This window comes from Aeromonas sp. 603079 (assembly GCF_049172135.1).
Lineage (GTDB): Bacteria > Pseudomonadota > Gammaproteobacteria > Enterobacterales > Aeromonadaceae > Aeromonas > Aeromonas veronii.
The window spans coordinates 1-55,458 of sequence record NZ_JAAKPX010000026.1 but is presented as its reverse complement, the minus strand read 5'-3'; the positions used below and the strand labels follow the sequence as shown (position 1 = coordinate 55,458).

Annotated in this window: 60 protein-coding genes, 1 tRNA gene and 1 other RNA gene (1 of these 62 only partly in view); 46 read left to right on the top strand and 16 right to left on the bottom strand. The window is 57.4% G+C overall.

Going from position 1 to position 55,458, the window contains the following annotated elements:
- The 5 genes from G5287_RS17970 to dcuC all read right to left on the bottom strand — a co-directional run.
- On the bottom strand, positions 1-381 hold the 5' end (the start) of the coding sequence (locus tag G5287_RS17970; protein ID WP_421231659.1) for a DUF2927 domain-containing protein. It extends 483 nt beyond the left edge of the window; the window shows 381 of its 864 coding nt (coding positions 1-381); its start codon is at positions 379-381; its stop codon lies beyond the left edge, outside the window.
- A 26-nt stretch (positions 382-407) separates the two neighbouring features.
- Positions 408-911: a M48 family metallopeptidase gene (locus tag G5287_RS17965; RefSeq protein WP_005333421.1), complete on the bottom strand. Its 504-nt coding sequence runs from the start codon at positions 909-911 to the stop codon at positions 408-410.
- A gap of 145 nt (positions 912-1,056) precedes the next feature.
- On the bottom strand, positions 1,057-2,700 hold the full coding sequence (locus G5287_RS17960) for a hypothetical protein (protein ID WP_227342758.1): 1,644 nt from the start codon (positions 2,698-2,700) through the stop codon (positions 1,057-1,059).
- A gap of 187 nt (positions 2,701-2,887) precedes the next feature.
- Entirely contained in the window at positions 2,888-4,534 is a 1,647-nt protein-coding gene (locus G5287_RS17955; protein WP_227342759.1) for a bifunctional metallophosphatase/5'-nucleotidase, read from the bottom strand.
- A gap of 91 nt (positions 4,535-4,625) precedes the next feature.
- On the bottom strand, positions 4,626-5,978 hold the full coding sequence (gene dcuC, locus G5287_RS17950; protein ID WP_227342761.1) for an anaerobic C4-dicarboxylate transporter DcuC: 1,353 nt from the start codon (positions 5,976-5,978) through the stop codon (positions 4,626-4,628).
- Between the two features lie 195 nt (positions 5,979-6,173).
- Here dcuC and G5287_RS17945 point away from each other — a divergent pair, with 195 nt between their 5' ends.
- Positions 6,174-6,638, top strand: coding sequence for a hypothetical protein (locus G5287_RS17945; RefSeq protein WP_227342763.1), 465 nt, complete (start codon positions 6,174-6,176; stop codon positions 6,636-6,638).
- Between the two features lie 183 nt (positions 6,639-6,821).
- Positions 6,822-7,418 carry a DUF922 domain-containing protein gene (locus tag G5287_RS17940; RefSeq protein ID WP_421231658.1) on the top strand — a complete coding sequence of 199 codons (597 nt, stop codon included), beginning with the start codon at positions 6,822-6,824 and terminating at the stop codon, positions 7,416-7,418.
- Positions 7,419-7,513: 95 nt separating this feature from the next.
- Here G5287_RS17940 and mnmC read toward each other — a convergent pair whose 3' ends face one another.
- Positions 7,514-9,532: a bifunctional tRNA (5-methylaminomethyl-2-thiouridine)(34)-methyltransferase MnmD/FAD-dependent 5-carboxymethylaminomethyl-2-thiouridine(34) oxidoreductase MnmC gene (gene mnmC / locus G5287_RS17935; RefSeq protein WP_421231657.1), complete on the bottom strand. Its 2,019-nt coding sequence runs from the start codon at positions 9,530-9,532 to the stop codon at positions 7,514-7,516.
- Positions 9,533-9,622: 90 nt separating this feature from the next.
- On the opposite strand from mnmC, the gene fabB reads away from it, so the two are divergent.
- Positions 9,623-10,834, top strand: coding sequence for a beta-ketoacyl-ACP synthase I (gene fabB, locus G5287_RS17930; RefSeq protein WP_216978860.1), 1,212 nt, complete (start codon positions 9,623-9,625; stop codon positions 10,832-10,834).
- A 239-nt stretch (positions 10,835-11,073) separates the two neighbouring features.
- On the opposite strand, the gene G5287_RS17925 is transcribed toward fabB, so the two are convergent.
- A complete protein-coding gene (locus tag G5287_RS17925; protein WP_005345980.1) occupies positions 11,074-12,759 on the bottom strand; it encodes an aspartate:alanine antiporter in 1,686 nt (561 codons plus the stop codon).
- A gap of 773 nt (positions 12,760-13,532) precedes the next feature.
- Positions 13,533-13,608 (bottom strand) — tRNA-Asn (locus G5287_RS17920).
- 133 nt (positions 13,609-13,741) lie between these two features.
- Here G5287_RS17920 and uvrB point away from each other — a divergent pair.
- The 3 genes from uvrB to G5287_RS17905 all read left to right on the top strand — a co-directional run bounded on the left by uvrB (position 13,742) and on the right by G5287_RS17905 (position 16,835).
- On the top strand, positions 13,742-15,754 hold the full coding sequence (uvrB, locus tag G5287_RS17915) for an excinuclease ABC subunit UvrB (protein WP_005336898.1): 2,013 nt from the start codon (positions 13,742-13,744) through the stop codon (positions 15,752-15,754).
- On the top strand, positions 15,751-16,008 hold the full coding sequence (locus tag G5287_RS17910; RefSeq protein ID WP_043820318.1) for a YkvA family protein: 258 nt from the start codon (positions 15,751-15,753) through the stop codon (positions 16,006-16,008). The genes uvrB and G5287_RS17910 overlap by 4 nt, the downstream gene beginning before the upstream one ends.
- 179 nt (positions 16,009-16,187) lie before the next feature.
- On the top strand, positions 16,188-16,835 hold the full coding sequence (locus G5287_RS17905; protein WP_040069761.1) for a DedA family protein: 648 nt from the start codon (positions 16,188-16,190) through the stop codon (positions 16,833-16,835).
- Between the two features lie 78 nt (positions 16,836-16,913).
- Here G5287_RS17905 and dsbB read toward each other — a convergent pair whose 3' ends face one another.
- The gene (dsbB, locus tag G5287_RS17900) at positions 16,914-17,435 is read right to left on the bottom strand and encodes a disulfide bond formation protein DsbB (protein WP_139429851.1); all 522 of its coding nucleotides are present in this window, start codon (positions 17,433-17,435) and stop codon (positions 16,914-16,916) included.
- A gap of 98 nt (positions 17,436-17,533) precedes the next feature.
- Complete coding sequence (nhaB, locus tag G5287_RS17895; protein WP_421231656.1) at positions 17,534-19,114, bottom strand: Na(+)/H(+) antiporter NhaB; 1,581 nt, start codon at positions 19,112-19,114, stop codon at positions 17,534-17,536.
- Between the two features lie 333 nt (positions 19,115-19,447).
- Here nhaB and fadR point away from each other — a divergent pair, with 333 nt between their 5' ends.
- The 5 genes from fadR to G5287_RS17870 all read left to right on the top strand — a co-directional run bounded on the left by fadR (position 19,448) and on the right by G5287_RS17870 (position 22,608).
- Positions 19,448-20,161, top strand: a complete 714-nt coding sequence (gene fadR / locus G5287_RS17890; protein ID WP_026034983.1) for a fatty acid metabolism transcriptional regulator FadR — start codon at positions 19,448-19,450, stop codon at positions 20,159-20,161.
- A gap of 265 nt (positions 20,162-20,426) precedes the next feature.
- The gene (locus G5287_RS17885) at positions 20,427-20,567 is read left to right on the top strand and encodes a TIGR02808 family protein (RefSeq protein ID WP_005345965.1); all 141 of its coding nucleotides are present in this window, start codon (positions 20,427-20,429) and stop codon (positions 20,565-20,567) included.
- Between the two features lie 188 nt (positions 20,568-20,755).
- On the top strand, positions 20,756-21,313 hold the full coding sequence (locus tag G5287_RS17880) for a YaeQ family protein (RefSeq protein ID WP_421231655.1): 558 nt from the start codon (positions 20,756-20,758) through the stop codon (positions 21,311-21,313).
- A 12-nt stretch (positions 21,314-21,325) separates the two neighbouring features.
- A complete protein-coding gene (locus G5287_RS17875; protein WP_421231654.1) occupies positions 21,326-22,210 on the top strand; it encodes an AEC family transporter in 885 nt (294 codons plus the stop codon).
- A gap of 224 nt (positions 22,211-22,434) precedes the next feature.
- Positions 22,435-22,608 carry a hypothetical protein gene (locus tag G5287_RS17870; protein WP_421231653.1) on the top strand — a complete coding sequence of 58 codons (174 nt, stop codon included), beginning with the start codon at positions 22,435-22,437 and terminating at the stop codon, positions 22,606-22,608.
- Positions 22,609-22,841: 233 nt separating this feature from the next.
- Here the strand turns inward: G5287_RS17870 and G5287_RS17865 are convergent, their stop codons facing one another.
- Positions 22,842-23,588: a LexA family transcriptional regulator gene (locus G5287_RS17865; RefSeq protein WP_421231652.1), complete on the bottom strand. Its 747-nt coding sequence runs from the start codon at positions 23,586-23,588 to the stop codon at positions 22,842-22,844.
- A 408-nt stretch (positions 23,589-23,996) separates the two neighbouring features.
- Between G5287_RS17865 and G5287_RS17860 the strand changes: the two genes are divergently transcribed.
- From G5287_RS17860 to G5287_RS17810, 11 genes are all read left to right on the top strand, one after another.
- Positions 23,997-26,210 carry a DNA-binding protein gene (locus G5287_RS17860; RefSeq protein ID WP_421231651.1) on the top strand — a complete coding sequence of 738 codons (2,214 nt, stop codon included), beginning with the start codon at positions 23,997-23,999 and terminating at the stop codon, positions 26,208-26,210.
- A 42-nt stretch (positions 26,211-26,252) separates the two neighbouring features.
- Positions 26,253-26,975 (top strand): AAA family ATPase, encoded by a 723-nt coding sequence (locus G5287_RS17855; RefSeq protein WP_029300291.1) that lies wholly within the window; start codon positions 26,253-26,255, stop codon positions 26,973-26,975.
- 45 nt (positions 26,976-27,020) lie between these two features.
- Positions 27,021-27,623, top strand: a complete 603-nt coding sequence (locus G5287_RS17850; RefSeq protein ID WP_005353403.1) for a hypothetical protein — start codon at positions 27,021-27,023, stop codon at positions 27,621-27,623.
- A complete protein-coding gene (locus tag G5287_RS17845) occupies positions 27,607-28,158 on the top strand; it encodes a transcriptional regulator (protein ID WP_005353402.1) in 552 nt (183 codons plus the stop codon). Before G5287_RS17850 ends, G5287_RS17845 begins: the two co-directional genes overlap by 17 nt.
- Before the next feature lie 56 nt (positions 28,159-28,214).
- Entirely contained in the window at positions 28,215-28,463 is a 249-nt protein-coding gene (locus G5287_RS17840; RefSeq protein ID WP_005353401.1) for a hypothetical protein, read from the top strand.
- Between the two features lie 19 nt (positions 28,464-28,482).
- Complete coding sequence (locus tag G5287_RS17835) at positions 28,483-28,662, top strand: hypothetical protein (RefSeq protein WP_042084134.1); 180 nt, start codon at positions 28,483-28,485, stop codon at positions 28,660-28,662.
- 10 nt (positions 28,663-28,672) lie between these two features.
- Positions 28,673-29,293 carry a DUF3164 family protein gene (locus G5287_RS17830; RefSeq protein WP_005345949.1) on the top strand — a complete coding sequence of 207 codons (621 nt, stop codon included), beginning with the start codon at positions 28,673-28,675 and terminating at the stop codon, positions 29,291-29,293.
- Between the two features lie 12 nt (positions 29,294-29,305).
- Positions 29,306-29,500 carry a hypothetical protein gene (locus tag G5287_RS17825; RefSeq protein ID WP_005345945.1) on the top strand — a complete coding sequence of 65 codons (195 nt, stop codon included), beginning with the start codon at positions 29,306-29,308 and terminating at the stop codon, positions 29,498-29,500.
- Positions 29,501-29,506: 6 nt separating this feature from the next.
- Positions 29,507-29,576, top strand: an RNA gene (locus G5287_RS17820) — hammerhead ribozyme type II.
- Positions 29,577-29,621: 45 nt separating this feature from the next.
- A complete protein-coding gene (locus G5287_RS17815; RefSeq protein ID WP_060585863.1) occupies positions 29,622-29,879 on the top strand; it encodes a hypothetical protein in 258 nt (85 codons plus the stop codon).
- A gap of 241 nt (positions 29,880-30,120) precedes the next feature.
- Positions 30,121-30,573 carry a gp16 family protein gene (locus G5287_RS17810; RefSeq protein WP_421231650.1) on the top strand — a complete coding sequence of 151 codons (453 nt, stop codon included), beginning with the start codon at positions 30,121-30,123 and terminating at the stop codon, positions 30,571-30,573.
- Position 30,574: 1 nt separating this feature from the next.
- Here G5287_RS17810 and G5287_RS17805 read toward each other — a convergent pair whose 3' ends face one another.
- On the bottom strand, positions 30,575-30,868 hold the full coding sequence (locus G5287_RS17805; RefSeq protein WP_421231649.1) for a hypothetical protein: 294 nt from the start codon (positions 30,866-30,868) through the stop codon (positions 30,575-30,577).
- Positions 30,869-30,981: 113 nt separating this feature from the next.
- On the opposite strand from G5287_RS17805, the gene G5287_RS17800 reads away from it, so the two are divergent.
- A complete protein-coding gene (locus G5287_RS17800) occupies positions 30,982-31,413 on the top strand; it encodes a Mor transcription activator family protein (protein WP_421231648.1) in 432 nt (143 codons plus the stop codon).
- Positions 31,414-31,439: 26 nt separating this feature from the next.
- On the opposite strand, the gene G5287_RS17795 is transcribed toward G5287_RS17800, so the two are convergent.
- Together G5287_RS17795 and G5287_RS17790 are read right to left on the bottom strand one after the other, a co-directional pair.
- Entirely contained in the window at positions 31,440-32,588 is a 1,149-nt protein-coding gene (locus G5287_RS17795; protein WP_421231647.1) for a DGQHR domain-containing protein, read from the bottom strand.
- Entirely contained in the window at positions 32,585-33,115 is a 531-nt protein-coding gene (locus G5287_RS17790) for a hypothetical protein (RefSeq protein WP_421231646.1), read from the bottom strand. The genes G5287_RS17795 and G5287_RS17790 overlap by 4 nt, the downstream gene beginning before the upstream one ends.
- A 278-nt stretch (positions 33,116-33,393) precedes the next feature.
- On the opposite strand from G5287_RS17790, the gene G5287_RS17785 reads away from it, so the two are divergent.
- From G5287_RS17785 to G5287_RS17690, 20 genes are all read left to right on the top strand, one after another.
- Complete coding sequence (locus G5287_RS17785) at positions 33,394-33,969, top strand: glycoside hydrolase family 108 protein (protein ID WP_421231645.1); 576 nt, start codon at positions 33,394-33,396, stop codon at positions 33,967-33,969.
- The gene (locus G5287_RS17780) at positions 33,966-34,283 is read left to right on the top strand and encodes a hypothetical protein (RefSeq protein WP_139461460.1); all 318 of its coding nucleotides are present in this window, start codon (positions 33,966-33,968) and stop codon (positions 34,281-34,283) included. Before G5287_RS17785 ends, G5287_RS17780 begins: the two co-directional genes overlap by 4 nt.
- Positions 34,276-34,497, top strand: coding sequence for a hypothetical protein (locus G5287_RS17775; RefSeq protein ID WP_005353373.1), 222 nt, complete (start codon positions 34,276-34,278; stop codon positions 34,495-34,497). Before G5287_RS17780 ends, G5287_RS17775 begins: the two co-directional genes overlap by 8 nt.
- Positions 34,498-34,518: 21 nt before the next feature.
- The gene (locus G5287_RS17770; RefSeq protein WP_080559465.1) at positions 34,519-34,746 is read left to right on the top strand and encodes a TraR/DksA C4-type zinc finger protein; all 228 of its coding nucleotides are present in this window, start codon (positions 34,519-34,521) and stop codon (positions 34,744-34,746) included.
- Entirely contained in the window at positions 34,727-35,041 is a 315-nt protein-coding gene (locus tag G5287_RS17765) for a DUF2730 family protein (RefSeq protein ID WP_005345918.1), read from the top strand. The genes G5287_RS17770 and G5287_RS17765 overlap by 20 nt, the downstream gene beginning before the upstream one ends.
- Entirely contained in the window at positions 35,038-35,334 is a 297-nt protein-coding gene (locus G5287_RS17760) for a hypothetical protein (RefSeq protein ID WP_106843603.1), read from the top strand. The genes G5287_RS17765 and G5287_RS17760 overlap by 4 nt, the downstream gene beginning before the upstream one ends.
- A 14-nt stretch (positions 35,335-35,348) precedes the next feature.
- Entirely contained in the window at positions 35,349-35,924 is a 576-nt protein-coding gene (locus G5287_RS17755) for a DUF3486 family protein (protein WP_013723698.1), read from the top strand.
- Positions 35,924-37,483 (top strand): terminase large subunit domain-containing protein, encoded by a 1,560-nt coding sequence (locus G5287_RS17750; protein ID WP_421231644.1) that lies wholly within the window; start codon positions 35,924-35,926, stop codon positions 37,481-37,483. The genes G5287_RS17755 and G5287_RS17750 overlap by 1 nt, the downstream gene beginning before the upstream one ends.
- Positions 37,483-39,066 (top strand): DUF935 domain-containing protein, encoded by a 1,584-nt coding sequence (locus tag G5287_RS17745; protein WP_421231643.1) that lies wholly within the window; start codon positions 37,483-37,485, stop codon positions 39,064-39,066. Before G5287_RS17750 ends, G5287_RS17745 begins: the two co-directional genes overlap by 1 nt.
- Positions 39,066-40,553: a phage minor head protein gene (locus G5287_RS17740; RefSeq protein WP_421231642.1), complete on the top strand. Its 1,488-nt coding sequence runs from the start codon at positions 39,066-39,068 to the stop codon at positions 40,551-40,553. Before G5287_RS17745 ends, G5287_RS17740 begins: the two co-directional genes overlap by 1 nt.
- Positions 40,554-40,585: 32 nt before the next feature.
- A complete protein-coding gene (locus G5287_RS17735) occupies positions 40,586-40,789 on the top strand; it encodes a hypothetical protein (RefSeq protein WP_421231641.1) in 204 nt (67 codons plus the stop codon).
- Positions 40,789-41,235: a phage virion morphogenesis protein gene (locus G5287_RS17730; RefSeq protein ID WP_421231640.1), complete on the top strand. Its 447-nt coding sequence runs from the start codon at positions 40,789-40,791 to the stop codon at positions 41,233-41,235. The genes G5287_RS17735 and G5287_RS17730 overlap by 1 nt, the downstream gene beginning before the upstream one ends.
- 152 nt (positions 41,236-41,387) lie before the next feature.
- A complete protein-coding gene (locus G5287_RS17725; RefSeq protein WP_421191624.1) occupies positions 41,388-42,455 on the top strand; it encodes a hypothetical protein in 1,068 nt (355 codons plus the stop codon).
- Between the two features lie 31 nt (positions 42,456-42,486).
- Complete coding sequence (locus G5287_RS17720) at positions 42,487-43,005, top strand: hypothetical protein (protein ID WP_421231639.1); 519 nt, start codon at positions 42,487-42,489, stop codon at positions 43,003-43,005.
- Positions 43,006-43,036: 31 nt separating this feature from the next.
- Positions 43,037-44,257, top strand: coding sequence for a phage protease (locus G5287_RS17715; RefSeq protein ID WP_421231638.1), 1,221 nt, complete (start codon positions 43,037-43,039; stop codon positions 44,255-44,257).
- Between the two features lie 80 nt (positions 44,258-44,337).
- Complete coding sequence (locus G5287_RS17710) at positions 44,338-45,246, top strand: Mu-like prophage major head subunit gpT family protein (RefSeq protein WP_040069229.1); 909 nt, start codon at positions 44,338-44,340, stop codon at positions 45,244-45,246.
- A gap of 70 nt (positions 45,247-45,316) precedes the next feature.
- The gene (locus G5287_RS17705) at positions 45,317-45,796 is read left to right on the top strand and encodes a Rho termination factor N-terminal domain-containing protein (protein WP_421231637.1); all 480 of its coding nucleotides are present in this window, start codon (positions 45,317-45,319) and stop codon (positions 45,794-45,796) included.
- Between the two features lies 1 nt (position 45,797).
- Positions 45,798-46,211: a gp436 family protein gene (locus tag G5287_RS17700; protein ID WP_421231636.1), complete on the top strand. Its 414-nt coding sequence runs from the start codon at positions 45,798-45,800 to the stop codon at positions 46,209-46,211.
- Entirely contained in the window at positions 46,208-46,654 is a 447-nt protein-coding gene (locus G5287_RS17695; RefSeq protein ID WP_288729065.1) for a phage tail terminator protein, read from the top strand. Before G5287_RS17700 ends, G5287_RS17695 begins: the two co-directional genes overlap by 4 nt.
- The gene (locus G5287_RS17690; RefSeq protein WP_421231635.1) at positions 46,651-47,400 is read left to right on the top strand and encodes a hypothetical protein; all 750 of its coding nucleotides are present in this window, start codon (positions 46,651-46,653) and stop codon (positions 47,398-47,400) included. The genes G5287_RS17695 and G5287_RS17690 overlap by 4 nt, the downstream gene beginning before the upstream one ends.
- 69 nt (positions 47,401-47,469) lie before the next feature.
- On the opposite strand, the gene G5287_RS17685 is transcribed toward G5287_RS17690, so the two are convergent.
- Together G5287_RS17685 and G5287_RS17680 are read right to left on the bottom strand one after the other, a co-directional pair.
- The gene (locus G5287_RS17685) at positions 47,470-48,471 is read right to left on the bottom strand and encodes a DUF4917 family protein (RefSeq protein WP_421231634.1); all 1,002 of its coding nucleotides are present in this window, start codon (positions 48,469-48,471) and stop codon (positions 47,470-47,472) included.
- Between the two features lie 84 nt (positions 48,472-48,555).
- A complete protein-coding gene (locus G5287_RS17680; protein ID WP_421231633.1) occupies positions 48,556-49,479 on the bottom strand; it encodes a hypothetical protein in 924 nt (307 codons plus the stop codon).
- A gap of 162 nt (positions 49,480-49,641) precedes the next feature.
- Here G5287_RS17680 and G5287_RS17675 point away from each other — a divergent pair, with 162 nt between their 5' ends.
- The 3 genes from G5287_RS17675 to G5287_RS17665 form a co-directional block, all read left to right on the top strand.
- Positions 49,642-52,485: a tape measure protein gene (locus G5287_RS17675; RefSeq protein ID WP_421231632.1), complete on the top strand. Its 2,844-nt coding sequence runs from the start codon at positions 49,642-49,644 to the stop codon at positions 52,483-52,485.
- Positions 52,482-52,850 carry a hypothetical protein gene (locus G5287_RS17670; RefSeq protein ID WP_421231631.1) on the top strand — a complete coding sequence of 123 codons (369 nt, stop codon included), beginning with the start codon at positions 52,482-52,484 and terminating at the stop codon, positions 52,848-52,850. The genes G5287_RS17675 and G5287_RS17670 overlap by 4 nt, the downstream gene beginning before the upstream one ends.
- The coding region (locus tag G5287_RS17665; protein WP_421231630.1) for a curculin (mannose-binding) lectin protein at positions 52,847-55,458 on the top strand (2,612 nt) is incomplete at its 3' end. The genes G5287_RS17670 and G5287_RS17665, both read left to right, overlap by 4 nt.

Sequence of the window (55,458 nt, the reverse complement as noted above, 5' to 3'; positions counted from 1 at the left end):
GGGCTTTGCGGCCACCATGCTGATGGGGTGGCCGGTGATGCGAGCCAGATGGGCCGCCTGTACCTTCACCACGTCGGCCTGCAGCGGCTTGTCACCCGATTCGTTGATAAGTTGCAGCCGGATCGGCTGCTGCCAGCGGGCAAAACGGGTCTGCCTGGCTTCGCCATACTCCCGCTCCATGGCGATGGCCATAAAGCTCTCGACCAGATAGCTGTCGCTCTGCCAGCGCTCATCGGCACGGGCGCTGTGGCCCGCGAGCAGAAGCAGCAGCGCCAGCAGCCCGCGTGACGCGCGGCGGGGATGGGCAGCGCGGCCCAAGCTGGCCATTACCAAAGTGGCAATAAAGCGGGTGGCACCAAAGGGGGTTGCGGCAAATGACATGTTTCCTCCCTGAAACGGTTGTCAGCCTAGCGGTTGGCCTTGTCGATATCGCGCCAGGTGAGCCAGAGCCTGAGATCAAACTCCAGTTGATGATAGTCCGGCTCCATGTGCTGGCAGAGCTGATAGAAGCTCTTGTTGTGATCCTTCTCTTTGATGTGGGCCAGCTCGTGCACCACGATCATTTTCAGGAACGGGGGCGGTGCCTCCTTGAACAGGGCGGCGATGCGGATCTCGTTCTTGGCCTTGAGCTTGCTGCCCTGCACCCGGCTGACGTAGGTGTGCAGGCCGAGGGCATCCTTGATCACGTTGATCTTGCCATCGAACACCACCTTTGACAGGGGCGCCGAGCTCTTGAGGTAGCGGTTCTTCAGCTCCATGGTGTAGGCGAGCAGCGCCTTGTCGCTCTGGATCTGGTGGCTCTCCGGATAGCGTTTGGCCAGCATCTCCCCCAGCTTGCCTGCCGCAATCAGCTGTTGTACCTGTGCCTTGAGGGGGTCGGGATAGCCGCCCAGATAAGTCAGTTCCGCCATGGTGTCACTCGTTACATCAAAAAGAGCGTCATTGTAGTTATCTCGGGCGGGCTTGCCTACTGCGGGCCGCTGCTGCAAGGGGGCTCTGGCGCAAGAAAAAGGGCGGCCATTGCAACAATGGCAGCCCTGCGGGGCGTATTGACGATCAGCGTCGGCGATAGAGACCCGGATCCACCTCTTCATAGTGGCTGGTCAGGTATTGATAGAAGGCGAGATGGGAAGGGGAGCTCGGCTTTTTCAGCTCCTCGCTCACCCGATCCGGCTTGGCGATGATGAACTTCGGGCTCTGGCGCTGGATATCGGCCAGCACCCGCTCGCGCACGTCATAGGGCGGATTGACGTTGGCAAAGAAGAGGTAGGCGGAAGCCGGCTGGCGATCGGTCCAGAGATAATATTGCGGCTGGATGCCATCGACCCAGATCTTGTCGCTCGGGACTGTCTCGGCCTTGATGCGATCAACCCGTACCTGAGCTGCCGGATTGAAAGGGCGACCTTTGAGGGTGCCTTCCCAGGCGTTGTTGATCATCAGCAGCAGCATGGCCAGCGTTGCCAGCCAGGGGGTGGCACTGCGCACATCCCAGGCGCGCCAGAGAGGGATGAGGATCAGCACCGGCAGCGCCCACAGCAGGCTGGTGCCGAGCACCTCGTTGACCCGTTCGAGGGACCACTCCTTGGTGCTCCAGCCAAAGGCGAGCTGCTGGGCCAGCAGCCAGCTGGCAGTGAGTACCACCAGCGAGATGCAGAGCAGGCCGATCGCATCAGCCTGTTGTTCGCTGCGATCCAGCAATACCGCCAGCGGCAGCACTGCCAGTTGCAGATAGAGCACGTCGTAGTGATCGAACACATGGCCGGAGACCGAGTTGGCGATCAGGGTAAACAGTACCCCAAACAGGGTCGCCAGCAGGGCGGGCAGATACCACTCCTGACGGCGGCTCAGCATCAGAATGATGAAGGCGGGTAGCAGCATGATAAGGCCGGTGCGCAGCAGGCCGACGGCGCCCACCATGGGGGAGAAGCCATTGCCGTAGCTCCCTTCGAAGAAGATGTCGAAGGCGTAGTATTTGAAGGCCGCCAGCAGATCATGCTGCTGGAAGTAGGCGTAAAGCGGGCCGCCAATCAGCGCCAGCCCCAGCAGGCTGGAGATGAGCAGCAGAATGGCGTCACGCCACTTCTCTTGCAGACACCAGTGGCAGAACAGCACCAGATACCAGGCCCCCCAGAAGGCGCCGTTGTTGGTGCGCATCCAGGCGACGATGGCGAAGGTGAGTGCCGCCACCAGTGCCGGCCACCAGCGAAATCCCTTGTCCAGCAGCAGGGTAATGAAGGCCCACTGGGCGATGAGGGCGAGGTGGAAGGTCCAGTCCTCAGTCATGTTGCCGTAGTAGTAACGGGTGCCGTAGAGAGCCAGCACCGCCAGCATGGCGCCGAGGCGTGCCTTGAACGAGAGTCCGAGCTGGGCAAAGGCCTGCCAGCTGGCCAGCAATCCGAGCCAGCAGAGCACCCACTCCAGTGTCCAGATCCCGACAAATCCCCCCATTCGATAGCCCAGCGCATCGAGGGCGAAGATCATCGGCCCCTTGATGTCGATCATGTCGCGATAGAGCACGCCACCTTCGCTCCACATCTTGCCCATCACCGCGAACAGCGAGGCATCAAAGCCTGGCGCCATGGTATGGAAGAGCGGGTTGCGCAGACAGAAGAGCAGCGCCAGCAGGGCGGTAAGCAGCACGATGGCTGGCTTGATACCCGGGTTGACGCGAGGGGGAGTGAAACGGATGGAGTGATTCATGAAGTCGCCTGTTCCTGCAGCTGGTCTTGAAAGCGGGCCTATCTTGCCGAGCTAGTGAGTGCGATGCAATGGGGCGGGCCCGTGTGGGGCAAATATTCTCGAAAAAGCCCGGTTCTTGCAGGGAACCGGGCGCTGGCTGCGGCAATATTGGCCGTCAGGGGATGTAGCAAGCCATCCCCCCTCTGCATCAACTGAGGTACTCAAGCAGGGGCGGCTGCGCTTCCAGTGTCGGCAGGTGACGGGCCCAGCGGATAAAGGCGTCGGCCAGGGTGATGCCGAGCTCCTGATTGTGCTGGGTCAGGGTACGCGCCAGTGCGGTGTAGCCCTCCTTGCCGGAGGCGGTATAGGCGCTCGACACTCCGCGATAGACCTGTTCGGCATTGACCGCTTGCCACTGGCCGGGGGCGGCTTCCCACTCCAGTCGGGTGATGCGCTGGCCCTTGGGCCGATCGGCCTGATAGGTGAATCGCACCCCCGCGGTGTAGGGGAAGCTGCCGTTGCCATTGCCGACCACGCCGTTGTTGGTGGCGTTGTCGATGGCATTCTCCAGTGCCTCCGCCAGCTCGTGACCGTGCACCCGATAGAGGGTGAGGGGAATGGCAAACGGCAGCAGGCGACCGGCGATATCCGCTTCGCTCAGGGGGCCCGGCTCCAGCGAGCAGCGCACGCCGCCAGCATTGTGCAGGGCAAAGTCCACCTCGCCTACCTGTTCACGGGCGGCGGTCAGCATGGCGCGGGCCACCAGCGGGGCGAGCTGGCTGCCGTGGGGCTGGGTGGCATCCGGCAGCCGCTGATGGGGAAGTGGCGCCGCCAGTCGGGTGACGATGCGCTGGCTCATGGTTTCAATCTCCGGCCGATAGCGTTTGGCCAGATGTTGTTCAAGCTGTGGGTCCGGCTCACAGAAGGTGAGCCCGACAGGTGGCGTGGAGGCGTACGGCCAGGGCTGCCAGGGGAGCCACTCCAGCTGACCCTGACTCTGCACGACGCGGCCCGCCTCATCGAAGGTGAGCTCGCAGACACCGAGGCAGAGGGCGCTGTGGCCAGCATGCAAAATAGCCACCCCGTTGTTCATCAGCGGATAACTGCCTTCGCTTGGCAGACCCAGCGGCGCGAGATCGCCGAGCAGGCTGTGGGTGTGGCCGCCGATGATGAGACTGAGCTCGGGGAAGCGTTCGGCCAGCAGCTTGTCCTGATCCAGCCCGAGGTGGCTCAGCAGCACGATATGCTGGATCCCTTCGCGCTTGATCTCCTGCAACACCCTGGTGAGGGTGTCGGCGACCGCGTGGAAACGGGTGTGGGGATCCGGGTTGGCGATGGCAGCCATCTGGGCGAGGGTGATGCCGAGCAGTGCAAAGGGAACCCCGTCGATCACCCGGCGATGCCAGGGCTGATGGGCGTCGTAGAGGTGGGGAATATCCCACAGCCCCAGCGGCGTGTCGGCTGGCTCCTGACTGTTGTCCAGATTGGCGGCCAGCACCGGAAAATCGAGCTGGCGCAAGAACTCCACCAGCGGGCCGTTGCCCAGATCGAACTCGTGGTTGCCAAGTACCATGGCATCGGGGGCCAGCATGGCGAGCAGGTCGGCGTTGGCGCGCCCTTTGAAGCGGTTGAAATAGAGCGAACCCTGAAAGGAGTCGCCACCGTGCAGAAATAGAAAACGCTGGCCGGCTGCTGCGGCTTTGGCACGCAGTTGGGTCAGTCGGGTCAGGATCCGGGCATAACCGCCGCACTGGGTGCGCCACTGGCCTTCACCGACAGGGGAGAAGCTCATGGGCGCGCCATCGAAGTGGGAGTGGCAATCACTGAAATGGGCAAGTTGAACCGTAATACTCATCTCGGTCCTCCTTAGGGGGAAAATGAGCACCGAGTCTACTGCAAAGGAGGGGGAGGATACCAGCCCGGCAGGGTGCCGGGCTGGTCAGCGATCAGGCGGGTACCATGATCTGGGTGGCGACGATCACCACCAGCAGGCCGACGGCGACCGGCATACTGGTGCGCTTGACCACCTCGAACGGCGAGAGCTTGCCCATCCCCGCACAGGCGACCACCACCCCGGAGACCGGAGAAATGGTGCGACCCAGGTTGGAGGCTTGCAGCATTGGGATCACCAGATAGGCCGGGTTGATGCCAAGGCTGCTGGCCAGGTTGGGGATCAACTCCACGAAGGCGTAGAAGGGAGCATTGCCCGAGCCGGTGGTGAAGGCGGCCAGGGTGGTGATCACCACCAGTGACAGCATCATGATCAGACCACCCGAACCGAGATCCTGCGCGTGAGCCAGCAGGGTGTCGATAAAGCCGACGGTCATCAGACCCTGGGCGAAGACACCGGCACCGACCAGCAGCATGACCACACCGGCAAAGGCATCAGCCATGTTGCGCCAGCAGACCTGCAGACCGTCCAGCAGCTCCTTGCCATTGCGGATCCGCACCAGCTCCAGCAGGCTGGCCAGCACCATGCACATGACGATGATGGTGACGATATCCAGCTGCGGACCCCATTTGCCGTCAAACACCAGCACTCCGATGATGGGGGTAAAAGGCAGGATGGCGTAAAAGGCAGGCGCAGTCGTCACCAGATCACCCGGGGCGACCGGCTCGTTGTGCTCACCGGATTTTTGATCAAGGTAGCGCTGCCAGAAGAAGTGGGTCACCGCCATGCAGGCGATCGCCACCAGCGAGATGGGCAGGGTCAGCTTGAAGGCAAAATCCAGCAGCGGCATGTTGGCGGCCTGAGCAGCCATCACCACGTCCCCTGAGGTCGGTGCCAGAATGATAGCGGCTGGCGAGGCGCACACGGCCGCAGCCGCGCCACGGGAGATCCCCATGTTGACCATCAGCGGGAACAGGGTGGCCATCAGCAGCACGCCGAGGCCGGTAGCGGAGCTCACCGCCAGCGACATGGCGCAGGCCACCAGATAGGCAGCCACAAGCAGGATATAGGGGGACTTGATGATGCCGAGCGGTTTGCTGGCCAGCTTGACCAGAATGGTGTTGGCGCCGATATGGCTCATGTAGCCGGCAAAGCCGCACAGCACCATGATCAGCATCCCCAGTCCACCGCCACGATCATTGAGCAGGAAGCGGACGTATTCGAAGATATCGGTTGCGATATAACCGGTGCTGACCACTTTGCTCGGCAGTACCGGCTTGCCCATCATGGCGGTGATGACCAGTAGCAGCAAGCCGCCGCTCAGCAGCACCCCGGTCGCGGAGTATCCTTTGAAAATGGCACGGCCCACCACCAGGGTGACCAGGGTGCCAACGATGAGTTCCAGCATATGTTGCCTTCTGATTGGATGAGAGTGGAGGGAGTCTATTCCGATAGGGGTAGAGTGGCGACTGGAAACAGGATGTTGTGTGAGCTAAATCAACGTTTAACCCCGTGAACAGAATTAAAGAAAGGTAAAGGTACTTTACCCAGCGGGTTTGGCTACCTACCCTTGCCAGCCTTGGTTGTCTTTTGAGGCTTTTATATGGCGATTGGTGATTTTTCAGGCATTAAACGCTCCCTTTTTCTGCTTGCGATGCTATTTTCACCTACTTGCGTGTTTGCAGTAACCAATGACGGTTTTCATCAAACCGGTCCTCATCAGGCGGTCGCCATGCGGCGTCTCATGGCTCCTCACTCTTACGGCGTACTGGTGGTTGCCGAGGGGAACAGACCCCGTTTTGCCGCGCTGGCATCCAAAACCACCGAAGCAAACTGCCTGGCCCGTCATGCCATCCGGGTAGATGGGGTCGCGCTGCTGGTCACCCCGAGATTTTATGCCAAAGAGGGAAAACGGGGACTTTGCGAGCTGTGGCTCAATGAGGGGGCAGATCAGGACTTTTTTGCCAACCGTCTTAAAAATGATCATTTCATTCAGATAGATGGTCATGACATCAATGTGAAAAACTATCACCTCGACTGGCAGCGCATCAGTCGTCCTGCTCAATAAAAATACAGTTTCATCCTTGTGCCATACTTTGCTCACGCAACCTGTGAGCTTGCTCTGATTTCTGGGCTCATCATTGTATTGCGCCGCCTCTTGGTCACACATAGGCTATACCCGTCATCTGTGTGGCGGTGGGTTTCACCAAGGTTGGTACTCCGCCCGTGCAATCAAGGAAGGTAGTCTGGCATGGTCAGCAAGGTTTATGGAGTAGTGGGGAGCGTGCTATTGCTGTTGCCCCTGATGAGTCAGGCTCAGCCGAGCCGGCCGCAAGTGGTGCCAGAGTCCCGCATCAATGTCCGTTTTTATGAGGTAAGTGATGCCCAGCCAGATCAACTGGCACGCGCCATTGCTCAGAGTGCCCCCAAGGTGAATGGCAAGCCTGTTCTCGGCAAGGCGAGTTATAAGGTGGACTGGCAGCTGGATACCGAGCAGTTGCCGGGACGCTGCCAGCTCAAACGGGTTACGGTAACGACTCATGCCACCGTATTGTTGCCCCGCTGGCGTCAGAGTTCGGAGGGGAGTGACCCTGCTCGCCAACGCTGGGGGCGGCTGCTCTCCAGCATGTTTGACTATGAATCCCGTTTCAAAGAGATGGTGCTGCAAGGCGGAAATCAGGTGGGCGGGGCGATTGCGGCACTACCAGGCCATGCAGATTGCCAGGCATTGCGCTATGCCGCCTGGGCTGCGGGCAGTGGCGAATTGAACAAGGTTAAGGCAAGGGTAGACGATTTCCAGCGTCAGACTGGTTACGGCGAGCAGCTGGGTGTGCACTGGCCCAAGTGAGCGCTATCTCAAGACGCAATATCCAGCATCGCACGATTTGATAAATAGAATGGCCGCCCGATGAGCGGCCATTCTATTTGTTTGCAGAGTCCGGTTTAGACCAGAGCTTTGCCCTTGAGCAGTTTACGTACCCAATAACGGGCAGGGTGGAGCGCCTCCAGCAGATCGGCAGCCAGCGGCAGGGGATCGCCGCAGATCTCGCTGGCGAGCAGCTCGCCACAGAGCGGCGCCGAGCAGAGACCCCGTGAGCCGAGCGCTCCCAGCACATAGAGGCCGGGGTGAAGAGGCAGCGGCTGGGCGTTGTGCAGATCATGCTGCAGATGCGCATAGTGATCCTCTAGGCCTGCCAATCTGACGATTGACCCCACCACTGGCAGGTGATCCCGACTGGCACAACGCACCCCTACGCGCGCCTCATTGCCGCTCACATCCACTTCGGCGGGCCAGGCTTGCTGTGGCAGGCAGGCTTGCAACCGCGCTTGATTCTGCGCCTGATCCTCGGCACGAAACTCGAGACTGCTCTGGTTGCGGCCATAACTGGCGCCGATGCAGTGCTGCTCGTTGTGCATCGGGGTGAGGTAGCCATCATAACAGAGCACAGTCTTGAGCTGACGCAAGCTGGCCGTGGTCGGCACATGGCTCACCTGACCGCGCACCGGATAGAGCGGTAGCTCGGCAAAGGGGAGCAGCGCGGGCAACTGGTGACCGGCGGCGACCACCAGATTGGGGGCCTGCCAGTGGCGGCCGTCCTGGCTCTCTATGTGCCAAGCATCTGTCTGCTCGGCAATGGCAACCACCTCGGTGTTGAACACCACCTCAAGCAGGCCGCTGGCTTGCGCCTCATTCAGGGCGGCTCGGGTGAGATCGGCCGGACAGAGCCAGCCTCCCAGCGGGTAACTGACGCCGCTGTGGCCACAGAGCAGGCCAACCACCTGCTCTACCTCCGCTGTAGAGAGGGGATACATCAGTTCGGGGGGGAAGGGGCCTTGGCTCATTTTCGCCAGCTTGGCTGCCGATTTGTCGTCATAACCGAGCTGGGTTACCCCGCACAGTGCAAAAGCGATGGGATGATGCGCGGCCAACGCCAGTAGCCGTTGGCGGGCATAGCCAAAAGCGAGCGAATAGAAGCGTGACAGGGCATCGTGCTCGCCGTTAAGCAGTGGATAGAGGGCACCCTGGCGGTTGCCCGAGGCGCCGGTGGCCGGTTCGTCATCTGCACACAGCAACGTCACCTTGCGACTCCGCTCCACCAGAGAGAGCGCCGTCATGGCCGAGGCGATGCCGCCGCCGATGATCACCACCTCGCCAGCGCGTCCGGCAGGACGGGCATACCAGGGGGCGATGGTCTGCTGCGGCTGCTTGTCGGTGCGATCCCCCACCAGCATCTCCCGCTTGCTACCGTGGCCCTTCACTTTCTTCATGGCAAAACCGGCGGCAATCAGGCCGCGACGGACAAAACCGGCACAGGTAAAGGTGGCGATGGAGCAATCGGGACGGGCGAGGCGAGCGAGACCATCAAACAGCTCCTGTGTCCACATCTCCGGGTTTTTGGCAGGGGAGAAACCATCCAGATACCAGGCATCCACCAGCCCCTCTGCCCGGTGAGGCACTTGCGGCAGCATATCCTTGATGTCGCCAAACCAGAGATCGAGGCGAATGCGGCCACCCGTAAAATGCAGGCGGTGGCAACCGGAAACCGGCAGTGGCCACTGGGCGACAAGATCCTGGCTCAAGTGGCCAAGTTCAGGCCAGGCGGCCAGCGCCTTGCGCAGATCGTCTTGGGTCAGGGGGTATTTCTCGAAACTGATGAAGTGCAGACGGGAGCCGTTACCGGATTGGGGCGCCTGTTCCAGGAAGGCTTGCATTGTCGCCAGAAAGTTAAGACCTGTGCCGAAACCTGTTTCACCTATCACGAAACTGTCACTATCGTGGTGCGAAAATCGCGCAGGTAGCCGGTTTTGCTGCAAAAAGACGTAGCGGGTTTCACTTAGACCGTTATCATTGGAAAAGTACACATCCCCGAAGTCACTGGAGACAGGAGTTCCCGCTTCATTCCAGTCCAATCGGGCATGATGTAAGGATGTTTGACTCACGTTTTCCTCGGCTCGCGTCACAAAATCGCGGGCATTCTACGTGAAAGCAGACCAGTTTGGCAGCCGAAAGCGGGTAGACTTGGCGCCAGTTTTTCCAGACGAGATGAATTAATGAGAAGAGCAGTGATCACCGGTATCGGCGTCATCTCCAGTATCGGCAACAACAAGGAAGAAGTGCTGGCCTCCCTGAAAGCAGGTAAATCCGGCATCACCTATTCCGAGCAGTTCGAGCAGCACAATCTGCGCAGCCGTGTCTGGGGTAACATCAAACTCGATCCGTCTGAACTGATCGACCGTAAAGTCATGCGTTTCATGGGCGACGCTGCGGCCTACGCCTATCTCTCCATGCAGCAGGCCATTGAAGATGCCGGTCTGGCGGAAGATCAGGTCTCCAACGAGCGTACCGGCCTGGTGGTCGGTTCAGGTGGTGCCTCCGGCAAGAACACTTCGGAATCTGTGGACATCGCCCGCGAGAAAGGGGTCAAGCGTGTGGGCCCTTACATGGTGCCGCGCACTATGTCCTCCACAACCTCTGCTTGCCTGGCGACCCCGTTCCAGATCAAGGGTGTCAATTACTCCATCAGTTCAGCTTGCGCCACCTCTGCTCACTGCATCGGTCACGCGCTTGAGCTGATCCAGCTTGGCAAACAGGATGTGGTCTTCGCCGGTGGCGGTGAAGAGCTGGACTGGTCCTCTACCATCCAGTTTGACGCCATGGGGGCCCTCTCCACCAAGTACAACGACATGCCGGAAAAAGCCTCCCGTACCTATGATGCGAATCGCGATGGTTTCGTTATCTCCGGTGGCGGCGGCATCCTAGTGATCGAAGAGCTGGAACATGCGCTGGCCCGTGGCGCTCACATCTATGCCGAGCTGACCGGTTACGGTGCTACCTCCGATGGATATGACATGGTCGCGCCGAGCGGTGAAGGCGCGGTGCGTTGCATGAAGATGGCGATGCAGGGTGTGGGCAAGGTTGATTACATCAACACCCACGGTACCTCCACTCCGGTGGGTGATACCAAAGAGCTGGAAGCTATCCAGACTCTGTTTGGTGCCAACGGTCCCAAGATCTCTGCCACCAAGGCGATGACCGGCCATGCGCTGGGCGCTGCGGGCGTGCACGAGGCTGTCTACTCACTGCTGATGATGGAGCACGGCTTTATCGCTCCCAGCATCAACATCGAGACTCTGGACGAGAAGGCCGAAGGTCTGCCCATCGTGCGCGAGTACGAAGAGGCCGAGCTCAACACCGTCATGTCCAACAGCTTCGGCTTTGGCGGTACCAACGCCTCCCTGGTGTTCAGCAAGTTCAAAGCATGATTATCCGGTTGATATGAAAAAAGCGCCTCAGGGCGCTTTTTTTGTTTCCGTGATCTGCCATCACTCATTGCAGAGCAGAGCGTCAACCATTGTAGGATAGGGGGCAGAGTTCAGCGCTGATGGTTGGTGTCAGGTGAGATCACACCAATAAGCCTGCTTCGCATCTTGGGAGAAAGGCAGATAGCAAGAAGGGAGCCTGAGGCTCCCTTCTTTGTTAGCGGTAATTTGATGGTTACTGGTTAGAACCAGAAGCCGATAATAAAGGAGCCTGCCAGCGTCAGCATCACGTTGGCCACCGCATAGGTACCTGCGTAGCCAAGCGCCGGAATGGAGCTGTTGGCGGCCTCGTTGACCACATCCATGGCGGGGGCGCAGGTACGGGCACCAGTGATGGCGCCGAGCAGCAGCGCCGGGTTCATTTTCAATACCCAGACCCCGAACAGATAACCGACAAGCACCGGCAGGGTAGTGACCAACATGCCGGAGAAGAGCACTACGGCACCCACTTCGCTCAGGTGATCCAGAATGCCGCCACCCGCCTTGAGGCCGGTGCTCACCATAAAGACCGCAAGACCGAGATCCTTGGCCAGTCGCAGGGCTCCGGGCGGTACGTAACCCACGGTGGGGTGGTTGGCCCGCAGATACCCCATCAGAATACCAGCCAACAGCAGACCGACGGCGTTGCCGAGGCCAAATTCAATCTGGCCGAACACAAGCGAGACGGAGCCGATCAGCAAGCCGAGCACGAAGAAGGTGGTGAAAGCCACTAGATCTGTGGTCTGGCTGTGGATACTGATAAAGCCGATCTTGTTGGCCAGCAGTTTGACCCGCTGTTTCTCGCCGCTGATCTGCAGCACATCGCCTTTTTGCAACATGATGTTGCGATCGAACGGCATCTCGATTTGGGAGCGTACCACCCGGTTGAGGAAGCACCCTTTCTCGGTGAGGTTGAGCTCCACCAGATGGCGGCCGACCACGGCGTCGTTTTTCACCACTATCTCTTCGGTGACGATCTGCAGGTCGAGCAGGTTGCGATCAAATACCTCTTTACCGTTGCGGTAGTTGACGTCCAGTTTCTCGTGGCTCTCGGGATAGCCCACCAGGGCGATCTCGTCCCCTTCTTGAATGACGGCATCCCCATCGGGACTGGCGAGAATGCCGTTGCGGCGGATCCGCTCCACATAGCAGCCGGTGTGGGGATAGATGCCTGTTTCACGCAGGGTACGGCCGCCAATCCAGGCTGCCAGCTCGGGGCCAACCCGATAGGCGCGAATGATGGGCAGATAGGTCTTGCGACTGTCGCTGTCGGAGAGGCCCCGCTCACGGGCGATTTTTTGCGCTTCGGTATTGAGATCGAGTCGTGCCAGTGACGGGAGATAGCGCACCACCAGCATCAGACCAACCAGACCCACCAGATAGGTCAGGGCGTAGCCGATGCCCATGTTGTCGAGTACCGCCTGCATATCGGTTTGATGGGGCAGGTTGAGCAGACCACTGCGCAGGGCATCCTGTGCACCCACCAGCGCCGGGGTCGATGTGAGGGAACCCGCCAGGATCCCCGCCGCCATGCCCGGCCCCAGATTGAAGAACTTGGCCAGCCCCACTGTCAGCAGCAGAGCTGTCAGCAAGATCACCAGAGTCAGGGTGATGTAGTGGATGCCATCGCGCAGGAAGACGCTGAAGAAGTGGGGGCCCGCCTCAATCCCCACACAGAAGATGAAGAGCATAAAGCCGACGTTTTCTGTGGTGGCAGTAAACTCGAAGCCCATCTGGCCAAACAGCAGGGCGGTAAACAGCACACCTATGGTGTTGCCAATCTGGAAGTTGCCAATCCGCACTTTGCCAAGCAGCAGGCCGAAGGCCAATACCACGAAGAGCAGCAGGGAGTCGCTTTGATGCAGCAGTGTCACAAAATCTATAGTCATGCCCGGAAAAACCGAGGAAAAAAGTGGGGCCGATATTGTGCCGTATCTATCACTAATAAAGAAGCATAAGGGGGGATTAATCGGAAGTTATCGGACGCTATTTAATGAGCAGGCGGCGGGATAAGGGGAGCATCGGAAAAAAGCAGGTGATTTTTGCTCTCCTTCCCGTTGTCAATTAGTGAAACATGCTGGTTGCAGCCGGGCTTGCACTGTCATGGGTGAGATTTTAGATTCTGCTGTCTAGCGCTTCGCCACAGAGCGGTTTCAGCAGATTCAACCTGGGGATCTCTTGGTCGTAAAAGAGTCAAATGACGAGATACTAGCGTCATTCCCATATGGGGAAAGGGCTGGCAAAAAGATATCTCCGGAAAGTGCCAATAGAGCCTGTTAATCAACAGTTACAGAGGGTGGGACAAAACAGAATAAAATCAGGTTAGCCTGTAAAATGGTCTCCTGTTGCAGGGGATAACAGGCAATCCCGCGTCCTGACAGGGCTTGCTGCACTTACCCACAGAATCTGTGGATAACCCTGTTTATGAAACTTGTTCATCGCCCTGAAAGCCGCGCCAGTACTGGGATGCAAGGGCTGTTCAAAAAATACCGGAAGAAAAATGTTTGTATAAAAATCAAATAGTTAGATGCGACAGGAGAAAACTCTGTCGAGCCGGGACGGGTAACAAAAGGGAGCGTCAGCAGCAAGAAGGATCTTGTGCATTAAAATTGGCAGGAGAGGGCACTAAAGTGGATAACTTGCACCGAGATGGTGAGGAATTTGGCTCCCCCGACTGGACTTGAACCAGTGACATACGGATTAACAGTCCGCCGTTCTACCGACTGAACTACGGGGGAACATCAGGCAAGGAGGAGCATTATACAGAAGGTGTACTGGGTGGTCAAGCCATTCGCGGGATGATGGCACGGGTGTACCGCTGCCAAACCCTCGGTTACACTGCTCCTCTGCTGTTTTGTGTCGGGAGTGTTCATGAGCAAATTGTTCAAGTTAGCCAGCCAGTTTCAACCCGCCGGGGATCAGCCCACGGCGATTGCCCAACTGCTGGATGGCATCGAGTCGGGGCTGGCCCATCAGACCCTGCTCGGGGTGACCGGTTCGGGCAAGACCTTCACCATGGCCAACGTCATCGCCACCCTGAACCGCCCGACCATGATCCTGGCTCCCAACAAGACCCTGGCCGCCCAGCTCTATGGTGAAATGAAGGAGTTCTTCCCCGACAACGCGGTGGAGTATTTCGTCTCCTACTACGACTATTACCAGCCCGAAGCCTATGTGCCGACCACCGACACCTTTATAGAGAAGGATGCCTCCATCAACGATCACATCGAGCAGATGCGATTGTCGGCCACCAAGGCGTTGCTGGAGCGGCGCGATGTGGTGATCGTTGCTTCGGTGTCGGCCATCTATGGTCTGGGGGATCCCCAAGCTTATCTGAGCATGATGTTGCATCTCAAAGTGGGGGATGTGATCAACCAGCGGGATATCCTGCGTCGCCTCGCAGAGCTGCAGTACACCCGCAACGACATGGCGTTCCAGCGCGGCACCTTCCGGGTGCGGGGGGAGGTGATCGACATCTACCCCGCCGAATCTGACAAGCTGGCGCTGCGGGTAGAGCTGTTTGATGAAGAGGTGGAGCGCCTCTCCCAGTTCGATCCCCTGACCGGCGCTATCGAGCAGACGGTTGTGCGCTACACCATCTACCCCAAGACCCACTACGCCACCCCGCGCGAGACCATTCTCGGCGCCATCGAGCATATCAAGGAGGAGCTGCGCAGTCGCCGCGAGCAGCTGTTGTCCCTAAACAAGCTGGTGGAAGAGCAGCGCATCAGCCAGCGCACCCAGTTCGACATGGAGATGATGCAGGAGCTGGGTTACTGCTCCGGCATCGAGAACTACAGCCGCTATCTCTCCGGCCGTGCGCCGGGGGAGCCGCCGCCCACCCTGTTTGACTACCTGCCAGGGGATGGCCTGCTCATCATCGATGAGTCCCACGTCACGGTGCCGCAGATTGGCGCCATGTTCAAAGGGGACCGCTCCCGCAAGGAGACCCTGGTGGAGTACGGCTTCCGGCTCCCCTCGGCGCTGGACAACCGGCCGCTCAAGTTCGACGAATTTGAAGCGCTGATGCCGCAGACTGTGTTTGTTTCGGCGACTCCCGGCCCCTACGAGCTGGAGAAGTCCGGCGGCGATGTGGTGCAGCAGGTGGTGCGCCCTACCGGCCTGCTCGATCCGGAGATCGAGGTGCGTCCGGTGACCACTCAGGTGGACGATCTCCTTTCCGAGATCCGCAAGCGGGTCGCCGTCGAGGAGCGGGTGCTGGTTACTACCCTGACCAAGCGGATGGCGGAAGACTTGACCGAGTATCTGGCGGAGCACGACGTCAAGGTGCGCTACCTCCACTCCGACATTGATACGGTCGAGCGGGTGGAGATAATTCGCGATCTGCGCCTCGGCAAGTTCGATGTGCTGGTGGGCATCAACCTGCTGCGGGAAGGTCTCGACATGCCGGAAGTGTCGCTGGTGGCAATTCTCGATGCAGATAAAGAGGGCTTCCTGCGCTCCACCCGCTCGCTGATCCAGACCATCGGCCGGGCGGCGCGTAACCTCAACGGCAAGGTCATTCTCTACGGCGATACCATCACCAACTCGATGAAGGTCGCCATTGAGGAGACCGAGCGGCGCCGCGCCTTGCAGCATGCCCATAACCTCAAGCATGGCATCACCCCCAAAGGGCTCAACAAATCCATTGGCGATGTGATGGACATGGGAGGCAGCCGCACGGCAGGCAAACCTGGCAAGGGGATGCGCAAGGCGGCCGAGCCGCAAGGGGAGTACCATGTTCGCTCTGCCAGCGAGATTGCCAAAGAGATCAAACGGATGGAGGAGCAGATGTTCCAACATGCCCGTGATCTGGAGTTCGAACAGGCGGCGGCACTACGGGATCAGATCCAGCAGTTGCGCAGCGAGTTGATCGAATCATGAGCCGTAAACGCTGGCTGATTTGGCAACGACTTCGTCGTCTCTATCAGGGCTTTCGCCATCCCGGTACCCCCTGGTGGGCGAGGGGCCTGGTGATCCTTATCCTGCTCTATGGCATTAGTCCGGTGGATCTTATCCCCGACGTGGTGCCCTTGCTGGGTTGGTTCGATGATGTGACCCTGCTGCTGGTGTTGCTATGGGGTTGGGAGCGTTGTCTTCCCCCTGCAGTGCGCAGCGAGCTGGAACAGGCCTCCTAGTTCACCTTTTCAACACCACGCTCGACATCACTCTTTGTGTTCCCACCCTCGACGGAAGCGGAAAAACGGTTTCATTTGAAGGTGGGCGCTGCGGGATGAAAAAGAGGCAGGCCCGGTGATTGTCGCCCGGATGGCATTGGCGTAGACTCCACGCCGTTCACTTTATGGGTATGGAAAAAATGGATCTGATCCTCTTTGCAATCGACTTTATTCTGCACGTAGACGTGCATTTGAAAGAGCTGTTCGAGAACTATGGCGTCTGGGTTTACGCCATCCTGTTTCTGATCATCTTCTGTGAAACCGGGCTGGTAGTGACGCCGTTCCTGCCAGGCGACTCCCTGCTGTTTGCTGCCGGAGCGCTGACCGTGGGTAGCGTGCTGGACGTCCATACCCTGGCGGCCGTGCTGATCATCGCTGCCGTGCTGGGCAACGTGGTCAACTACACCATCGGCCACTTCTTCGGCGAGCAGCTGTTCCGCAACCCGGACTCTAAAATCTTCCGCCGCGACTATCTGGAGAAGACCCACGCCTTCTATGCCAAGCATGGTGGCAAAACCATCATCATCACCCGCTTCCTGCCTATCGTGCGTACCTTTGCGCCGTTCGTGGCAGGGATGGGGGCCATGACCTATCCGCGCTTCCTGGCGTTCAACCTGGTTGGCGGTCTGCTGTGGGTACTCTCCTTCGTCTATGCCGGCCACTTCTTTGGCAATCTGCCGGTGGTGCGTCACAACTTTACCCTGCTGATCTTCGGCATCATTGGTATCTCCCTGTTGCCCATGGTAATTGGCGCGGTCAAGGCCAAGATGAGCACTGCCAGGGCGTAACCAGAAATACGGTCAGCCAGAACGAGAAGGGGGAGCCATCATGGCTCCCCCCTTTTTATCTCCACACGGGCATGACACTCAGTTGCAGCAGCGCCCTTTCACCAGATTGCCGATGGCCACCACGGTGAAGACCAGCAGGTAAGCGGCGAAGATGACGACCAGCCACTGGGGCATGGAGTAACCGAGGAACTGCCAGGTGATCTGGGCACAATCCCCTTCCGGCATAAAGAGCCAGGGGAGCCACTGATCGAGCGGAGCCCAGCTCGGGAAGTCGGCAAACGGGCTGCAGACGTTGAACGGGGAGGGGTTAACCTGATAGTCCACATGCTTGAGGGCCAGCTGGAAGCCGCGGAAGGCACTGTAGCCCCACAGCAACATGGCACTCCAGCGAACATACCACTTATCCGGCGCCACCATGCCGAGCAGACCGGCGGCCAGCACACCCAGGGTCGCCAACCGTTCGTAAACGCACATCACGCACGGGGAGAGGCCCAGCACATGCTGGAAGAAGAGGGCGCACAACTCGAGGAACAGGGCTGATGCTGCCAACAGACCCCAGGCCAGCCGATGGGCGGCGATACGGCGGAGAAACTCGATCATCTCATTGATCTCTCAGAAAAAACAGTGGCTGAATTAGAGCAGAGCGGGGCAGAAAAGAAAAGGGCCCTGAAAGGGCCCTCGGAAACCGTCGCAATGGATTAATGCAGCGCTGGCTGTACCGCTGGCAGCGCACTCTCCATCACCAGCCATCCGTGCTGATAGAACCATTCGGTGGCAGGGCCAAGCAGCAATTCGACAGAGAAAAAGCCGACCAGCCCCAGCACCAATGTGTAGGGTAGCGCCATCCAGACCATGCGGCCATAGGAGAGGCGCAGCAGCGGCGCCAATGCCGAGGTGAGCATAAACAGGAAGGCGGCCTGACCATTGGGGGTGGCGACCGATGGCAGGTTGGTACCTGTGTTGATGGCTACCGCCAGCAGATCGAACTGGGCGCGGTCAATGGCGCCATTGAGCAGGGCAGTCTTGACTTCGTTGATGTAGACGGTTCCGACAAAGACGTTGTCACTGACCATGGAGAGCACCCCATTGGCCAGATAGAAGAGAGCCAGCTGGTTCTCCGGCTTGGCAGCCAGTACCAGCTGGATCACCGGCTTGAACAGCTGCTGATCGATGATGACGGCGACCACGCTGAAGAAGACCGCCAGCAGGGCGGTGAAGGGGAGTGCCTCCTGGAAGGCTTTACCCAGCGAGTGCTCCTCGGTGATCCCGGTCAGGGAGGTGGCCAGCACGATGACCGAGAGGCCAATCAGACCAACGGCTGCCAGGTGCATGGCCAGACCGACGATCAGCCAGACCGCAATCAATGCCTGAACGATCAGCTTGGCCTTGTCTTGCGGGCTGCGTTTTGCCTCTTCGTAGCGGTTGTACTCCTCCATGATGGCGCGCACTGTGTCCGGCAAGCGGGCGCCATAGCCAAACCAGCGAAACTGCTCCACCAACACGCAGGTCAGCAGACCGCAGATAAAGACGGGGACGGTCACGGGGGACATGCGAATGGCAAATTCGGCGAAGTTCCAGCTGGCTTGCTCGCCGATGATGAGGTTTTGCGGCTCGCCCACCAGGGTGCAGACACCGCCCAACGCGGTCCCGATAGCGGCATGCATCATCAGGCTGCGGAGGAAGGCGCGAAAATCATCGAGATCCTGGCGATTGCGCTCAGCCACTTCCTTATCGTCGGTATGGTCATGGCTGTGACCAAACTCCTTGCCGGAAGAGACCTTGTGATAGATGGCATAGAAACCGGTGGCAACGCTGATCACCACGGCAATGACCGTCAGTGCATCGAGAAAAGCTGACAGGAAGGCGGAGACCAGACAGAAGGAGAGGGAGAGCAGGATCTTGGAGCGAACGCCGATCAGCAGCTTGGTGAAGACATAAAGCAGCAACTGCTTCATGAAATAGATGCCTGCCACCATGAACACCAGCAGCAGCAGCACTTCGATATTGGCGACCAGCTCGTGCTTGACCTGATCGGCGGAGGTCATGCCGATCAACACGGCTTCGATCGCGAGCAGGCCACCCGGTTGCAGGGGGTAGCACTTGAGGGCCATGGCCAGGGTGAAGATAAACTCAACGACCAGTAACCAGCCCGCAATGAAAGGATCAAGGTAGAAAGCGACCGGATTGATCGCCAGAAATAGCAAGATGGCGCTTTTATACCACTGTGGTGCATTGCCCAAGAAGTTCTTGGCGAATGCCTGCCCTAGGCTTATTGGCATGATAATGGGTCTCAACTTTGTTGTTAGGATCTGCTTCTATGCAGTCAAGGATGATTCGACCTGTGCCTCCGGATGTTGGCCTTTATCTGTCTGATTCCTCGTGATTTTAATCAAAAAGCGTGACGATTATAAATGATAGCCGATGGATCTCTGCCCATGTGTCTGTTTTATAACCACCTTGTCGGGGTTGGCTGGCTCCCCTGCGGCGATTAGATACATATTCCCAACACTATATTTGCCATATGTGAGCAGAGGACTGACCTTATGCTTGCCAGCCATCATCGCTTTGATATCATTCGTCAGCCTTTTTACGCATTACAACAGAGTCAATTCATGGTTATAAAAGCGCAGAGCCCAGCTGGGTTTGCCGAGGAATACATCATCGAGTCCATCTGGAACAATCGCTTTCCTCCCGGATCTATTCTGCCCGCCGAGCGTGAATTATCCGAGTTGATCGGGGTGACCCGGACTACCTTGCGCGAAGTGCTGCAGCGACTGGCCCGTGATGGCTGGTTGACCATACAGCATGGCAAGCCGACCAAGGTGAACAATTTCTGGGAAACCTCCGGCCTCAATATTCTGGAGACGTTGGCTCGTCTGGATCAGGACAAGGTACCTGATCTGATAGCTCAGCTGCTCTCCGCCCGTACCCATATCTGCACCATCTTTATCCGCGGGGCGATCCGTCACAATCCGGAACAGGCCGCCGAGATCCTGCGTGGCGCCGATGGGGTCGAGAACAACGCCCAGGCTTATGCCGAGTTCGATTATCGCCTGCACCACCAGCTGGCGTTTGCTTCCGGCAATCCGATCTACGCTTTGATCCTGAACGGTTTCAAAGGGTTGTACAGCCGGGTCGGCAGCTACTACTTCTCCGACAAGCAGGCTCGCGAGACCGCAGATGCCTACTACAAGACCCTGCTCAATCTGGCGGAGACCAAGAACCACGAAGCGGTGTTCATGACGGTGCGTCAGTACGGTATCGAGTCCGGCAAGCTGTGGACACGCCTGCGTCAGGACATGCCAAGCGATCTGTGCGACAACTGATCCCTTGCCTGTGCTGTCCAAGAAACGCGCCATCCGGCGCGTTTTTTTATTCTGCCGTGTTTGTGTCTATGCTTGATTGGCGGTGGTAATTGCTTGAACTGCATGGATATTTGGCCAAAAAGCTTGATCCAGCGCAAATGAACCCTGCATTTATCACTTTGGTGGCATAGGACCCAACCGCTGATTGAGGTCAAATGGAGGCATCAAGAGCGGAGCCAATATCCGCCAGAAGGAACACACCTTTCACCGGATGAAGGACACAACAATGAGTCTTCTTGAACACACCATCTGGACAGTACTGGGATATGGGGCCATGCCCTTTATCTTTCTGAGCGGATTCGTGGCGGTGGCAGTGACCTGTTGCATGCTGCTGAACGCGTTCGGGGTACAGTCCGCCGAGAAGTGAGTCGCTTCTCCATGCCGCCAAATGCCAGTCTTCGGACTGGCATTTGTTTTTTGTGTCTTTTAAAGCACTTATCCCGGCAGGGAAGGGGAAATCTTTGGTCAGGATGGTCGAACCTGCCGCCGATTTTGATTACACTGGCGCCCGTATTTCCCACTCACCCTTCTCTTATCAGGTGTTCAAGGTTTTCTATGGCTCTCAAGGCAACCGTATTCAAGGCCCAGATCAGTTTGTCTGATATGGATCGCAATCTGTATCAGGACTTCTCCCTCACGCTGGCGCGCCACCCCTCCGAAACCGATGAGCGGATGATGATCCGGCTGGCGGCCTTTGCCTGGCACGCTGCCGAGCGACTTGAATTCACCAAGGGATTGAGCGCCGATGATGAACCCGAGCTCTGGTGCAAGAACTACTCGGACGAAATAGAGCTCTGGATCGAGCTGGGCCAACCCGATGAAAAACGGCTGAAAAAAGCCTGCAACCGCGCCCGTCAGGTGGTGCTCTATCTCTACGGTGGTCGTGGTACAGCCGTCTGGTGGAAGCAGAACCAGGGCAAGCTGAGCCAGCATGACAACCTCAGCATCATCGAACTCTCCGACAGCCAGACTCTGCCGCTCACCGCCATGGTCGAGCGCACCATGCAGCTCACCTGCACTATCTCCGATGGTCAGCTCTGGGTCAGTAACGGCGTGCTGGAAGTGACGCTGGATCCGGTGGTGCTGATGGGCAAACCGGCCCGCGAACTGTAACGGACGCCGCCCATGTTCAGCGCCTTGCTCAATATCGTCATCCCGGTGTTCGGTGTGGTCGGGCTCGGTACACTCTACGGGCGATTGCGACCGGGGGCCGCGCTCGGTTACGTCAATCGGGCCAATATCGAGCTGTTTACCCCGGTGCTGGTCTTCTCCGCGCTGGTCAAGTATCCGCTGGCGCTGGCGGAGCATCTGCCGCTGATTGCGGCGGGGGCGCTGGTTATTCTGTTACCCGGTCTGCTGCTCGCGCTGCTCAAACTCAAAGGGATTGAGCGGGCAGCGCTGATCTTGCCCGCCATGTTCCGAAATACCGGCAATCTTGGTATCCCCTTGATGGTGCTGGCGTTTGGCGAGCAGCAACTGGGGGCCATCGTGATCCTCTTTGTGCTCTCCAATCTGCTGCACTTTTCGGTCGGCATGTTTATCCTCTCGGCCAATACCTCCCGCTGGTTGTGGCTGCACAGCCCTGTGTTATGGGCCGCGCTGGCCGGTTTGCTGGTGGCCAACCTGCACATTACGCTGCCGGAATATGTGGTGACCACGGCCTCGCTGCTCGGCCAGATCTCGGTGCCCCTGATGCTCTTTGCGCTGGGCATTCGCCTGATGGAGGGAGAGCTCGATCACCTTGGCCTCGCGCTCAAGTGCAACCTGCTCTATCTGCTGGCGGGGGGATTGTCGCTGCTGCTGGCGATCTGGCTGTTGCCGCTCAAGACGGAGTGGATCCCGCTGTTGATCTTGTCGGTTTCCTTGCCCCCTGCGGTCTTGAATTACATGCTCTGCGAGCAGTATCACTGCCAGCCGGACAAGGTGGCCAGTATCGTGCTCGGCGGCAATGCCCTCTCTGTGCTGGTGATCCCGCTGGCAGTCTGGCTGGCACTTCATCTGCCCGGCTAAGCCAGATTGAATCGCTGCGGCGGTGCGACTCATTGGTCAATTGCTTGATCGAACCGAGTCACAGTAGTTCGCATCTAATCCATGCGATTTCTGTCCAACATTGCCTCCGTGATACATCTGTCGTCCCCGTATCCGGCCCCTGAGCCCCGAGCCTAAGGGTGACAGCTATAGTATGAAAAAGAGCTGACTGACACTGTTCAACCAATGCCAGTGAGGGAAACCGGATGAGCACAAGTGAGCAATCTGATCCTGTGGGGCAGGCAAAATCGCGCTATGACCCGGCATTGCCTACCGGTTATGACTGGCGCAGACACCGCCGTTTTATCCTCAGTGGTGGTGGTTACAAGGCAGAATGCAGCCGTCGCAACTGGTTTCTTGTAACCCACCACCAAGAATGAAAAACCGGGAGCTGGTGAAAACAAGTGGGAGATGGCGGGACAAACTCAGGAATGGCGGGGCTTGTGGCGTGATGCGGTTAAACCAAGCCGTTTAACCGCAAAATGAAAAGTTGGTTCGCTCAGCCGATTGGGATGCGCTGAAAATGAAAAACAGGCTGACAGCCTGTTTTTTCTTTTGTGTGACAGTAGGTGTCTTAAATCCGGGTTTAAGCGACTGTCTGTAGCACCACCAGTTAAAAAAAGTCGTGCCCTGCCCAGACTACCTTGCCGATCACGGCCAGGTTCTCCAGCTGGTTGGCTGGAACGACCTGCAGGGGGTAATCATCGCGGTTGTCGCTGATGATGGTGATCCCGCCATCGAAGTTTTTCTGCAGGCGCTTGGCGTAGAGCTCTTCCCCCAGGCGCAACACGAAGATGGATCCGTCTTCGATCTGATTCTTGCTGATATCGACCAGGATAGAGTCACCAGAGTGGATGGTGGGCTCCATGCTGTCGCCTTTGGCGAAGACCACCACCAGGTTATCCGGGGTTAACTTGCGAAACGTGAGCCACTTGCGGCGGAAGGCCAGCTTGCGTTTAACCTCATGATCATCATTAAACGCACCATGGCCGGTACTGACGGTGACATGGTAGCCATCGATCAGCGCGTACTCCTCGTCAAACTCTTCACGTTGCACCATCTGCTCGGCCGTTCCATCCGGGTGTTTCGGGCCCTGACCGGTGGCCAGCCACTCCAGATTCACATTGAACGTCCGCGCGATGCGCAGCGCCTTGTCGATGGTGGGCAGCGAATTAAACGGAGGGAAGTATTTGCGCATCCCCGACTCACTCATTCCCACCAGTTCGGCAAATGCCTTGTAGCTCAGGCTACCGCGCAGCTCATCCAGACGGTCACTCAAAGTATCCATTCCCGCCGTCAGAAAAGATACCTCACCGTCTTTTTGTGCTGCTTGTGGTTTTTCTTCATAACGCTCTGACATACAAGGAATTCTCGGCTAGTGGCTGATGCTGGTGAGTCGATAGACAAAAAATTCCGCACAAAAAGACTTGTCAATCTTTTTGGGGTGATCAATCATTCATATGTGACGCATTGCGACATAAAATCATTCTTTTATGAATGATAAAGATACGCACTGCGACACTTGATGATACCGAAACGGGGTGAGTATGTCAGGGAAAACACCAGAGTGGATCAGGGCTGAGCTCATAAAATGCGGATATTCCCAAGCTGCTTGGGCCCGCGCTAAAGGGTTGCACCCCCGAGCCGTACAGCGTTGCATCAAACACTATGCTCCGGCCAGAGGGATTAGCCCCAAGCGTCGGGAAAGCCGCGCCATCATGGCCCTGCTGTCCGAGTCGCTGGGGATCGACCTGCTGGGAGGTGACCAATGAGCACTTGGTACACCGCCCAGGCGCTGGCCGGATTGGTCGGCATGCCCGCTTACCCCGATGGTGTGCGCAAAAAGGCCGAGCGTGAAGAGTGGCAAAGCCGCAAGCGCGAGAAAGGCAAAGGGGCCGAATACCACATTGGCTCACTGCCGATTGAAACCCGCCGTTATCTGGCAGAACAAGCTGTGGCCGCACAAGGCCATGCGGTGACCGACCATGCGGCGGGTGGCAAGGCCATGGCCAAGTTGCTGGCACGCGAGGTGCCGGTCAAACCGGAGGCAGGCCGCAAATTGCTGACTTTGGGGGAGGGGGCTCGCCAGAAGGTCGATGCCAGACTGCTCATCCTGCAGGCCGCCGATATCTTCCTGGCCCCCTATCACGCCTGCCAGCAAGGGGAGGTGGGTCGCCGCGCCTTTATCGAGGCATACCGTGCCCGCACTCTCGCCCTGCCTGTCAGCGTTTATGAAAGGCAAAAACCATTCAGCCTGATCACCCTGCGCCGCTGGCAAAGTGCGCTGGCGGATGAAGGCCCCGCAGCCCTGGCTGGCAACTATCAGCGGGAGCGGCCATCAACCGTCGAACAGAGCCCGGATCTGGCCCAGTTTCTCACCGCCCTAGTCACCACCAAGCCCCATCTGGCCAACAAGTGGGGGGCGCTGCACGAACTGGCCAGCCAATACAGCGAAATGAATCAGCTGGGATGGCAGATCCCCAGCCAATCCTCCTTGCGTCGTTGGATGGTGAAATGGTTGGCAGAGAACAAGGTGGCCTTTACCTACACCACCAACCCGGATGCCTACAACAACAAATACCGCAGCGCGATCGAGGAGATGTACCCCTGGATGGCCCAGCCCAACGACGTCTGGGAGTTCGATAGCACCCCGGTCGATGCCATGTTGGTGGATGGCCGTCACAGTATCATCGCCGTGATCGACGTGTATACCCGTCGCGTTCGTTTGCTGGTGGCCAAGAGCTCATCGAGCGAAGGGATCTGCTTGCTGCTGCGCAAGACCCTGCTGGCCTGGGGCACGCTCAACGATAACGGCGTGATGCGCACCGATAACGGCTCTGACTACGTGAGCCAGCGGGTCATGTCCATCTGCACTCTGCTTGGTATGAACGTCAGCCGCTCCAACGCCTACTCGGGCTGGGAGAAACCCCATATCGAGCGCTTTTTCCGCACCCTGAGCCACGGCCTGATCGAGCTGTTGCCCTCCTATATCGGCCACTGCGTGGCAGACCGTCAGGTGATCGAGGCGCGCAAGAGCTTTGCCCAGCGGCTGGAGGAGAAGCGCAAACCGGATGCGCAAAAAGAGATTTACGAGCTGGCCATGACGGCCGCCGAACTGCAAACCCTGCTCGATAACTGGCTCGATGCCCGTTACCACAACCGCAAGCACAGTGCCCTCGGGGTCAGCCCCAATGAAAAGTATCAGCTGGCCCGTTATCAGCGCCGTGCCATTCCCGATGAAGCTGCGCTGGATCTGCTGCTCAACCATATCGGCGAGGCGACCGTCTCCAAAGGTTTTATCAAGGCCGGTGGCCTCAAATACAGCGCCCCCGAACTGTTGGAGCACAACTGGAAGAGCCAGCGGGTCAGCGTCTTTCTCGATCCGTGCGATGTGGGCCGCGCCATTTTGTACCGCACCGGCGATTGGAACGAGCGGATCGAGGCCATCAACATCGACCTGCTGGGCAATGGCATCAGTCCCGATGCCTTCCGGGCGGCCAAAAAAGCCGATGCCAAGGCGTTGGCCAGCTTTCGCCGCGAGATGCGCAACCTTGCCAAGACCTTTGGCATCGACCAGCTCCATCAGGATGTGGTGCGCCACTTCGTCGATCAGGCCAAGGGTATTGAAGCGTTCAGTCGGCGCGATCTCACCCTCGATAACCCGGCATTGGCCGCGCTCACCGGGGTCTCAACGCCCGCTGAGCCCGCCCGTTTCAATGCGGCAGAACTGGCCGCCATAGAAGCCAGACGAGAAGCGAAAGCGCAGCGGGCGCAAGCCACCGCAGGGCAGGAATCGAGAGCACTCAAGACCGAGTACGAGCAAGCCATCTATCTGGCAGAGCGGGAGCTGGATACCCCGCTGACAGAGCGGGAGAAGGAGTGGCTGACCCGATACCTCTACAGCCACAAGCTGATGGCAAAACGCATTAACCGCCATCTGGATGAAGTTCGGGCTACCCGCTGCACCCAGGCAAAAGGTTAGCGAGTAGCCCGAAAAGGCCCAAAAACAAAGGACAAACCCACTATGAAACACAAGATCGTTGAAGTCAAAAACATGATCAAGACCGAGCAGCTGCTCGACAACTTGCTCAACCGCTCCAGCATCGTGCCGGGCATTGGTCTGATCCATGGCCCCTCCGGCTTTGGCAAGACCACCGCCGTGGAATGGCTGTTCAACCAGGACGAAGTGAACGGCATCTATGTCCGCTGCTACAAGGCCGACACGGTGACCAGCCTGCTGGAACAGATTGCCAAAGAGATCGGCATTCCCCAGCGCCACAACCTGCGTGCTCAGGTCGATAGCATCATCGAATCTGTACGCGCCGAAGAGCTGGCCATCTTCGTGGACGAGGCCGATTACGTGGTCGGCAATGCCCGCATCATGGAGACCCTGCGCGATATCTACGATGCCACCGAACAACCCCTGATCCTGGTCGGGATGGAAGAGATTGCCCGCCGCATCAGCCAGCGCAAGCAACTGTTTAACCGCATCTCCCAGTGGATCGAATTCAAACCGGCCGATCTCGATGATGTGTCCCTGATTGCCAGTGAAATGCTGGAGGTGGACGTGGAGATCGACGATGCACTACTGGATCTGATCCGCAAGCGTTCCAACGGTGTGGTGCGCACCATCGTTTCGGCCCTCGACAAGATTGAAAAAATGGCGATGGCCTCTGATGCCCGGATTATCCGGCTGGAGGACGTTGACGCCAGCGAGCTGCTCCATGACGTGCGTCGCAGCCGCTAGCCGTCAGGCTACAGCCAATAAAAACAAAGCGCGGGAGGGATTCCAGTGGTTGATACAAAAGCAACGCTAATGACGTTGCAAGCCTGGGAATGGATGTGCCAGCAAGAGACGTTTCTGATCAAGGACGTGATCGCCGTGACGGGAATGTCGGAGGCACATATCTACAAGGTCGTGCGTGACTGGTTGGCCGCTGGCCACCTCATTAAACACCCGGACGGCGTGGTATCCCGCCCGGCCTATTTCAAAGTGGTTAGCGCCCAATACGTGCCACCGATTGGCAAAAGCAGTGGCCAGAAGCGGCCTAAATGCCGGAACAAGCGCAAAACCAATCAACAGAAAATGTGGAACACCATGAAGATCAGCCGCTTCTTCACCCTGACAGACCTGATGCTGACGGCAGAGACGGGTCAGAAACAAGCCTGGTTTTACACCGATAGGTTGGTGAAAGCCGGTTACGTCAAAGTGCTGTTCAAAGTTGACAGTTTGCTGCCTGTGCCCGCCAGACACGGCCTGACAGGACGTTATCAGCTGGTCAGGGATACAGGCCGTTACGCCCCGCTGTGTCGTGACCATGGTTGCTGGGATCAAAACCAGCAGCAGTTATACCCGTTCCAACGGGAGGAGGAGACACATGGAAACGTGGCTTGAGGTGTTGCAGGCCGAAGTGGCTGCCAGCTCGCTGGCCCAGGTGGCCGAGAAGCTCGGGCTCTCTCGCACCACCATCAGCCAGGTCTGCAACGAAAAGTATCCCGGCGATATGGCAAGGGTACAGACCCTGGTGGAAGGGGCCCTCATGGGCAACAAGGTGAGGTGCCCCATCCTGGGGGATATCCCGGCGCATCAGTGTCTCGCTCACCAGCGCCGAGGCCCGAGCGAAGTGGGCAGCAGTCCGATGGATATCAAGCTCTGGAAGGCATGCCGCAGCGGTTGCCCCCATAGCCAGCTGACCGAGGCGCAGCAACTGCGTCGCCCGATGCGGTTATCTGTAGAGCAGGGCAAAGGGGCGCAGAAAACGGCTCGCTATGACGCCGAGGCAACCCTCTCCAGATTGCGCCGACAGGCCAAAAGCGATGGCGACAATGCCAGCAGCAGCCTGCGCATTCTAAGTGAATTGCTGGCCGAAGAGCTGAAAATCATGGCCATCAAATACAACCGACTGCTCGACAAGCAAGAAGGCAAATAAGGGTTGGCGGGGCTCTTTCGCGGTGGGCCCGGTGACGAGATCACAAGGAGAACGGGATGAAAAAGCATCTGCACAGCAATTTGCAAAAGACCGCCGAGCAACTCAGCCACTGGCTGACGGCCAAGGGATATGACGTTCGCACCAGTCGGGTTTGCCATACCCCGCTGCTGGCGGTCACCGGGCCACTGCCCAAAGAGATGCAAGCGCGCGCCGTGTTGAGCCGTGAATGTCTGGCGGGCGTGGTGCGCGAAGTCGCCCTGGTGCGCTTTGGCGGCTGCCTGCTGCACTGGCGCCAAGAATCCTGAAACCGGCAAGGGGGATGAGATGAGCAAGATCCAGCTTGATATAGAAGACGAGGCGCTGGCGCGGGTGGTGCTGCGCCAGTTACCCAAGTTTCTCGAATTCTGCAGCGCGACCCATCAGGAGGAGCTGGCGAGCGCGACAGCAGAGCAGTACAGCGCCGTGATGTGCCCTCCGGTGCCCGGCAGCAACAAGATCCATTAAGGAGAAGCCCATGCAAGAAGCACAAACCGCCAGTACCACCCCGATGCGCCAGAACGCTCAGGGGCACTGGGTACCGGAAAACCTGATCGCCCCGGCAGACAAGCTGCGCGACGAAGTGGTGCTGGCCATTATCGCGGCAGCTCGCGAGCAACGCGCACAGCTGGCCGCCTTCAAGATTGGCGCCATGCAGCAGATCGCCGATTTTGTGGATCTCTCCGCCGAGCAGTATGGCGTGGCGTGGGGCGGTACCAAGGGCAACGTGACCCTGCTCAGTTTTGATGGTCGTTACAAGCTGATTCGGGCAGTGGGGGAGCACCGCAAATTTGATGAACGGATCCAGGCCGCCAAAGCGCTGATAGACCAGTGCATCGAACGCTGGAGCGATGGCGCCAGCAGCGAGATCCGCGCTCTGGTAGACCATGCCTTTCGGGTATCCAAGAGCGGTCATATCGATGTGAACCAGGTGCTCTCCCTTCGTCAGCTCAATATCGATGACCCGGATTGGCTGCTGGCCATGCAAGCTGCTGTCGATGCCATCCAGGTGACCGGCACCAGCCAATATCTGCGGCTCTACGAGCGTGACGCTCACGGGCGTTACATCCAGATGAGCCTGGATCTGGCCAAGGTATAGGGAGGAGGCGTGATGGAAATCAACGTAGAAAAAGCCGAAGAGCAGCTGCTGCTCTGTGAGCAGATCACCGAAACCGAGGGCACCTGCTACCCCGACGACACCTATGAGGATGGCATCAAGGCCGCCTTGCTCTGGGCGCTGGGGCTAGGGCCTGCGCCCCTCAATGCCGAGGAGTATCAAGGTGTGACGCCACTGCAGTTCGAGTAATGGCCGATGCGAAACAGGGCGGCGCTGCCGCCCTGTCTACCCGGTGTGGTGGCCGGGTACTGATGAGCAACCAAACGATCTGGGCCCAGGTCTTCACCGTCTTGATACAAGGAGCACGGCGATGACCAAAACAGAGATGGATATTCGGCTTACCAAGATATTCAGCAGCGCAGCCATTGCACTGGTGGCTGCTGAGAAACGGGCTGTGTGCAAACAGCTCAAACAGTTTGATAAAGAGGCGCGCGCCCGTGGTTTTCATGCGCTGGCTGGAGAAGCCTGCCAGATGCGCTGGCAACTGGTGGCCGAACTGCAGCAGGCCAAATCGGCCAGAGATGGTGGTGGGGTACACGAAACCGGGGATCGCCATGGCCATCTATAGCCCCCTGCTGGCCCCCCATATTCTGGCTCGCCGCCTGCAAAGCGGTCGGGCCTGCATCACCGAACTGGGGCTGGAGCAGCGCTGCCCCCGTTGTGGCTAGTTCTGGCCATGGGATACCGAGTTTTTCGGTGTGGCGAGCGATGCCACCCGGCTCTCCAGCTGGTGTCGGGGGTGCCTCAATGAGCACTACCAACAGCTGAGAGTGGCCGGGCGGCACTATGACAGTAAGGCGGAACGGTAAATGGACAAGCGCAACAGATTGATCCGGCTGGTACAGGTGGGGCGCCGTGTGTTGGCGCTCGATGACGAGTGTTACCGCGACCTGTTGGCCAGCCATACAGGCAAGCGTAGCGCCGCCCTGTTGAACGAACAGGAGCTGGAACAGGTGCTGGCTGCCTTCAAAGCGGCGGGCTTTATTCCCAAGCCTGCTCGCAATGCAGCCAACAGACGGTTGAGTCCAGCGGCAGGTAGTCACATCAGGGTCAATGAAATTGCCAAGATCAGGGCCATCTGGTGTGAGATGGCTCGTCTTGGCATCGTCAGGGATGGTTCGGAAACCGCATTAAACCACTGGGTGCAACGGATGACGGCCCGTTTAAACTGTGGGGTAGGGGTGGCCGAGGTGGGCTGGCTGGATGCGCCTCTGGCCGTCAAAGTGCTGGAGGCGCTGAAAAAGTGGAACAGCCGTATCTGAGTTAATCAGGAATTCGTCCTGCTTTTTCTAGTCGAGCCATTGTGGCACTTACTCCCTTGGCCACAATAATCAAGCCAGCTACTACTGAGGGGGCCCATAGAATCACCAATACGTCACTCATACCTGCGAATATCGAAGCCTGCACAGGCTGTTTGCTGACTTGTATCCCAGCAAAAATGAACAGTACAAGGGCAATCATACAGGCGAGAGTCGCTGGCCATAAGGCATGAGGGTCTCGTTGCAGTTTTACATCGAGATCAAGTAACCACTCTTTAACGCGCTCGCTCCATCTCATTCGTCTCAATCTCCCTTTGATAACGAGGGACTCAGTATGCGCTAAAAAATGTGCGCATAAAATAGCCTGTGTTCTAATCGGCGCACCGCTTTTTCTGTTTTGCTGGGGGAGTCATGGAACAGAATCAGGATCTCTTTGCCGATGATCACGTCTCACTGGGGCAGCTGGTCGATCGCCTCGACCAGATCCCTGCCTCTGAACTGACGGCCAAATGGCCCAAAGCCCTGAGCGAGCTGGTGGATGTGCTGGCCTGCGAGTTGGTCAGAGGAGGGATGGCACAAGAACAGGCCAAGGCTCAGGCCCGCAAGTTGGCGCTGGTACAGGCCCATTATATGGGGGGGCGTGCCTACTACATTCCCACCGGAGAGCATCTCAAGGCTGCGTTACGGGATCGGGCTATTTGGGATGAGTTCAATGGACGTAATATTGAATTTATTTCTCGTAAGTATAAACTTTCAGTGCCGCAAATATATTCAATTTTAGCAAGGCAGCGAGCAATAAACAAAAAAACAATTCAGGTAGATTTTTTTGATAGTAGTGGCTAGTGTTACTTACTACTAGCCACTACAAATTATTCAGTTAGTGCCTTTATCATCTGATGTAATTTTTTGGCAGATGGTTTGAGAATGGTTTTTCTATCTGGAGACCACAGGTTTTTAGAGAATATACTCCCATCCAAAAAGAGATCTTTCTCACTTATCTTTAATACTGCGTCGTGAACGTCAAACCCTTCAGACAATAGCTTTATAATAGCATCAATATAAATCTCCCATCCTATTGGACGATAAAGAAGATGATTGGCAGCATCTTGACCTCTATATTTTATAACAATCGCTGATGGATCTTCATGCAAGAATATTTCGCGTAGCTGCGAGATCCCATGGAAAGAGTGTTTGTAGATTTCGGTAGCCAGTCTGTATAATTCGGCCTCCGTAGTAATATCGATTTTTGTATCTGACACTTTTCCTACTGTACAGCCAAGGTGATATGCACAGATTTTTTCAACACAGTCAAATATATTGCCGATAGTTGTGACGTTACGATGATCTCTGAGGCTTCCAACAGTAAAAGATATATAGTTTTCTCGTAAGAAGTCAGTGTTTTCTACAAGATATCTAGTAATACAAGCGCAGATGTCATCTTCATCGAGAGCTATTATTGACTCTCTAGAAACTAGTTTTGCTTTTTTATTTAGTGTGGTAAATAATCTTCGTGAACGTTTGATCCCATCAGCGGTATTTCTATGAGAGATAAAGATAACAGGTAGTTGTTCCAACCCCATTGGCTCATTATCTATCACAGCTTTTTTTATTCCGGATAAACGATGCTGACCATCAAGAGCAAATATTTTTTCATCTTTTGATAGAGATAAGTACCCCAAGCATTCCTTGGCATAATCTGGCATTTCTAAATTAGCTGCTTCATCATTATTAGGTTCAATTTTGTCGAATCCATGCCATTTAGGATCACCATCATATATTGCAACAACAAGAGAGTTAAAGAAACGCTCTTGGTTGCTTTTTAGATAATCAGCTATTTCTATTGCTCTCTCATCATCCAGATTACGTTGTATCATCTGAGATAATTGTTTATTTGTGTGAAGCTCTTTAGCAAACCGTATTAGAGATGCAATATCTTTAAGCTGCATTAGACATGTATACGTTACCCATGATCCAATGGTGCCACGTAAGCATGGAATAACTAATCGTGAGTTAGTCATATGTTGACACCTCTTCGAATTGGTCTGAGTTCAGCGTGGAAATCATTCGTATTATATGGTGGCATGAAAATACCAGTTAAAATTTCTTCTATGTCACCTGTCGAAGTGCCATTTGCTACGCATGCATAATGATATGTGAGGTGACCGTCCCATAATTTTAACATGCTATGGATGGTTGCTCTTGTCATATGATTTCTCTCGCGTAGATAATCTCTGAAACGCCTTGAAATTGTATTGTTAGTACCAATGTCTCCAGCTTTTCCAACATATAGAATGTAGGAGTTAGATGGGAGGTTGGCATGTCTGAAATTAACAGAGAATGCATACACACCTTGTTGCCTTGGTAGCTCTGGCGCTTCATCTGTGAACTCGAAAGACTGCCAATCTAAAACTGGTAAATGCTGGGCTGTAACAAATAGGCCTGGGTAAAGGATAAAATTTTTCTTATACTGTGACAACATTGCTTCTCGCAATGCGTGTTGGTCCATTTGTGCAATTTGTGCATCTAATATGTCTAAAATTTCCACAAAAAACCCCGTGATTTTTATAACTGATAAATATTGCCAGCAAACTCATACAGGAGCAATCATTGCAGTTGGGGTGTTTGTTCACTGAACTTTGTTATTTAAGGGATATGAGCATTCTGAATGTTGCATTTTTGCTTTCTATTTGGTTTGTCGTGAGGCTGCCTTCTTGTGGCCATGATGATGTAATGAAGCAATGCTTTTGTACTAACCCACCATAAACCCCAGCCATAGAGGCCCCTCGGTACGCTGCTGATAACGCAGTTCACCGAGGGGCCTTTATGTTATCACTCGCTCTTAAATGGCTGCTTCGTCCCGATGTGGAAGGGGGCGAAGTCAACCATCCCGCCGACCGTGGTGGTCATACCAAGTACGGCATCGCTGATGCTGCCGATGGCAAGAAGGACGGCATGGCCGACCTCGATCGGGATGGGGTACCCGATATTGCTATCGGTGATCTGACTCCCGCCCATACCGAGCCCTTTTATCTCCAGAGCTACTGGGTGCCCGCCCGCTGTGACCTGATTGCCAGTCTAAGCCCGGCCCTCTCTATCGCCGTGTTTGATGCAGCGGTGCATCACGGGCCGAAACGCGCCATCCAGCAGCTGCAGCAGGTCTTGGGCGTGATGGCAGATGGCCGCCTTGGCCCGGTGTCGATTGGCAGGCTCAAGCAGCAACTGGGCGCCAAGGGCGAGGGCCAGTTCCTGCTGGCGCTGATGATGCAGCGGGCCAGCTTCATGCTCGGCATTGTGCGCAAAGATCCGAGCCAGTGGGCCAATGTCGATGGCTGGATCAACCGGCTGCTGCGCCTGCAGAGCTACCTCCTTTCCGACGTGGTTGGCGAGGTGGTGGCATGAGCGTGCTGACTATCAAGCAACAGAAGGCGGCGGCCGCGATCCAGGCTGCGGGCTGCTTTGGCATCCCTGAGCTCAAAAACCCCCGTTATCTCGCTTGCTTCAAGGATGGGCGCAAAGCCCATCTCAAGGCCGCTTTGGCCAATCAGATCGCTGACCCGAAGGCGATCCCGCTCTACAGCCACCACCAGACCCGTCAATCCCTGTTTGAGAAAGGGTGGCGTTCGGTGACCGAACTGGATCGCCTGCGGGCCCGTGCCCGTCATTCCCAACCTCCGTTATTTCAACCCAAAAAGAAGGAAGTCCATCATGCCTGATTCCCTGTTACCTCAAGCGAAGTCTGCCTTCAAAAGCCGCACCGTGATCGGTGGTGTGATTGCCGTGGGGGCCGGTATTGCGGGCCTGTTCGGTGTGCCGGTCGATGCGGGTACCCAAGCCAGCTTGGCATCCACCCTGGTGGATCTGGCCAGTGCGGTGGGTGGCCTGCTCGCCATCTGGGGCCGCATCAAGGCGACCCATACCGTCCGTTAGTAGCCATACGAGAGAGGTCATGTGACAGACCATATAGACCGCGCCCAGCAGGCCGATGCCGATCGGACTGGGCGCATTATCGAAGCCCACCAGAACAGGGCAAGGCCACACGGCGATGGTATCTGCTGCGATTGTGACGAAGCCATCCCGCCTACCCGTCTTGCAGCCGAGCCTGGTGCCGAGCGCTGTATTGAGTGCCAGACCCTGTATGAGCGCAAGGAGGCGACCCGTGTGGGATTTCATCGTTAAGAACTGGGGCCCGCTCTATGCGTTGGCCAGCCTGGTGGGTCTGGTGGTCATCATCTTGCTCTCCAAAACCTACGCCAAGCGCGAAGACCTCACGGCCCTGGTGCAGAGAGTCCAGCGGGTGGAGCAGGTACTGGCTGATCTGCCGAGCGAGCGTGAGCTGCACAAGCTGCAGTTGGAGATAAGCGAATTGCGGGGGGAGTTGCGGGAGGTGAAGCCGGAGCTGCGCCAAGCCCGCCGCCTTGCCGATCTGCTGTTGGAAAATGAGCTTGCCGCCGTGCAGAAGGAGAAGCCATGAGCATTCAACAAATATTGGACGCCCAGCAGCGGCTGGTGATCCTGCGCTCCCTGCTGGATATCGGTGGTGCTGCCAACGAGTCAATCCTCAATGACTGCCTCGACCAGCTGGGTACCGGTCGGGTGACGCGGGATCGGGTGAAGACCCTGCTGGCCTGGCTGGAAGAGCAGGGGCTGGTACGCATCGAGCGACTGGCCACGGTGCAGGTAGCTCACCTGACCGGACGGGGGCAGGACGCGGCAGAGGGCCGGGCAACGGTACCCGGCGTCAAGAAGCCCAGGGCTGGGGATTAAGGGGAGGATTAAGCATGAGTGAGAAACCGACCCGAGGCCGTGCCAGCAAGGTATGGCTGCTGCCTGAGTCCATCCGCAATGCGCTCAACGAGATGCTGCGGGATAAGGGCAACAGTCAGGCCGCCATCCTGGATGAGATCAACGGCCTGATCGAGGAGGCTGGGTTGCCCGATGAGCTCAAGCTCTCCCGCTCCGGGTTAAGCCGTCATGCCAGCCAGGTTGAACAGGTCGGCCAGCATCTGCGGGATTTGCGTGAAACCACGGCCGCCTTGACCTCCCAGCTTGGCGACAAGCCGATGGGGGAGACCACCAAGCTCATTCTGGAGCTGGGTCGTTCCCAACTGTTCAAGGCGATGCTGGCTCAGGTGCAGAACCCGGAGGAGGCGGTGGATATCGACATGCTGAAAAACGCCATGCTGGCGGCCCAGCGGCTCGAATCGACCGCCATGCAGAGTCATAAGCGGGAGAAAGAGATCCGCCAGGCATTCGCCGAAGAGATCGCCGCCAAGACTGAAGCCATCGTGACTCAGGCGGGCTTGAGCGGTGAAGCCGCCGCCGAGATACGCCGCGAAATCCTGGGGATTGCCTGATGACCGCCATTGCTCAGACCCCTATCGCCCAACAGTTAGCCCAGACCCTGGGTACCGAATACAACCCCGACGAGGTGTTGCTGCCATACCAGCGCATCTGGATTGCCGACGAGAGCCCGCTCAAGATTGCCGAGAAGAGCCGCCGCACCGGTATCACCTGGGCGGAGGCGGCGGACGCTGCCCTGACGGCCTCCAAGACCAAAATGGCCGGGGGCTGCCACCACTTCTACGTGGGCAGCAACAAGGAGATGGCCCGCGAGTTTATCGATGCGGTGGCGATGTGGGCCAAGGCGTACAACAAGGCGGCCGGTGAGATCCAGGAGGAGGTGTTCACCGACGATGAGGATAAAGCGATCCTCACCTTCGTGGTCTATTTCGCCTCGGGCTTCAAGGTGCAGGCGCTCTCCAGCAACCCATCCAACCTGCGGGGGATGCAGGGCAATGTGACCATCGACGAGGCCGCATTCCACGACCGACTGGCCGAGGTGTTGAAGGCCGCCATGGCGCTGACCATGTGGGGCGCCAAGGTACGGTTGATCAGTACCCATAACGGCGTCGATAACCTGTTTAACCAGCTGATAAACGACAGCCGAGCGGGCCGTAAAGAGTATTCCATCCATACCATCAGCCTGGACGATGCCTGCCGCCAGGGGCTCTATCGTCGGATCTGCCAGGTCAAGGGCGGCCTTTGGACACAGGAAGCAGAGGACGCCTGGAAGGCGGGGCTGCTCAAGGCCACCGCCACCGAAGAGGATGCCCTTGAGGAGTATTTCTGCATACCCAAGCAGAGCAGCGGCGTCTATATCAAGCGCACCCTGATCGAGCGGGCGATGCAACCGGATATTCCCATCCTGCGCTTTACCGCCCCCAAAGACTTCGAGCTCTCGAGCGAGGAGACCCGCAAGGCGGTGGTGGATATCTGGTGCGAGGAGAACCTCAAGCCCTGTCTGGAAGCACTCGATCGCAGTTGTCGCCATGTGCTGGGGGAGGACTTCGCCCGCAAGGGGGATTTGTCGGTGTTCGCTCCGCTCTCCATCGCCACCAACTTGCGCAAACGGGTGCCCTTTGTGGTGGAGCTGGTCAATGCCCCCTATGAGAGCCAGCGCCAGATCCTGTTTTATTTGCTGATTGGGCTGCACCGTTTCACGGCGGCGGCCTTCGATGCTACCGGTAACGGCGGCTATCTGGCAGAGGCGGCCCGTTTGCGCTGGGGAGCCGGGATGATCGAGTGCGTGATGCTCAATGACCCCTGGTATCGGGAGTGGATGCCCAAGCTCAAAGCAGAGTTTGAGGATGGCAACCTGACCATCCCGCGCCATGCGGACGTGCAGGATGACTTGGGGAAAATCCAGGTCATCAACGGCATCCCCAAGATCGACAAGGGCAAGAACACTGGCCAAGGGGGCCAGCAGCGCCACGGTGACTTTGCGGTGGCCTTGGCCATGGCGGTGCGGGCCAGCTGGATGGAGGGGGGCGCTATCGAGTTCACCCCGCTGCCCAACAAGCGCGATGAAGCAAGGGGCGATAACCATCATTCGTTCGAGAGAGGGGCCTGGTAATGGGTAGGATCATCGATATCAACGGCAATCCCCTGCGGCTTGAAAAGGAGCCGCAGACCGAGAACTCGGCGGCGCTTGCCCAGTTGCGCCGTCACTACAGTGAACACCCCACGGTGGGGCTCACCCCGAGCAGGGCGGCTGCCGCATTGAAGGAGGCAGAACAGGGCAACCTGATCGCCCAGTGCGAACTGGCCGAAGACATGGAGGAGAAAGACGCCCACCTGCAGAGTGAACTCGGCAAACGTCGCCGCGCGCTGTTGGGGGTGAGCTGGACAATCGAACCGCCCCGCAACGCTACCCCGGCGGAGAAGCGTGACAGCGAGATGATCCGCGAGCTGATTGAGGATTTTACCTGGTTTGATGATGCCATCTTTGACGCCACCGATGCGGTACTCAAGGGTTTTTGTGCCCAGGAGTTTTGCGGCTGGGAGCTAGTGGAGGGGTTGCAGCTTCCCAAGGGCATCATCTGGCGTGATCCCGCCTGGTTTCAGACCAACCCGGACGATCGCAACCAGCTACGGCTGCGTGATAACAGCCATGAAGGGGTTGCCCTCAACCCCTTTGGCTGGCTGCTGCACAAGGCCAAGTCCAAATCGGGATATCTGGCCCGCACCGGCCTTGTCCGTACCCTGATCTGGCCGTTTCTGTTCAAGAACTACAGCGTGCGGGATCTGGCGGAGTTTCTGGAGATCTACGGCCTGCCGGTGCGCCTTGGCAAATACCCGGAAGGAGCAACCGAGAAAGAGAAGGCAACCCTGCTGCAGGCGGTGCTCTCCATCGGTCATAACGCCGGGGGCATTATCCCGCGCGGGATGGAGATTGAGTTCCAGAACGCCGCCAGCGGTCAGGCAGATCCATTTGTGGTGATGATGGATTGGTGCGAGCGCTCCATGAGCAAGGCCATTCTGGGGGGCACCTTGACCTCGCAGGCCGATGGCAAGAGCTCGACCAATGCTCTGGGTAATGTCCATAACGAGGTGCGCCAGGAGGTACGGGATGCTGATCTCCGCCAGCTGGCCGCCACCCTGACCCGCGATCTGGTCTATCCCCTCTATGCCCTGAACGGCAAGAGCTATCAGGGCCCCCGCCGCAGCCCCCGGCTGGAGTTTGATGTGACCGAGCCGGAGGATATGCAGCAACTGGCAGGGCCGCTGCGCACGCTGGTCTCTATCGGCATGAAGATCCCGACCCAGTGGGTCTATGACAAGTTGCAGATCCCGGTGCCCACCGCTCAGGAAGAGGTATTGGCCATTCAGGATAATCGGGGGGCTACAGGGGAGGCGGAGCTCAAGGCGCGGTTGCCCCGTCAGGGACTGGCGACCCTGGCTGCGTATAAAGCCGTGCAGGGAGATAACAACGATGCCCAGTTGGCCAGGCTGCAAGCCGAGGCCGCCCCTCTGCTGGCAGGAATGACCGATGCTGTCCAGACGCTGGTGATGCAGGCCACTACCCTGGAAGAGATCCGGGATGGCTTGTTGGCACTGGAACCTGAGCTCAGCCATGACGAGCTGGGGGCATTGATGGCACAAGCCATCGCCGCCAGCGAGCTGCTCGGCATGCTTGAGATGGAGGAGGGGCGCTGATGCCCGTTCGCTCTTCACCAGTCAGATATGGCTCCTTGCCTTTTGCCGAGGCGATCGCCTTCTTTCGCCAGAAGCTCGATATGCCGAGCGAACGCTGGGCCGATGTGTGGCGCGATGCCCATAACCGCGCCTTTATGGTGGCGGGGGCCACCAAGATGGATCTGCTGGCTGACCTGCGCGGGGCGGTAGACAAGGCTATCAGTGAAGGGCAATCCATCGGGGCCTTTCAGAAGGCGTTCAAGGAGATTGTGGCTCGCCACGGTTGGGAACATACCGGCCCGGCGTCCTGGCGTTCCCGCGTCATCTTCGAGACCAACCTGCGCCAGAGCTATAACGCCGGGCGTGAAGAGCAGATCCAGCGTATCAAGCACAAGCGTCCCTATGCGCTCTATCGTCATGGGGACTCCGAGCACCCCAGAGAGTTGCACCTCAAGTGGAACAACCTGGTGCTGCCGGTGGATCACCCCTGGTGGGAGACGCACAGCCCGAGCAATGGCTATGGCTGCAAGTGCAAGAAGTTCCTGCTCTCAGAGGCCGATCTCAAGCGGCGCGGCTTGGTGGTGGGCAAGGCCCCGGACGATGGCGAATATGAGTGGGTGGACAAGACAACCGGGGAGTTGCACCAGATCCCCAAAGGCATCGACCCCGGTTTTGATTATCGTCCCCAGACTCCGGCAGAGCTGACCAAGGCGGTTGCCAAGCGCGAAGCGGCCAAGCCTGCGTTGGCCGAGCGACTGCCAGAGCGGATAGTTGATAGTGCTTTCTCCAGCGTTAAAGGTGTCACTGCACAGGGGTTGAGTGATCTGCTGGCCAAGTTGCCAGCCCCCCAGCGCGAACCGTTGGCGGCGTTCCTCAAGGCGCATCCGGTCAAAACCCTGTTTATCAAGCAGACCGAAATGGGGAAGGGGGCGGCCGGGCTCAAGGTTGCCCCGGCTATTGCTGATTACCTGGGCAAAGATCCCTATCTGGTGCGCTCTTTTTACTATTCGCGCCGGGCCCGCAGGGTCAACGGCTTTACCGCAACCAGCTGGGATCATCTGGTTATCAAGGTAAAGGGAGGCGATACTTTAAAGGCAGTGGATATGCAGGTGGTACAAGCAGCGGCTGCCGACGTGCTGACAGATGCCTACGCTAATCGCGGCCCGCGCCAATTGCTGCCAAGAGGCGCCAGTGGTGAAGCCTTGCGCCGTCATTGGAGTGTGTCGGCCAATGTAGGCGATAAACTGGGGGAATCGGCCCAGCGGATCTCTACCTGGTTGCATGAGCTCGGCCACCAGGTTCACTTCTGGGCCGGGGAGCCCAATCTCACCGGTATCGGCCTGATTACTGAATATGCCGGAACCAATGGCAAAGAGATGGCTGCCGAGGCGTTTGCCGCCTGGGTGCTGGCGAGGGAATCCATGCTGGATCACTTTCCCGAACTGGCCAAGGGGGTGGAAGCCATGCTGGCCAAAGCTACTGCAGCCACTACCAAAGGCGGCCGCTAGCGGCCCCGGAGAGCAAAAAATAAAGGAACGACATGATGACCTTGCTGGAACAAGCCAGCGCCCTGCTGGCACAGGATGGCCCCTTTACCCTGGCGCAAGCCAAGGCGCTGGATGCTTTGTGTGAGCAAGCCCGTGGTGAAGAAGCTGACCTGATGGGGGATCTCTGGGAGGCCGCGATGGTTAACGCAGATGAGGAAGCGCTGCACTATATGACCATCTTTGAGGATGAGTTCTGATGGCCGGTAGCTTTATCACCATCAGCCACCACGGGGTGGCCGATGCCTTTGAGCTGCTGGCTAAGCTCTATCAGAAAACCGGTGACCTGAGCGAACCTCTGGCAGATATAGGGGAAGGGCTGCTGCTGTCGCACCGGGATCGCTGGGATGCCCAAGAGACCCCGGAAGGGGAGCCCTGGGCCCCGCTCTCGGAGAAGTACCGTGCCCGCAAGCCCCGCCATGCCGATGAGGTGCTGCGTCTGAACGATGATCTGCGCGATACCCTCGACTATCAGGTCGATCCCCAGACCCTCTACTTCGGTACGCCCATGGTATACGGTGCCGCCCACCAGTTCGGGCGCCCAGAGATCAACCTGCCAGAGCGCCGCGCTCTGGGGCTGTCAGAAGGGGATAAGCAGAGCGTGTTGGAGACGTTGGAGGGCTACCTAACGCCAAATCGCATGTGATGCGTTTTAGGACTATGGGCGTTCAGAGAGCAGTAAAGGGTAGGATTAGTTCGTGACGTGAGTCTAAGAGTGGTTTAAACATGTTTAAACACCAAGAAGTTGTATGCACGATGCGTTAGGATATGTGTCAGTCGAGATAATTCGGAATAACTATGCCTGCGCAACACCTAAACCTGAAAATGAAGCTACATGTCTACTCTATTGAGCGTTGGGGAATCTACGGAACAGAGAAGAATCAAGTAGACCCCAAGTGTTGCGGAGTGAGTGAAACATTAGAAGCTTTACATCAATGGGCAATTTTGAGTGGTGCTCCGTTGAGCGAGACAAAGACATATGATGCAAACCATCTTCTCTTGCCATCTTATACGTGGGGAATGAGTCAAGGACTTCACGGTGATTGGCTTGTATCTCTATGGAATGAGGTTGAAAACGATGATGGCCAAGTCCGGTATGCTCCTTCAACTCAGCCAGTTGGTGCCGCGCAAGCAAAGAGCCATAATCCGGGCTTAAACATGATTCCTGGTTTTCCGTCTCTTTTTTGGGTCTTGCCTAGGCTAAAAATTTTGATCGCAGTTGTTCCTGAAACACAAAGAAGCTCAGGAATAAGACAATTTGATGAATACATTCGTGGGTTTATTGGTTTTTTCTCTGAATATGTTATTCGAAATGTAAAGAATCCTCTCGAGAGGGATGGTTTCACTTCGACTAAAAAGCCCCAAGGGAAAGATGAGAGAATAGTCGATCCTAAATTGCATGTGTCTTACTATGTTCATATAAAAAGAAAACCAGGCCACTTTGACAAGATATTGGATTCTGCCTCTGACATTAGAAAAATAGTTAAAAAAGTTGACATGAAAACCATCGTAGGCCGCCCAAGGTTTGGAAAGGGGATCTATTACTTGGCTCGCCAGCTTGGCTTGCAAAATGAAAATGTTTCATCTTTGCCAAGAAAAACATTTAAGATCGAAATTCCAGTAACTCTTGATAGGGATGATGTTCAACAGGCTATCGATGAATACCTTCAAAATGATGGTAGCCCTGCATATGATGTCGGTTATGTCTTGGCGAACGAAGCAACGCCCATTTTCTTAAGTGGAAGTAGGCTTATCGAAGAATGTGAAATTTTGTATCCAATTAGAGCAGATGGGACTGCGGACCTTGCTGCGTTAATGGATGAGCTTCAGCTACAGCGTGAAGACGTAAAGAGATGGATTTTATGAACCTCTCATTCAGCCGAGTTAGGAGTTTATAATGTTAGTGCGCCACATAAAGAAAGCATTGTTGTTTCTTAGGTGCTTTTTTTTATTCCTAATTGGATTGCTGGCGTATCATGCATCCCCACTTATGGATAAATCGTCCATTTCTGGTCTTTTAGATGCATTACTTAGTGTGTCTAGTCTTCTATTTGCCGTGTTTGGTGCTTGGTTATCTTTATTGGCTAACAATATGTTATCTATTGTTAATTCAAATCAGTCAACTAGAGCAGATAGAGATAATGAAGTCGACAAGGCTGAGTTGTTGGTCGCACCCATGACTGCTGCTGCAGTCATGGTCGTAATCGGAATTGTTGCTAAGTTTTGTATTGTTTTCTCGCAAGCAATGAACGTTCCTCCAAGCACCATGTTTCTATTGAAAATGGAGCTTGTGTTTATTATGACCACATCAGCATTTTATCAAGTGTGGTACATCATTGGAGCAGTAAAAGTAGGTATTCAGTTTGTCTTATCGTTGGAGAGATTATCTTGCGATAAGTCCTCTGATAATAGGTAGTATTAACCTACCATAAACCCCATCCCCCTTCATGCCGCCGCACTATGGCGGCATGAACATATCCAAGATTCCATACTCAGCGCCCTTCGTGGCCATCCTCCAAGCCAACCCCGTCAGCGGGGAGCGGCTGGCGGTGCTCGATGCGCAGCTCACCCCTCAAGGCGATGGCTGGTACCAATTGCTGCCGGTCGGCCCGTTCAAGGCCCGTGATGGTCGCCCGTTCGATGTGGCGAGTGGCCACTGGCAACTGGACGGGCAAATCGCTGCTGCCCTGATTGCCCGAGCCAAAGCCCTTGGGCAAGACATCCTGATCGATTACGACCACCAGACCCTCAAGACTGACCAGAACGGCCAGCCAGCCCCTGCGGCCGGTTGGTACAACGCCGACGAAATTGAGTGGCGCGAAGGGCAGGGGCTCTTTATCAAGCCGCGCTGGACGGAGCGGGCTGCCGCCCTGGTGGCTGCCAAAGAGTATCGATTCCTGTCTGCCGTCTTTCCCTATGACGCCCAGGGCCGCCCGCTGGAACTGCGGATGACCGCCATTACCAATGACCCCGGTGTGGTAGGCATGCAGGCGCTTGCCGCTTTGAGTGCGTTACCCGCTTCAAGCCTTATGTCTACCCAACCCGGCCAGCTGGCCACCTCATCCCATGTTACACAACAGGAGAAATCCATGAACGAACACCTGATCGCGCTGCTCGGCAAACTCGGCATCCAGCCGAGTGCCGATGGCCAGTTTACCGCCGAGCAGGGGACTGCCGCTCTGGCTGCTCTGGATACCCTGCAGGCCATTGCCAAAAAGGCGCCGGAGCTGGAGGCAGCTCTCACTGCTGAGCGCACCTCGCTGGCCGCGCTCAAGGCGACCGTCGCCACAGGGCAGGGTGGCCAGATTGACCTGGCCAAGTATGTACCGGTGGAGACCTATAACGCCCTGGTGACGGAAGTCGCCACCTTGAGCGCCAAGGTCGAGACCACGGATGCCGCGACCTTGATCAAGGAAGCCCGTACCCAGGGCAAGGTGGTGGCAGCAGAAGAGGAGTATTTGACCGCCTATGCCGCCCAGAAAGGGGTGGCGGCCCTCAAGGCGTTGCTGGAGCCCCGTCTGGCGATTGCCGCCCTGGCCGCCAGCCAGACCACCCAGGTGACCCTGCCCGATCGAGCGGAGAATGCGGTGCTCTCGGCGGATGACAAGTATGCCGCCGATCAGCTCGGCATTTCCTATGAAGAGTTTGCCAAGGCAAAAGGCCGGTAGGTTCGATTAGCCGCGCAGCGGCGTAATCGGACGAACGCGACCGCCAGACCAACCTGTTTAACCAGAGAAGGAACACCCGTATGGCCATTGTTACTCCCGCGCTGTTGCAGGCCCTCTTCACCGGCTTCAAGAAGAACTTTGAAGACGCCAAGAGTGAAGCGCCTGCCCAGTACACCAAGATCGCCACCGTGATCAAATCGACCACCAAGTCCAACACCTATGGCTGGTTGGGCAAGTTCCCCAGTCTGCGCAAGTGGGTCGGTGATCGGGTGATCGAGTCGATGAAGGCGCACGGTTACCAGATCGTCAACGAAGACTTCGAGGCCACCGTGGCAGTCGATCGCAACGATATCGAGGATGACGAGCTGGGTATCTATGCCCCCCTGTTTCAAGAGATGGGCCTGGCGGCGGGGATCCACCCCGACGAGCTCTGCTTTGGTCTGCTCGGCGCTGGCTTCACCACGCCTTGCTATGACGGCCAGTATTTCTTCGACACCGATCACCCTGTCTATCCCAAGGCCGATGGCACCGGTACCCCTGTTCTGAGCGCCAACGTGGTGGTGGATGCCGGTTATCAGGGGGAGCCCTGGTTCCTGCTCGATACCAGCCGCGCCCTCAAGCCGGTCATCTTCCAGGATCGCAAGTCGCCGCAGCTGATTGCCATGACCAAGGTCGATGACGAGGCGGTATTCACCCGCAAGGAGTTCCGTTACGGGGTCGATTGCCGTGATGCCGCAGGCTTTGGCTTCTGGCAGCTGGCCTTTGCCAACAAGCGGGCGCTGACCCCCGACAACCTGTGGGATTCCTTCTCCAAAATGCGGGAGTTTCAAGCCGATGGCGGCCGCAAGCTCGGGGTGAAGGCCACTCTGCTGGTGGTACCGCCCTCCCTTGAGAAGCTGGCGACCCAGATGCTGGAGCGAGAGCTGGCAAACAGCAGCAGCAACGAGCTGAAAGGCAAGTTGGAGCTGGTGGTGGCTGACTACCTCTAACCCTGTGTTGTGGCTGTTTAACCCTCGGTTTAAACAGCCTCTCTATCAGATTCGACGAGGAAAACATGAGATGGAACAAGAGATGGAACTGGCTATTCGGGTCGGCATTACATCAATGGTTCGTCATAACTATTTCCGTGCGGGCCTGCCGATTGCACCGGGCAAGTCTGAGATGGTTGTGTCGCCTGAGCAGTGCGCGACCCTGGAGAGCGACCCGCGTCTGGTGGTCGTCCGGTTGGCTGAAAACACCAGCCTTCAGGCAGGTGATGCACCATCGGCGCCTGGGGATCTGGACGCAACACTGGGCGTCCTGACCGGTTCGGGCTATCTGGCCGGTGTTGCCACCCAGAATAGTGACGCCACCCAGGCTGGCAAGGTCACGCCGCTGGCCGAGATGAAGGTCGATGAGCTGCGCGAGCTGGCGCTGCAGATGGGTATCCCGGAGGCGGCCAAGCTCAAGAAGGCCGAACTGGTGACAGCGATCGCCGCGACCGAAGTGCAATACCCGGTCAAGGATGAGCAGTCATCTGGCCAGAACGGAGAGCAGTGATATGTATGCCAGCGTCAATGACATGGTGATCCGCTTTGGCGAGGCCGAGTTGCTGCGCCTGGCCATGACGCCGACCGGTGAGCTGGATCAGGCGGCCATCACCATCGCCCTGCAGGATGCAGGCGCCTTGATCGATGGCTATCTGGCGGGTCGCTATCCCTTGCCGCTGGCCCATATCCCGAGTGCCCTGGTACCTATCTGCGCCGATATCGCCCGTCACCGTCTCTATGGTGAACAGGCCCCGGAGCAGATAGCCAAGCGTAATGAGGCGGCCCTGGCCTTTCTGAAATCGGTTGGCAAGGGGGAGCTGGCGCTGGGGTTGGCATCCGATGGCGCCACCCTGGAGAGCCAGAATCTGGCTCAACTGCAGTCGGATGGGCGCGTCTTTGGCCGGGGAACTGGGGGCTTCCTATGAGCGGCCCCGCCTCGACCACCTCTGAGCTCGATTACCTGGCGGCGGGGGAGCGGCTGCGCGAGCTGCTGCTGCCCTTGAAAGGGCAGGGGCTCAAGGAGGTGTTTGTGGCCACCGACCTGGAGGCGGTGGCCAACCTGGGGCAGCACACCCCGGCCATTCATGTGATTTACCAGGGAGAGCGAGAGAACGAGACCAGCCAAAGCGGGCGGCAAAGCGCGTTTGACCAGGTTTGGCTGCTGGTGTTGGTGCATAGAGCCACCCCCAAGGAGGCCAGCGCCGGGGTGTGGTTGGGGCGCATGTTGCAGGCCGTGGCCGGTCGGGCCTGCGGAGACAGTACCTTTCGGCGTGAAACCGCACCGGTCAAGCCGAGTTACAAGGGTGGGGTGGTCTATCTGCCCCTTGCCTTCAAGACGACAGTGAAATTCAAGGGAGAACGGTCATGAGCGAAACACTGCACCTGGAAGGGGATCTCTATATCGAGACCTTCACCAACAACGTCTCGAACGGGGTGATCGGTCCGGTGGACGTCAACAGCCTGGAAGTCAAACCGGACAGCGAGAAGATCAGTATCCCGAGCAAGCGCAAGCACAAGCTGGGCCAGGCGCGGGAGAGCTACTTCGTGCCCAAGCCCGCCACGGTCAACATCAAGACCAGCGAGATCCCGCCGGTGCTGCTGGCCGCCGCCTTTATGGGGCTGGAGAGCCCCATCAATCAGGGGGCGGGGACGCTAACCGATCTGCCGGTGACCCTGCTGGCGCACCCCAAGTGGGTAAGCCTGGGCAAGACCAACCTCTCGGCCACCGGCCTGGTGGTGAAGGAGGGGGCCACCTCTTTGGTGCTCGGTACCGATTTTGAGATCAACTATGCCCTGGGGCTGCTGCGGGCCACCAAGGCGGGGGCGGTGGCAGATGGCGGCAGCTTGACGGTCAGCGGTACCTATAACGCGGTGACCGGTACCCGCATCGCGGGCAACATCCAGCCGGAGATCAAGGCGCGACTGCTGCTTGATGGCCGCAGTATCGTCAGTGGCGAGTCCATCAAATTGACGGTGCCCCGCGCCAGCCTGGCCCCCAAGAAGGCGGTGGACTTCCTCAGCGACAAGCCCATCGAGATCGAGCTGGAGGGGGAGTTGCTGGCCATGGATGGAGAAACCGCCCCCTTCTATGTAGATAGACCGGTGACGGTGTGACGGAGGTATGAAAACGGCGGGGCGGCCCGCCGTTCTTATAAAAAATATTTTCAGGGTATTGATTATGATTCAATTTTCATTAATAGGATTATTCCAACACCCAGGGCTTGCACTATCAAAAAAGACAATTTCCACATCATTACCAATAGAGTCTCTTATCATTTGATGAACTCTATTGCAAAATGCTTGATCTCCCTGGAAAACAGATATAGCAATTGTTCTGATTCTTCTAAGTCTTTTCAATATATGTTGATCATGTTCACCAAAGTTCCAGCCATAGATCACTAAATTATCGACAATGCTCGGGATGACTTCTCTATATACGGTGCTTAAGTAATGACTATTGTTTATCGATGATAGCTTTTGATTACTTAATCCCTCGCTGACAAAGATAGGTATGTAAGATGCACTTTCCCAAGCATTTAAAATTGAGGCTAATAAGTCATTGGTACGAACACTGAGTTTAAATTCATTTTCGATCTTATTTCTGGCAAGAACAAGGTTGCCATGAGGGTAAAAAACTAGTGAAACGTCTCTGTCATAATAATTTCGAGACTCTCTATAGCTGTTCCAATCGGCATCAAATTCAGAGTTTATCCAACAATCTTTAAATTTATGTCGGTCTTCAATTTCATTTCCATACATCATAACCCAATACAAGACTATATCATAATTTAAAGATAGGATTGTATTAAATTGCTTGGTGAATTTGTATGTGGATGGTAGATGTTCAATTATATCAGCATGCTGCGGGTGAATGTTTCTCACTGCATTAATTAAGCACTCTCTTACATGCAAGTATGCTTGATGTGTTTCTCTATCTTCTATTTCTAAAGCAGAATTTACGTTATTAGCTTGCCAAATCAATCGAAGTATTAATTCAAAATCATTTGTGTTGAAATACCGGAATAGCTTTCTTACGTTATCATCCATGAGACCATGTCTTTCTGCATGAATTTTAAGCGAGTCGTATGAAAAACTATCATTAATTGCGCGACTAGCCCCATTACCTAATAAAAGCGCCTCTGAAAAGTCATCTTTAATATCTAGCCATTGTTCAATTCTATGCATATTACAGCCTTGTTTTGAATAAAAATAAACCTACTATGTGCAACAGGTGATTTGCCATGTATCTATATGAATAATAGTTGAATTTTAATTTAAACCATAATACTTTAATAATGCTTCTTTTATAATATCTGTCGCAACTGATAGCCCCATTTTCCAAGTGCCTGATGCTGCCTTCTTAAGGTTGTCAACTAGCCAACCTTTAACCTCTGGTCCCATAGGCTCTATCTTGCTTTCTGGCTGTTCTAATGTCGCTAATCGAGCAAGCTCTAGCGCATCCTCTTCTGCCATACCTGAATTAGTTAGATAGTCTGCCAAGCTCTTTTCATTGTGTGGCACTACAGTTACTTGGATTGTCGCGCCGTTTCCAGTAGCTGCGATTGAGGTATAGTTGCCGTAGATGATTTGTTGGGCAATTTGAGTCGCAGCAGCTGCGTTTGGTGCAGATGGTAAAGCTGCGGGACCCAAGACTACGTTTACAACCTCTGGTACAGATTTTTCTAGTTCAAGGGTGAGTTCGAGAACGCGGCTGCGAACGGCATGACGAATTGAGGCAAGTGAAGAACGTGAAATTTTACCTGTGACTGAATTACATGCGTAGTCTGCATATACTTTCCCTTGTAGAAGTAAAATTAGGTTTGCAGCGTTGATTCCTAAATTACGACCATTCTCTGATGAAGAAAGTAAGTCATCGACTGCGGCTATACTTTCTCGCATTTCATATTTAACCCAATGTTTCCCAGCGAACTCTTCGATTAGAAAGGGTGAGATAGGAGCATTTTTAATCCCTGAGCCGAAAGGCCCAGAGAAGTTTGCCGTGTAGCTAACGGGAATCGTTCGATAATGTGGAACATCAGAGTCTTCTGGATAACCCTCAGACTCGTAACGCACCCATTCTGCGAGTGGCTGACTACCAATACGGGCCGCTAAGAGCCGAAGCTTGAGAAGTATAGGGCCAAGATCTGCATTGTCCTGGAGAACTGCAGATTGGATCTCATGAAGGAGACTCATGGATATTCCTCTTGTGATGCTGAGTGGGTAACGGACTGATTCTATAAAAATAATCACACGTTTTAGTGGATATATTGAAATGCGTCAGTAACCGCCCATAAACCAATCTATTGTGCCATACCTCCCACAATAGGGCATATCTGAATCTGATCGGAATGCCCCATGTCCACCTCTACCACCCTCAAACTTGCCCTGGAGCTGGCAGCCAAGGTCACTGGTCGGGAAGACCTGGCCGCCTTGGCGGGTGAGGTGCAGGAGCTGGGTCCGATCTCGGACGAGACGGCCGCTGAAACGGCGCAGTTGGCCGAGAGCCTTGAATCGTTAAGCCGTCAGCAAGCGCTGATCCAGCAGTTCAATGACTCCAAAGCTGCCCTGACCCAGCTCGAACTGGCGACAGTGCTCAGCCGTGACAAGCTGGAGCAGTTGCGCCGCGAGCAGCAAGCAGGCAGCGGTGACGCCAAGGCGTTGGCCGAACAAGAGCGGTTGCTGGCTTCCGAGGTCAAGCAACTGGAGCGCCAGCTGGTCGCTCAGTCAGCCAGTCATACCCGCCTGCATGCCGGGCTCAAGCAGTCCGGGCTCGATACCAAGAACCTTGCCCAGGAACAGCAGCGCCTGCAGCGTGAGCTGACCAAGAGTATCGCCCAGACCGAACGGCTGGGGCGCGAGCTTAGCCAGGGTAGTCAGCAGGCCGGTGGCTTGCAGGGGGCCATCGGCAGCCTGACTGGGCGTTTGGTAGCGCTGGCAGGTACCTGGTTCGGTATCCAGACCCTTACCACCCAACTGATGTCCATGTTCCAGACTGGCGACCAAGCCGAGCGCCTCGATGTGCAGCTCAAGGCGGTGATGGGGTCGATTGCCGGTGGCAAAGAGGCGTCAGCCTGGATCCAGGATTTTGCCAAGAACACCCCCCTGCAGCTTAGTGAAGTCACCCAGGTATTCGTGCGTCTCAAGGCGTTCGGCATCGACCCCATGGCGGGTGCCATGCAGGGGATTGTCGATCAAGCGTTCAAGTTGGGCGGCGGTTTTGAAGAGGTGCAGGGCATCTCTCTGGCCCTTGGCCAGGCTTGGGCCAAGCAGAAGCTGCAGGGGGAGGAGATCCTGCAGCTGATTGAGCGGGGCGTGCCGGTCTGGCAGATGCTGGAACAGGTGACCGGCAAGAATACCGCCGAGCTGCAGAAGCTCTCTGAGGCAGGCAAGCTGGGCCGCGAGACCATCTCTGCCCTGATGAACGAGATTGCCAGCCAATCGCGCGGTGCGGCTGCCGACAACATGAGTCTGCTCTCCGGGCTTATCTCCAATGCCCAGGACAACCTCGCCAAGTTTTACCGGATGGTGGCCGAGAACGGGGCGCTGGCCTGGCTCAAAAACCAGCTGGCCAACCTTAATGCCGAGTTTGAGGCGATGGCCAATGATGGTCGCCTGCAGGAGTGGGCGCAGCGCCTCTCCGATGGCTTTATCTCCATGGGGGAAACCCTCAAGTCGCTGATCCAGACCCTCTATGAGTGGCGCACCGCGCTGACCGTGTTGGCTCAGGCGTGGGTCGGCATGAAAATCGCGGGTTGGATTGGTGAGCTACGCAGCCTCTACGCCCAGTTTATTGCCATGCCTGTGGCGAGCGCGACAGCAGCAGGGGGTATGACGACAGCGGGCACGGCAGCAGCCGGAGCTGCCATTGGGGTCAGGGCACTGGGCGCTGCCGTCAAGGGGCTACTGGCCGCCGTGGCGGTCGAGTCCATCATCCAGATCACCCAGTTCGCCTCTGCCCTGCGCCAGCTGGTGCAGGCTGAGCTGGCGCTCCGGGAGGCGCAAGGGCTGCGCTCCGAGACTCAGGCCCGCCTCAATGGTCAGTTTGCCGCCCTGTCAGCCGAGCTGGGGTTTGCCATCACCAGCATGGTGGATCTCGATCGCCTGGTCGCCGAGGGCAAGGTGCATTACGACGATGCCACCGGAAGCTGGCGACAAGGCGCCGCAGCCGTTAAAGCGTTGGGGGATGAGGCCAAGAGTACCCGCGATTATCTGGCCGAGATCAATGCGGTGGCCAAGCAAACCGCCGCCGATGGCCCCGCCAAGTTGGCCAAGGCGTTTGAGGTGTTGGGGCTGGACTTCGAACGGGCCAATGGCCGTATCGGTGCGGGCTTTCAGAAGACCATCGGCGCCCTGGATGTATTGGTGGCGCACACGGGTGCCAGTAGTGCCGCCATCGAGGAGGCGCTGGCCACCGCCTACAACAGCGCCAAGACCACCGCCGAGATCGATGCGGTGATCGCGCGGCAAAAGCAACTGGCCGCCCAGGGCAAGATCACCGGGGATGCGCTGGCCCGCGCCATGGCCATCGCTGCCGATGCCATGGCCAAGGTGAAAGGGGGGAGCGGCGATACCAAGCAGGCCGTCGCGGCCATTGGTGATGGTTTTGACGAGGCTGCCGCTCGGGCCAAAGGGGCCACCGATGCGATGCGGGCAGGACTTAAAGGGGTACAGGATGAAGCCAAGCAGACCAATGCCAGCCTTGCCAGTAGCGGCGGGGGCGGTGGTCGAGGCGATATCACCCGCACCGTGAATGCCGGTTCTTTCTACTACAAGAGCGTGGATATCAATAGCCTGCGCGGCAATGCCGAGGGGCTGGCCAATACCCTGGCCGGGGTGGAGGAGGAGCTGGCCCGCTACAGCCAGAAGGTCAAGGATATTCCGGCCTACAGCGAGTGGAGCAAGTATTACGGCGAGAAGTTCCAAAAAGAGATGGAGGCGATGCAGGCCCGCCTCAAAGAGGAGCTCAACAAAGCATTGGCCAAAGAGAGTGCCAAAACCAATCAGGCCACCGCCCAGCAACCAGTCCCAACTGCAGAGCCATCTACCCCCAGCGCTAACACCCCAGGGACACGCAGGCCCTTGTCCGAGCGGATCACCATCGAGCTCAAAGGGACAGGGGGAACGGCCGAACTGCAGGCCGATGAGGCCAATGCGAATGCCCTGATTTCCCTTCTTAAACAGCAAGGACTTCGCCAATGAACGTGACCTTAAACAGCGTGCTGCTGCCAGATGATCTGGTCTGGCGCGACGAGTTCGAGTGGGCGCCGGTCGAGCAGGTGGTGACCCCGACCCTGAGCGGCGCCCTGTTGGTGGAGGAGACCGCCAAGCCCGAGGGACGGCCGCTGACCCTGAGTGGGCATTGCTCCCGCGCCAAGGTGCAGGAGCTCAAGGTGCTGGAGGCGCAGGTGGCCCGGCTGATGACTTTGACCCTGCTCGATGGCGTGGCCCGCACCGTGATGTGGCGCCGCCCTGGTGTGGTGGCCACGCCCTTGTACGAGTTGGCTGACCCAGACGGTGATCACCCTTACGCCCTGACCCTGAATCTGACTGAGGTAACCCCATGACCATTCTATCTGGCGATATCAAGCTGATGGCCAGCCAGCGGATGACGGACACCGAGGACGGTGGCGGGCGCATCACCGGCAAGGAGATCGTCAGCGGCGAACATAACTCAATGTTTCCCGATATCAGCGATCTGGATCGGGCCTATGGGGTGGTGAACCTGCGCAAGGTATTTCTGGCGGTGCAGACGGACGACACCGACACCTACTATGGCGCCAATGCCGCCGTTCTGCTGCCGCCCTACGATCCGAACGTGGGCCTTGCCCTGATGACCACCAAAGACCACCACGACACCCGCAACAACGCCCGCGATGTGGTGGAGCGCTATCTGGCGCGTGGCCCCAAGTGGCAGGGTTTTCTCTACGATACCCAACTGGAAGGGCAGCGGGCGATCCGCTTCTTCCAGCGGGTTGAGGCGCGATTGCCGGAGGTGGGTGAAACCCTGGTGATGGTCGGCAACGAGAACAAGGCCGGGGAGTTCGAGCAGTATGTGCGGGTGCTGGATGTAACCCAGAAGCTGACCAAGTTCCAGATCCCTAATGTACCTGAGTTCACCCGCAACGTGGTCACCTGCACCCTGGCGGATCCGCTGCGCTTCACCTTCGAGGGGGAGCAGCCGACCCCCTATGATGTGGTGACCAACCCCAAGACCGCCCTGCGTGAAACCGTGGTGGCGGATGCGGCCAATTACTTTGCATCTACCCGGATGGTGGAAGATGCCGCCTTCGGCTCGATGCAGGTACGGGCCAAGACCATCTTTACCCAGCTGGTGCCTGCGGCCCGCAGCGAGACCCCAGCGGTGGATCTGACCGCTGCCGGTGAGCTGGCCAGCCTGGTCGATTCTGGCCGTGGGCTGGTGAGCATCAACACCGCCGCCGTGATCGCCCCGAGCCGTGGCCTGTTCCTGGGCAGCGGGGCCAAGCCTGGCACCGTGACCATCACCATCGGCGCGGCCACCATCACCGACAAGGGGGGCGAGCTGGTTGTTGCCGGGTCGGTGGTCGGCTCCATCGACTATGGCCGTGGCCAGCTGGAGTTCAATGCCCAGTGCCCGAACTACGGCACCCAGAGCAAGACGGTCTCTTTCTGGCCAGCTGCCCGCCCTGCCCGTATCGCTGACACGGCGCGGATCGAGGTCAAGGCCAACAACCGGGGCTATGCCTACACCATCACCCTGCATCCGACACCGGCGCCTGGCACCACTACCGTCAGCTTTATGGCGCAAGGCAAATGGTATGACCTAAAAGACAACGGTCGCGGGGAGCTGCTAGGTGCTGACCGCTCTTATGGCTCTGGCACCATCAACCTGGCCACCGGGTCGGTGATGCTGACCCTGGGCGCCCTGCCGGATGTGGATACCTCCATCATGTTCAGCTGGGCCACCCCGGTGAACTACACCAACCGCAGCGGGCAGGCCATCAGCATCGGAAAAAGCGCCTGGCAGCTCCCCCACAAGGGGATCACCCCCAAAAGCGTGATCCTCACCTGGGGCGATGGCAAGCGGGCCACCGATGTGGCGGGGGACGGCAAGATAAGCGGCGATATCACCGGCATCATCAACTATGCCGAGGGGATCATCGATCTGGAGCACGTTACCTTGCCCGCCTTGGGTCAGGAGTACGCCGCCCAGTACCAGTACGGCGAGCCGGTGACCGAGCGCCATATCGAACCGGGGCGCCTCAATACCCCCGGCCAGGTGGGGCACCTCTCCATCACCCTGGACGGCAAGGACGGCGGCGGCGCCCACAACCTCACACCGGGATCGGTGCGGGTCAAGTTCAACGCCCTCTATCACAAGTTCGATGTGGACGATCAGGAGCTGGTGATCCAGACCCGCGATCCCATCATCACCCTGCGCGATGACGGGCTGGGCAAGCTGATCGATGCCAGCGGTGTGGTGCTGGGTGCCATCGACTATGCGGCGGGCACCCTGCACTTTATGCCGGATGGATCCAGCCCCCTGCCCAAGCCGAAATACGCCTGGGTGACCGTGGGCACCCGCTGGGAAGGCAACAACCAGATCGCGGTGCAGCGCTGGACGATGACCGGTATCGAGTACCACAACACCGCCTATACGTTCCCAGACGGCGAGCAGGGCTGGGTGGATGTGACCTACCGCAACAACAACAGCGCCGAGGCCCAGAATGCCACTCTGACCGCCCAGGCGCTGCGCATAGACGTTACCCCAGGCTTTGCCGAGGCGATTCTGGAGGGGTCGATGCGCTTCACCCTGGGCGGCTCTACCTACGTTGACCGGCAAGGGCTGCTCTACCGCGACCCGGATCCCTCAACCGGGGCAGGCATCCAGGCGGGCACCATCGACTACTCCAACGGGTTGGCGGTGCTGGCCGACTGGGCAGCCGGGCAACCGGCTCAGCCATCGCTCCAGAGTCTGGCCACTTCATTCAGTGCCCAGTCAGTGGATGCGGTGACGTTCCGCACCCCTGGCGCCCCCTTGGCACCGGGCAGCCTCTACATCAGCACCAACACCGCCAGCGGGCGCCGTATCGAGGCCACCGCAGACGGGGACGGGTTTTTCACCACCACCGACATGGATGGCAAGGTGAACTATCAGACCGGCATCGTTACCGTGCGCTTTGGCCGCAAGGT

Bases quoted from the DNA above. Each gene is read 5' to 3' on its own strand.
- G5287_RS17965 (WP_005333421.1), bottom strand. From the start codon at position 911: ATGGCGGAACTGACTTATCTGGGCGGCTATCCCGACCCCCTCAAGGCA.
- G5287_RS17960 (WP_227342758.1), bottom strand. From the start codon at position 2,700: ATGAATCACTCCATCCGTTTCACTCCCCCTCGCGTCAACCCGGGTATC.
- G5287_RS17955 (WP_227342759.1), bottom strand. From the start codon at position 4,534: ATGAGTATTACGGTTCAACTTGCCCATTTCAGTGATTGCCACTCCCAC.
- dcuC (WP_227342761.1), bottom strand. From the start codon at position 5,978: ATGCTGGAACTCATCGTTGGCACCCTGGTCACCCTGGTGGTGGGCCGT.
- G5287_RS17945 (WP_227342763.1), top strand. From the start codon at position 6,174: ATGGCGATTGGTGATTTTTCAGGCATTAAACGCTCCCTTTTTCTGCTT.
- G5287_RS17940 (WP_421231658.1), top strand. From the start codon at position 6,822: ATGGTCAGCAAGGTTTATGGAGTAGTGGGGAGCGTGCTATTGCTGTTG.
- fabB (WP_216978860.1), top strand. From the start codon at position 9,623: ATGAGAAGAGCAGTGATCACCGGTATCGGCGTCATCTCCAGTATCGGC.
- G5287_RS17925 (WP_005345980.1), bottom strand. From the start codon at position 12,759: ATGACTATAGATTTTGTGACACTGCTGCATCAAAGCGACTCCCTGCTG.
- uvrB (WP_005336898.1), top strand. From the start codon at position 13,742: ATGAGCAAATTGTTCAAGTTAGCCAGCCAGTTTCAACCCGCCGGGGAT.
- G5287_RS17910 (WP_043820318.1), top strand. From the start codon at position 15,751: ATGAGCCGTAAACGCTGGCTGATTTGGCAACGACTTCGTCGTCTCTAT.
- G5287_RS17905 (WP_040069761.1), top strand. From the start codon at position 16,188: ATGGATCTGATCCTCTTTGCAATCGACTTTATTCTGCACGTAGACGTG.
- dsbB (WP_139429851.1), bottom strand. From the start codon at position 17,435: ATGATCGAGTTTCTCCGCCGTATCGCCGCCCATCGGCTGGCCTGGGGT.
- nhaB (WP_421231656.1), bottom strand. From the start codon at position 19,114: ATGCCAATAAGCCTAGGGCAGGCATTCGCCAAGAACTTCTTGGGCAAT.
- fadR (WP_026034983.1), top strand. From the start codon at position 19,448: ATGGTTATAAAAGCGCAGAGCCCAGCTGGGTTTGCCGAGGAATACATC.
- G5287_RS17885 (WP_005345965.1), top strand. From the start codon at position 20,427: ATGAGTCTTCTTGAACACACCATCTGGACAGTACTGGGATATGGGGCC.
- G5287_RS17880 (WP_421231655.1), top strand. From the start codon at position 20,756: ATGGCTCTCAAGGCAACCGTATTCAAGGCCCAGATCAGTTTGTCTGAT.
- G5287_RS17875 (WP_421231654.1), top strand. From the start codon at position 21,326: ATGTTCAGCGCCTTGCTCAATATCGTCATCCCGGTGTTCGGTGTGGTC.
- G5287_RS17870 (WP_421231653.1), top strand. From the start codon at position 22,435: ATGAGCACAAGTGAGCAATCTGATCCTGTGGGGCAGGCAAAATCGCGC.
- G5287_RS17865 (WP_421231652.1), bottom strand. From the start codon at position 23,588: ATGTCAGAGCGTTATGAAGAAAAACCACAAGCAGCACAAAAAGACGGT.
- G5287_RS17860 (WP_421231651.1), top strand. From the start codon at position 23,997: ATGAGCACTTGGTACACCGCCCAGGCGCTGGCCGGATTGGTCGGCATG.
- G5287_RS17855 (WP_029300291.1), top strand. From the start codon at position 26,253: ATGAAACACAAGATCGTTGAAGTCAAAAACATGATCAAGACCGAGCAG.
- G5287_RS17845 (WP_005353402.1), top strand. From the start codon at position 27,607: ATGGAAACGTGGCTTGAGGTGTTGCAGGCCGAAGTGGCTGCCAGCTCG.
- G5287_RS17840 (WP_005353401.1), top strand. From the start codon at position 28,215: ATGAAAAAGCATCTGCACAGCAATTTGCAAAAGACCGCCGAGCAACTC.
- G5287_RS17835 (WP_042084134.1), top strand. From the start codon at position 28,483: ATGAGCAAGATCCAGCTTGATATAGAAGACGAGGCGCTGGCGCGGGTG.
- G5287_RS17830 (WP_005345949.1), top strand. From the start codon at position 28,673: ATGCAAGAAGCACAAACCGCCAGTACCACCCCGATGCGCCAGAACGCT.
- G5287_RS17825 (WP_005345945.1), top strand. From the start codon at position 29,306: ATGGAAATCAACGTAGAAAAAGCCGAAGAGCAGCTGCTGCTCTGTGAG.
- G5287_RS17815 (WP_060585863.1), top strand. From the start codon at position 29,622: ATGACCAAAACAGAGATGGATATTCGGCTTACCAAGATATTCAGCAGC.
- G5287_RS17810 (WP_421231650.1), top strand. From the start codon at position 30,121: ATGGACAAGCGCAACAGATTGATCCGGCTGGTACAGGTGGGGCGCCGT.
- G5287_RS17805 (WP_421231649.1), bottom strand. From the start codon at position 30,868: ATGAGATGGAGCGAGCGCGTTAAAGAGTGGTTACTTGATCTCGATGTA.
- G5287_RS17800 (WP_421231648.1), top strand. From the start codon at position 30,982: ATGGAACAGAATCAGGATCTCTTTGCCGATGATCACGTCTCACTGGGG.
- G5287_RS17795 (WP_421231647.1), bottom strand. From the start codon at position 32,588: ATGACTAACTCACGATTAGTTATTCCATGCTTACGTGGCACCATTGGA.
- G5287_RS17785 (WP_421231645.1), top strand. From the start codon at position 33,394: ATGTTATCACTCGCTCTTAAATGGCTGCTTCGTCCCGATGTGGAAGGG.
- G5287_RS17780 (WP_139461460.1), top strand. From the start codon at position 33,966: ATGAGCGTGCTGACTATCAAGCAACAGAAGGCGGCGGCCGCGATCCAG.
- G5287_RS17775 (WP_005353373.1), top strand. From the start codon at position 34,276: ATGCCTGATTCCCTGTTACCTCAAGCGAAGTCTGCCTTCAAAAGCCGC.
- G5287_RS17760 (WP_106843603.1), top strand. From the start codon at position 35,038: ATGAGCATTCAACAAATATTGGACGCCCAGCAGCGGCTGGTGATCCTG.
- G5287_RS17755 (WP_013723698.1), top strand. From the start codon at position 35,349: ATGAGTGAGAAACCGACCCGAGGCCGTGCCAGCAAGGTATGGCTGCTG.
- G5287_RS17750 (WP_421231644.1), top strand. From the start codon at position 35,924: ATGACCGCCATTGCTCAGACCCCTATCGCCCAACAGTTAGCCCAGACC.
- G5287_RS17745 (WP_421231643.1), top strand. From the start codon at position 37,483: ATGGGTAGGATCATCGATATCAACGGCAATCCCCTGCGGCTTGAAAAG.
- G5287_RS17740 (WP_421231642.1), top strand. From the start codon at position 39,066: ATGCCCGTTCGCTCTTCACCAGTCAGATATGGCTCCTTGCCTTTTGCC.
- G5287_RS17735 (WP_421231641.1), top strand. From the start codon at position 40,586: ATGATGACCTTGCTGGAACAAGCCAGCGCCCTGCTGGCACAGGATGGC.
- G5287_RS17730 (WP_421231640.1), top strand. From the start codon at position 40,789: ATGGCCGGTAGCTTTATCACCATCAGCCACCACGGGGTGGCCGATGCC.
- G5287_RS17725 (WP_421191624.1), top strand. From the start codon at position 41,388: ATGCCTGCGCAACACCTAAACCTGAAAATGAAGCTACATGTCTACTCT.
- G5287_RS17720 (WP_421231639.1), top strand. From the start codon at position 42,487: ATGTTAGTGCGCCACATAAAGAAAGCATTGTTGTTTCTTAGGTGCTTT.
- G5287_RS17715 (WP_421231638.1), top strand. From the start codon at position 43,037: ATGCCGCCGCACTATGGCGGCATGAACATATCCAAGATTCCATACTCA.
- G5287_RS17710 (WP_040069229.1), top strand. From the start codon at position 44,338: ATGGCCATTGTTACTCCCGCGCTGTTGCAGGCCCTCTTCACCGGCTTC.
- G5287_RS17705 (WP_421231637.1), top strand. From the start codon at position 45,317: ATGGAACAAGAGATGGAACTGGCTATTCGGGTCGGCATTACATCAATG.
- G5287_RS17700 (WP_421231636.1), top strand. From the start codon at position 45,798: ATGTATGCCAGCGTCAATGACATGGTGATCCGCTTTGGCGAGGCCGAG.
- G5287_RS17695 (WP_288729065.1), top strand. From the start codon at position 46,208: ATGAGCGGCCCCGCCTCGACCACCTCTGAGCTCGATTACCTGGCGGCG.
- G5287_RS17690 (WP_421231635.1), top strand. From the start codon at position 46,651: ATGAGCGAAACACTGCACCTGGAAGGGGATCTCTATATCGAGACCTTC.
- G5287_RS17685 (WP_421231634.1), bottom strand. From the start codon at position 48,471: ATGCATAGAATTGAACAATGGCTAGATATTAAAGATGACTTTTCAGAG.
- G5287_RS17680 (WP_421231633.1), bottom strand. From the start codon at position 49,479: ATGAGTCTCCTTCATGAGATCCAATCTGCAGTTCTCCAGGACAATGCA.
- G5287_RS17675 (WP_421231632.1), top strand. From the start codon at position 49,642: ATGTCCACCTCTACCACCCTCAAACTTGCCCTGGAGCTGGCAGCCAAG.
- G5287_RS17670 (WP_421231631.1), top strand. From the start codon at position 52,482: ATGAACGTGACCTTAAACAGCGTGCTGCTGCCAGATGATCTGGTCTGG.